The sequence below is a fragment of the Niallia sp. WK069_GA_01 genome (assembly GCF_983173855.1).
Map to the genome: position 1 here is coordinate 2,595,214 of NZ_OZ470138.1, position 57,671 is coordinate 2,652,884.

52 protein-coding genes, 2 pseudogenes and 2 riboswitches are annotated in these 57,671 nt (G+C 34.7%); of the genes and pseudogenes, 36 read left to right on the plus strand and 18 right to left on the minus strand.

Annotation, left to right across the window (positions count from 1 at the left end):
• Positions 1-24: 24 nt before the first annotated feature.
• The 3 genes from manA to AC5LWL_RS12465 all read left to right on the plus strand — a co-directional run bounded on the left by manA (position 25) and on the right by AC5LWL_RS12465 (position 2,899).
• Positions 25-984 (plus strand): mannose-6-phosphate isomerase, class I, encoded by a 960-nt coding sequence (manA, locus tag AC5LWL_RS12455; protein WP_493434593.1) that lies wholly within the window; start codon positions 25-27, stop codon positions 982-984.
• Between the two features lie 347 nt (positions 985-1,331).
• Entirely contained in the window at positions 1,332-1,601 is a 270-nt protein-coding gene (locus tag AC5LWL_RS12460; RefSeq protein WP_493434594.1) for a YesK family protein, read from the plus strand.
• 314 nt (positions 1,602-1,915) lie between these two features.
• Positions 1,916-2,899: a glycerophosphodiester phosphodiesterase family protein gene (locus AC5LWL_RS12465; protein WP_493434595.1), complete on the plus strand. Its 984-nt coding sequence runs from the start codon at positions 1,916-1,918 to the stop codon at positions 2,897-2,899.
• 391 nt (positions 2,900-3,290) lie between these two features.
• Here AC5LWL_RS12465 and AC5LWL_RS12470 read toward each other — a convergent pair whose 3' ends face one another.
• Positions 3,291-4,085: a histidinol-phosphatase HisJ family protein gene (locus AC5LWL_RS12470; RefSeq protein WP_493434596.1), complete on the minus strand. Its 795-nt coding sequence runs from the start codon at positions 4,083-4,085 to the stop codon at positions 3,291-3,293.
• Positions 4,086-4,301: 216 nt separating this feature from the next.
• Between AC5LWL_RS12470 and AC5LWL_RS12475 the strand changes: the two genes are divergently transcribed.
• The 3 genes from AC5LWL_RS12475 to AC5LWL_RS12485 all read left to right on the plus strand — a co-directional run bounded on the left by AC5LWL_RS12475 (position 4,302) and on the right by AC5LWL_RS12485 (position 6,910).
• Positions 4,302-5,090: an alpha/beta hydrolase gene (locus AC5LWL_RS12475; protein ID WP_493434597.1), complete on the plus strand. Its 789-nt coding sequence runs from the start codon at positions 4,302-4,304 to the stop codon at positions 5,088-5,090.
• A gap of 169 nt (positions 5,091-5,259) precedes the next feature.
• Complete coding sequence (locus tag AC5LWL_RS12480; RefSeq protein ID WP_493434598.1) at positions 5,260-6,021, plus strand: DeoR/GlpR family DNA-binding transcription regulator; 762 nt, start codon at positions 5,260-5,262, stop codon at positions 6,019-6,021.
• 13 nt (positions 6,022-6,034) lie between these two features.
• Entirely contained in the window at positions 6,035-6,910 is an 876-nt protein-coding gene (locus AC5LWL_RS12485; RefSeq protein ID WP_493434599.1) for a Cof-type HAD-IIB family hydrolase, read from the plus strand.
• Between the two features lie 85 nt (positions 6,911-6,995).
• Here AC5LWL_RS12485 and AC5LWL_RS12490 read toward each other — a convergent pair whose 3' ends face one another.
• Both AC5LWL_RS12490 and AC5LWL_RS12495 read right to left on the minus strand, forming a co-directional pair.
• Positions 6,996-7,646: a FusB/FusC family EF-G-binding protein gene (locus AC5LWL_RS12490; protein ID WP_493434600.1), complete on the minus strand. Its 651-nt coding sequence runs from the start codon at positions 7,644-7,646 to the stop codon at positions 6,996-6,998.
• A 133-nt stretch (positions 7,647-7,779) separates the two neighbouring features.
• The gene (locus AC5LWL_RS12495) at positions 7,780-8,049 is read right to left on the minus strand and encodes a CD3324 family protein (protein WP_493434601.1); all 270 of its coding nucleotides are present in this window, start codon (positions 8,047-8,049) and stop codon (positions 7,780-7,782) included.
• Positions 8,050-9,386: 1,337 nt separating this feature from the next.
• Between AC5LWL_RS12495 and AC5LWL_RS12500 the strand changes: the two genes are divergently transcribed.
• From AC5LWL_RS12500 to AC5LWL_RS12510, 3 genes are all read left to right on the plus strand, one after another.
• Positions 9,387-9,977, plus strand: a complete 591-nt coding sequence (locus tag AC5LWL_RS12500) for a lysophospholipid acyltransferase family protein (protein WP_493434602.1) — start codon at positions 9,387-9,389, stop codon at positions 9,975-9,977.
• 12 nt (positions 9,978-9,989) lie between these two features.
• On the plus strand, positions 9,990-10,409 hold the full coding sequence (gene fabZ / locus AC5LWL_RS12505; RefSeq protein ID WP_493434603.1) for a 3-hydroxyacyl-ACP dehydratase FabZ: 420 nt from the start codon (positions 9,990-9,992) through the stop codon (positions 10,407-10,409).
• A gap of 365 nt (positions 10,410-10,774) precedes the next feature.
• Positions 10,775-10,876, plus strand: a complete 102-nt coding sequence (locus tag AC5LWL_RS12510) for an IS3 family transposase (protein WP_493434604.1) — start codon at positions 10,775-10,777, stop codon at positions 10,874-10,876.
• 98 nt (positions 10,877-10,974) lie between these two features.
• On the opposite strand, the gene AC5LWL_RS12515 is transcribed toward AC5LWL_RS12510, so the two are convergent.
• Entirely contained in the window at positions 10,975-11,496 is a 522-nt protein-coding gene (locus AC5LWL_RS12515; RefSeq protein WP_493434605.1) for a GNAT family N-acetyltransferase, read from the minus strand.
• 711 nt (positions 11,497-12,207) lie between these two features.
• On the opposite strand from AC5LWL_RS12515, the gene AC5LWL_RS12520 reads away from it, so the two are divergent.
• Together AC5LWL_RS12520 and spoIIP are read left to right on the plus strand one after the other, a co-directional pair.
• Complete coding sequence (locus AC5LWL_RS12520; RefSeq protein WP_493434606.1) at positions 12,208-12,369, plus strand: hypothetical protein; 162 nt, start codon at positions 12,208-12,210, stop codon at positions 12,367-12,369.
• A gap of 293 nt (positions 12,370-12,662) precedes the next feature.
• Positions 12,663-13,808 (plus strand): stage II sporulation protein P, encoded by a 1,146-nt coding sequence (spoIIP, locus tag AC5LWL_RS12525; RefSeq protein ID WP_493434607.1) that lies wholly within the window; start codon positions 12,663-12,665, stop codon positions 13,806-13,808.
• Between the two features lie 397 nt (positions 13,809-14,205).
• Here spoIIP and AC5LWL_RS12530 read toward each other — a convergent pair whose 3' ends face one another.
• A complete protein-coding gene (locus AC5LWL_RS12530) occupies positions 14,206-15,153 on the minus strand; it encodes a tyrosine-type recombinase/integrase (RefSeq protein WP_493434608.1) in 948 nt (315 codons plus the stop codon).
• 183 nt (positions 15,154-15,336) lie between these two features.
• Between AC5LWL_RS12530 and AC5LWL_RS12535 the strand changes: the two genes are divergently transcribed.
• The gene (locus tag AC5LWL_RS12535) at positions 15,337-16,827 is read left to right on the plus strand and encodes an aminotransferase class V-fold PLP-dependent enzyme (RefSeq protein ID WP_493434609.1); all 1,491 of its coding nucleotides are present in this window, start codon (positions 15,337-15,339) and stop codon (positions 16,825-16,827) included.
• A 135-nt stretch (positions 16,828-16,962) separates the two neighbouring features.
• Complete coding sequence (locus AC5LWL_RS12540) at positions 16,963-18,135, plus strand: pyridoxal phosphate-dependent aminotransferase (RefSeq protein ID WP_493434610.1); 1,173 nt, start codon at positions 16,963-16,965, stop codon at positions 18,133-18,135.
• Positions 18,136-18,252: 117 nt separating this feature from the next.
• Here AC5LWL_RS12540 and AC5LWL_RS12545 read toward each other — a convergent pair whose 3' ends face one another.
• Positions 18,253-18,873: a trimeric intracellular cation channel family protein gene (locus AC5LWL_RS12545; protein ID WP_493434611.1), complete on the minus strand. Its 621-nt coding sequence runs from the start codon at positions 18,871-18,873 to the stop codon at positions 18,253-18,255.
• A 397-nt stretch (positions 18,874-19,270) separates the two neighbouring features.
• Positions 19,271-19,373: riboswitch (purine riboswitch) on the plus strand.
• A gap of 173 nt (positions 19,374-19,546) precedes the next feature.
• On the opposite strand from AC5LWL_RS12545, the gene AC5LWL_RS12550 reads away from it, so the two are divergent.
• From AC5LWL_RS12550 to AC5LWL_RS12570, 5 genes are all read left to right on the plus strand, one after another.
• Positions 19,547-20,740: a nucleoside transporter C-terminal domain-containing protein gene (locus tag AC5LWL_RS12550; protein WP_493434612.1), complete on the plus strand. Its 1,194-nt coding sequence runs from the start codon at positions 19,547-19,549 to the stop codon at positions 20,738-20,740.
• Between the two features lie 116 nt (positions 20,741-20,856).
• Positions 20,857-20,956, plus strand: a riboswitch (TPP riboswitch).
• A 74-nt stretch (positions 20,957-21,030) separates the two neighbouring features.
• Positions 21,031-21,621 (plus strand): energy-coupled thiamine transporter ThiT, encoded by a 591-nt coding sequence (gene thiT / locus AC5LWL_RS12555; RefSeq protein WP_493434613.1) that lies wholly within the window; start codon positions 21,031-21,033, stop codon positions 21,619-21,621.
• 217 nt (positions 21,622-21,838) lie between these two features.
• On the plus strand, positions 21,839-22,384 hold the full coding sequence (locus AC5LWL_RS12560) for a cupin domain-containing protein (RefSeq protein WP_493434614.1): 546 nt from the start codon (positions 21,839-21,841) through the stop codon (positions 22,382-22,384).
• Between the two features lie 94 nt (positions 22,385-22,478).
• Entirely contained in the window at positions 22,479-23,801 is a 1,323-nt protein-coding gene (dsdA, locus tag AC5LWL_RS12565; RefSeq protein ID WP_493434615.1) for a D-serine ammonia-lyase, read from the plus strand.
• Between the two features lie 198 nt (positions 23,802-23,999).
• On the plus strand, positions 24,000-25,709 hold the full coding sequence (locus AC5LWL_RS12570; RefSeq protein WP_493434616.1) for a glycosyl hydrolase family 18 protein: 1,710 nt from the start codon (positions 24,000-24,002) through the stop codon (positions 25,707-25,709).
• Positions 25,710-26,628: 919 nt separating this feature from the next.
• Here the strand turns inward: AC5LWL_RS12570 and AC5LWL_RS12575 are convergent.
• Both AC5LWL_RS12575 and AC5LWL_RS12580 read right to left on the minus strand, forming a co-directional pair.
• Positions 26,629-27,126, minus strand: a complete 498-nt coding sequence (locus AC5LWL_RS12575) for a FixH family protein (protein ID WP_493434617.1) — start codon at positions 27,124-27,126, stop codon at positions 26,629-26,631.
• Positions 27,119-28,396, minus strand: a complete 1,278-nt coding sequence (locus AC5LWL_RS12580; RefSeq protein ID WP_493434618.1) for a PepSY-associated TM helix domain-containing protein — start codon at positions 28,394-28,396, stop codon at positions 27,119-27,121. The genes AC5LWL_RS12575 and AC5LWL_RS12580 overlap by 8 nt, the downstream gene beginning before the upstream one ends.
• A 262-nt stretch (positions 28,397-28,658) precedes the next feature.
• Here AC5LWL_RS12580 and AC5LWL_RS12585 point away from each other — a divergent pair, with 262 nt between their 5' ends.
• The 14 genes and pseudogenes from AC5LWL_RS12585 to AC5LWL_RS12650 all read left to right on the plus strand — a co-directional run bounded on the left by AC5LWL_RS12585 (position 28,659) and on the right by AC5LWL_RS12650 (position 44,928).
• The gene (locus tag AC5LWL_RS12585; protein ID WP_493432573.1) at positions 28,659-29,801 is read left to right on the plus strand and encodes an IS110 family RNA-guided transposase; all 1,143 of its coding nucleotides are present in this window, start codon (positions 28,659-28,661) and stop codon (positions 29,799-29,801) included.
• 716 nt (positions 29,802-30,517) lie between these two features.
• On the plus strand, positions 30,518-30,928 hold the full coding sequence (locus AC5LWL_RS12590; protein WP_493434619.1) for a CoA-binding protein: 411 nt from the start codon (positions 30,518-30,520) through the stop codon (positions 30,926-30,928).
• Positions 30,929-32,046: 1,118 nt separating this feature from the next.
• Complete coding sequence (gene parE / locus AC5LWL_RS12595; RefSeq protein ID WP_493434620.1) at positions 32,047-34,026, plus strand: DNA topoisomerase IV subunit B; 1,980 nt, start codon at positions 32,047-32,049, stop codon at positions 34,024-34,026.
• Entirely contained in the window at positions 34,023-36,449 is a 2,427-nt protein-coding gene (parC, locus tag AC5LWL_RS12600) for a DNA topoisomerase IV subunit A (protein ID WP_493434621.1), read from the plus strand. Before parE ends, parC begins: the two co-directional genes overlap by 4 nt.
• Before the next feature lie 263 nt (positions 36,450-36,712).
• The gene (locus AC5LWL_RS12605) at positions 36,713-37,471 is read left to right on the plus strand and encodes a YybI family spore inner coat protein (protein WP_493434622.1); all 759 of its coding nucleotides are present in this window, start codon (positions 36,713-36,715) and stop codon (positions 37,469-37,471) included.
• 433 nt (positions 37,472-37,904) lie between these two features.
• The gene (locus AC5LWL_RS12610) at positions 37,905-38,984 is read left to right on the plus strand and encodes an AbrB family transcriptional regulator (RefSeq protein ID WP_493434623.1); all 1,080 of its coding nucleotides are present in this window, start codon (positions 37,905-37,907) and stop codon (positions 38,982-38,984) included.
• A 144-nt stretch (positions 38,985-39,128) separates the two neighbouring features.
• Positions 39,129-39,296, plus strand: coding sequence for a hypothetical protein (locus AC5LWL_RS12615; protein ID WP_493434624.1), 168 nt, complete (start codon positions 39,129-39,131; stop codon positions 39,294-39,296).
• A 135-nt stretch (positions 39,297-39,431) separates the two neighbouring features.
• Positions 39,432-39,559 (plus strand): annotated as a pseudogene (locus AC5LWL_RS12620) (hypothetical protein); the annotation flags it as partial.
• Positions 39,560-39,811: 252 nt separating this feature from the next.
• Positions 39,812-40,042, plus strand: a pseudogene (locus AC5LWL_RS12625) (tyrosine-type recombinase/integrase); the annotation flags it as partial.
• Positions 40,043-40,744: 702 nt separating this feature from the next.
• A complete protein-coding gene (locus AC5LWL_RS12630) occupies positions 40,745-41,236 on the plus strand; it encodes a DUF2716 domain-containing protein (protein WP_493434625.1) in 492 nt (163 codons plus the stop codon).
• A 79-nt stretch (positions 41,237-41,315) separates the two neighbouring features.
• Positions 41,316-41,858, plus strand: coding sequence for a DUF1697 domain-containing protein (locus AC5LWL_RS12635; protein ID WP_493434626.1), 543 nt, complete (start codon positions 41,316-41,318; stop codon positions 41,856-41,858).
• 112 nt (positions 41,859-41,970) lie between these two features.
• Entirely contained in the window at positions 41,971-42,504 is a 534-nt protein-coding gene (locus AC5LWL_RS12640; RefSeq protein WP_493434627.1) for a hypothetical protein, read from the plus strand.
• A gap of 82 nt (positions 42,505-42,586) precedes the next feature.
• Complete coding sequence (locus AC5LWL_RS12645; protein WP_493434628.1) at positions 42,587-43,351, plus strand: carbon-nitrogen hydrolase family protein; 765 nt, start codon at positions 42,587-42,589, stop codon at positions 43,349-43,351.
• A 287-nt stretch (positions 43,352-43,638) separates the two neighbouring features.
• Entirely contained in the window at positions 43,639-44,928 is a 1,290-nt protein-coding gene (locus AC5LWL_RS12650) for a histidine--tRNA ligase (RefSeq protein ID WP_493434629.1), read from the plus strand.
• A 188-nt stretch (positions 44,929-45,116) separates the two neighbouring features.
• Here AC5LWL_RS12650 and AC5LWL_RS12655 read toward each other — a convergent pair whose 3' ends face one another.
• Entirely contained in the window at positions 45,117-45,659 is a 543-nt protein-coding gene (locus AC5LWL_RS12655; protein ID WP_493434630.1) for a DUF3231 family protein, read from the minus strand.
• Between the two features lie 365 nt (positions 45,660-46,024).
• Between AC5LWL_RS12655 and AC5LWL_RS12660 the strand changes: the two genes are divergently transcribed.
• The gene (locus AC5LWL_RS12660; RefSeq protein WP_493434631.1) at positions 46,025-46,501 is read left to right on the plus strand and encodes a DinB family protein; all 477 of its coding nucleotides are present in this window, start codon (positions 46,025-46,027) and stop codon (positions 46,499-46,501) included.
• 109 nt (positions 46,502-46,610) lie between these two features.
• Positions 46,611-47,369: an AAA family ATPase gene (locus tag AC5LWL_RS12665; RefSeq protein ID WP_493434632.1), complete on the plus strand. Its 759-nt coding sequence runs from the start codon at positions 46,611-46,613 to the stop codon at positions 47,367-47,369.
• A gap of 202 nt (positions 47,370-47,571) precedes the next feature.
• Here the strand turns inward: AC5LWL_RS12665 and AC5LWL_RS12670 are convergent, their stop codons facing one another.
• The 3 genes from AC5LWL_RS12670 to AC5LWL_RS12680 all read right to left on the minus strand — a co-directional run bounded on the left by AC5LWL_RS12670 (position 47,572) and on the right by AC5LWL_RS12680 (position 48,923).
• Positions 47,572-47,979: a GNAT family N-acetyltransferase gene (locus AC5LWL_RS12670; protein ID WP_493434633.1), complete on the minus strand. Its 408-nt coding sequence runs from the start codon at positions 47,977-47,979 to the stop codon at positions 47,572-47,574.
• A gap of 135 nt (positions 47,980-48,114) precedes the next feature.
• A complete protein-coding gene (locus AC5LWL_RS12675; protein ID WP_493434634.1) occupies positions 48,115-48,258 on the minus strand; it encodes a hypothetical protein in 144 nt (47 codons plus the stop codon).
• A 407-nt stretch (positions 48,259-48,665) separates the two neighbouring features.
• On the minus strand, positions 48,666-48,923 hold the full coding sequence (locus AC5LWL_RS12680; protein WP_493434635.1) for a hypothetical protein: 258 nt from the start codon (positions 48,921-48,923) through the stop codon (positions 48,666-48,668).
• A gap of 34 nt (positions 48,924-48,957) precedes the next feature.
• Between AC5LWL_RS12680 and AC5LWL_RS12685 the strand changes: the two genes are divergently transcribed.
• Both AC5LWL_RS12685 and AC5LWL_RS12690 read left to right on the plus strand, forming a co-directional pair.
• Complete coding sequence (locus AC5LWL_RS12685; RefSeq protein ID WP_493434636.1) at positions 48,958-49,524, plus strand: YqxI family protein; 567 nt, start codon at positions 48,958-48,960, stop codon at positions 49,522-49,524.
• A 12-nt stretch (positions 49,525-49,536) separates the two neighbouring features.
• Positions 49,537-49,860, plus strand: coding sequence for a hypothetical protein (locus AC5LWL_RS12690; RefSeq protein ID WP_493434637.1), 324 nt, complete (start codon positions 49,537-49,539; stop codon positions 49,858-49,860).
• 659 nt (positions 49,861-50,519) lie between these two features.
• Here AC5LWL_RS12690 and AC5LWL_RS12695 read toward each other — a convergent pair.
• From AC5LWL_RS12695 to AC5LWL_RS12720, 6 genes are all read right to left on the minus strand, one after another.
• Positions 50,520-50,891, minus strand: a complete 372-nt coding sequence (locus AC5LWL_RS12695; RefSeq protein WP_493434638.1) for an rRNA methyltransferase — start codon at positions 50,889-50,891, stop codon at positions 50,520-50,522.
• Positions 50,892-50,918: 27 nt separating this feature from the next.
• A complete protein-coding gene (locus AC5LWL_RS12700; RefSeq protein ID WP_493434639.1) occupies positions 50,919-51,701 on the minus strand; it encodes an LAGLIDADG family homing endonuclease in 783 nt (260 codons plus the stop codon).
• A gap of 174 nt (positions 51,702-51,875) precedes the next feature.
• Positions 51,876-53,378 (minus strand): malate:quinone oxidoreductase, encoded by a 1,503-nt coding sequence (locus tag AC5LWL_RS12705; protein ID WP_493434640.1) that lies wholly within the window; start codon positions 53,376-53,378, stop codon positions 51,876-51,878.
• 687 nt (positions 53,379-54,065) lie between these two features.
• On the minus strand, positions 54,066-54,593 hold the full coding sequence (locus tag AC5LWL_RS12710) for an SF0329 family protein (protein ID WP_493434641.1): 528 nt from the start codon (positions 54,591-54,593) through the stop codon (positions 54,066-54,068).
• 433 nt (positions 54,594-55,026) lie between these two features.
• Positions 55,027-55,665: a GNAT family N-acetyltransferase gene (locus tag AC5LWL_RS12715; RefSeq protein WP_493434642.1), complete on the minus strand. Its 639-nt coding sequence runs from the start codon at positions 55,663-55,665 to the stop codon at positions 55,027-55,029.
• Between the two features lie 262 nt (positions 55,666-55,927).
• Entirely contained in the window at positions 55,928-57,373 is a 1,446-nt protein-coding gene (locus AC5LWL_RS12720) for a DEAD/DEAH box helicase (RefSeq protein WP_493434643.1), read from the minus strand.
• Positions 57,374-57,671: the final 298 nt, after the last annotated feature.

The following is a 57,671-nucleotide window of genomic DNA, read 5'->3' on the forward strand; positions in this document are numbered from 1 at the left end:
TAGAAGTCAAAGGAGTTTATCATAATGAGCCAACAGCCTATTTTTTTTGATCCAATTTTTCAAGAAAGAATTTGGGGAGGGACGGAGCTTCGTAATTTCGGCTATACGATTCCTTCCGATATAACAGGAGAGTGCTGGGCTTTTGCTGCACATCCAAATGGTCAGAGTGTGGTGAAAAATGGAGAATGGAAAGGGAAAACATTAGGTTATTTATGGGATAATCATCGTGAATTATTTTCTAATTTAAAAGGAGATCGTTTCCCCCTGTTAACGAAGATTTTAGATGCAAACCAAGATTTATCGGTCCAAGTTCACCCAAATGATGAATATGCAAGGCTTTATGAAAATGGAGAACTTGGAAAAACAGAATGCTGGTATATTGTTGATTGCAAAGACGGTACAGAGATTATTTTTGGACATGAAGCTTGCTCTAAAGAAGAATTGCAATCCATGATTGCTGAAAACCGCTGGAACGATTTACTGAAAAAAGTACCTGTAAAAAAAGGCGATTTCTTTTTTGTCCCAAGCGGAACCATTCATGCGATTGGCGAGGGAATCATTATTTTAGAAACCCAACAAAATTCAGATACGACTTACCGAGTATATGATTATGATCGATTAGACGATTCAGGGAACAAAAGACAATTACATATTAAGCAATCGATCAACGTTACCACTATCCCTCATCAAGTAGAAAAGCAAGAAATAAAAGTTGACCAAAAACCTGGGATTAAAACGACTAAATTTGTAGACTGCGAATACTTTTCAGTAGAAAAATGGGAATTAAGCGGAGAAAGCAACCATAAACAATCAAAACCATTTCTATTATGCAGTGTGTTGGAAGGGGAAGGAAATATAAAGGTTGATTCCAATGAATTTGCATTTAAAAAAGGCGATCACTTTATGCTTCCAAGTTCCATATCTGACTTTACACTATCAGGAAACAGCGAACTTATTATATCTTATGTACCAGATAACAATTAATAGAGAAACGAGAAGATCTGCTCTTTAGGTGAGGGGATCTTTTTTGTGGATCTTTTTTAAATAAGTCCATTTCAATATCTTTGCCAAATAAACTTTTAATTAGTGAATTGGGTCTAAGTTTAAAGTAGAATGTAGACCGGTATTAAAAAACTGAAGTAACTTCATTTAAATTAAATAGAAAGGATTATCCCCTAAAGTTACAATCCCTAATTTCCTTACCTTCTCAATAATAGCTCTTCCCTGTATGTCATGAATTATTTTATCTTAACTTCCCCCCATGCATTTACTTATTTTGGTATAATATATTTTCAATACTTACCTTTTTTAAAACAGAGGAGGAAATACCAATGATGTTCATCCCTTTAATTGTAGGTATCGTAGTCGGAATCATGATTTTACTAGTAGCAATTTCTATCAGAAAGAAAAATAAGCCTGCTTTCGCACGAATACCTGGCTATATTGGCATTGTAACAGCAATCGTACTATGGTACATAGGCTATGTTGAGGTAAGAGGATTTGAAGGAGCTGCTTACTTACTGCTTGCTGTTCCAATTTTTATACTTGCCATTATTTCTCTCTTTGGTAAAAATCCAAAAAACAATTCCTATCAATTTTGATAGGAATTGTTTTTTGTTAGTACTTGCAAGAATCTTAAAAGGAAACATAGCTAATACTAACAAATTTTCTGTGTATTTCTTCAAAAAGATTAGTGTTATTTACATAATAAGGATATAGATTCATGGCAATGTCTAGGTATTATTGATATTAGTTACGAAATATTTTCTATTCCTCTCGCTTTTTATCAAAGTACCAGCCCTTAATTACCAACCATATCCATTGCTAAATAATAAGATAGGTTGTAACATTTACCAGTATTTAAATGATGAGCATTTTTTCAAGCATTTCAACCAATATTTATGAGGTGAATACAATGAACAAACGAAAAAGGTTACATAAACATAAAAAGATTTGGATAATTGTTATCCTACTCGTTTTTGTATATGTAAATAACAGTTCTTTTTTTGCTAAGAGGAAAGATGGGACTCCTTTTCTTCTTGCTCACCGAGGACTTTCGCAAACATTTAGCATGGAAGGGATTGAGGGTGATACATGTACAGCAGAACGTATAAATAAACCGGAACACGCTTATTTAGAAAATACAATTCCATCTATGGAAGCGGCATTTAAAGCTGGTGCTGATCTAGTCGAGTTTGATGTTCAGCCAACTAAAGATAATAATTTTGTTGTTTTTCATGACTGGACTCTTGATTGCCGTACTAATGGTAAAGGCGTTACAAGAGATTTTACAACAAAAGAATTACAAGCGCTTGATATAGGATACGGTTATACAGCTGATGGGGGGAAAACATTTCCATTTCGTGGTAAAGGGATAAATCATATGCCAACACTTGATGAAGTACTTAACCATTTTCCAGATCGTTCTTTTCTTATTCATATTAAAAGTGATGATGAAAATGAAGGGATCCAATTGGCTGCCCACCTCAAGAAACTACCAGCGAAACGCCTTGATCAACTAACTGTATATGGTGGTGATACACCAATTGCTGCGATTAAAGAGCGAATCCCTAGTTTACGAATAATGTCAAAAGCAACCATGAAAAAAGATCTTCTTACTTATATGGCGTTAGGGTGGACTGGCTACATGCCCTCAGGTCTGAAGCATGGAGAGTTACATATACCAGATAAAGTAGCTCCTTGGCTCTGGGGATGGCCAAATCGTTTTCTTAATCGAATGGACAAAGCTGATACTCGAGTTATCGTTGTAGGAGGAAATGGGCTTGGATTTTCAAGTGGATTTGACACATCTGAAGACATAAAACGCCTTCCTGACGATTATACAGGTGGAATTTGGACAAATCGCATTGATAAAATAGCACCTTTATTTAAGAAATAAAGATTGATATAACAATCAATTTTAATTTTTTTCATCTGTTTAACCGTTGCCACTTAAAAAGAGAACTTATTAATAATGTTGAAGTTTTCTATACTAAAAAACACCCTCTAATTTCCTAAACATTATGGAAATCAGAGGGTGTTTTTGAATGAATGGATCTTATGCTCCGAGGAGGCTCAAGCGTAGCCCCATGGAAAGCGAAGTGTATTCCGGCTGCGGACTCATTAAGAGAGCTAAATCCTCTTTTCAAAGTTGCTTAATAAAACATGTACAAATGGAACAGAATTTTTCAAAAAAAGCTTCATTTGAACAAGCTAACAAAATTCTAATGATTATCATTCATTAAACATGTCATCGCAGCTACTTAGATAAGAAAGCCGCTCAGCATTATTTATACCAATTTTACAGCATGTGGTTTTCTTTTTTCATATGTATACAAATGTGTAAACCCGCACTCTTTTGCTAAGGTACAAGCCTCTTCAAAATGTGCCCCGACTGTCTCAACAAAATGGGAATCAGAACCGATTGTCAGCAGCTCTCCGCCTAGTTGTCGGTATAAGATTAAAATATCCTTAGAAGGAAGGCTCTCATTAAGATCCGTTCGCCATCCAGAAGTATTAATTTCTAATCCGATGCCTCGCTCAATCGCAATCGTTAAAATATCTGTAATGATTGGCTTATACTTTTCAAACGAATAAAATCCAACTGTTTTAAAAGCATATCGTTTCATTAAATCAAAATGGGCAATAATATCAATATCTGCTGATTGAACCATTTGCTTTAACTCCAAGAAATAGTGTTCATATATATCGTTGTCAGGGAAAGCATTCATATATTTCCTCAATGTGTATTCCTCGATATTATGAACAGATCCAAGAATAAAATCTAAAGGGATAGGAGATAATGCTTGCTGGTACTCTTTTCTCATCAAATGAGGTTCACATAATTCAATGCCGATTTTAATTTTTAGTTGATCGCCGAATTTATGCTGACAATTAAGGATCGATGCTACATATTTTTCCCAATTCATAAAACCATAGGTAGGAACATTTGGATTAACGGAAAAATGCTCTGTGAAGCATATTTCTTTAACACCTATTTTTATAGCGTTCTCACCTATTTTTGTCATATCAGCTTTAGAGTCAAAAGAGTGATTCGTATGATGATGGTAATCTGTATAATACATCTTTTTCATCCTTTACTTTTTTTCTATTATTTCATAAATAGCAAAAGAAGTCAGGTAAAATACAAACTTTACTTTGACAAGTAAGGAAAAGGTACCATATAATAAAACTATTACAAACAGTTGGCAAAATTATTTGTTTAAAACTTAGTAAACAGGTAGGAATAGTTATTTTAAATAGATTAGATGTTAATCGTTTCGTTTTAGGAGGTTAAATAAATGTTTACAACAATAAATTGGCAATCAGAGCAGCTCGCGTTATCGATTGATTATCCGCAAGATTTTAATAAAAAAAATAAGTATGAAGCTGTTATTATTTGTCATGGTTTAATCGGCAGCAGAATAGGAGTGGATCGATTATTTGTTAAAGCTGGCCAGTATTTAACAAAAGAAGATTATATTGTCTTTCGCTTCGACTATAGCGGCTGTGGGGAAAGCAGTGGGGTTTATGGAAACTATAGTATGCCTGAATTGCTGGATCAAACAAAGACGATAGTGGATTACGTTGCTTCCTTAAACTATGTGCAAACAATCAATTTAATTGGACATAGCCTTGGCGGAGCGGTTTCAGCTTTAACAGCTGCAAAAGATAAAAGAATAAATAAATTAATTCAATGGGCTGCTGTTGGGGAACCTCATAAGGATCTTGTAGCAATTTTTGGTGAAGACAAAATGAACTTGTTAAGAAATCGTCCATACATTGATTTTTACGGATATACATTTACCGAGTATTACTTTCAATACATGAAAGATTTTCACCCATTAATAGAATGTTCTCATTTTCCAGGCGATGTATTGCTTTTACACGGAACAGATGATAAGGATATTCCTTATAAATATATTTATGAGTATGAGAAAAATTATTTGCGCAGAAAAAGCGGAAATGTTGAAACATACACGATAAATAATGGGGATCATACTTTTTCGTCTGAAGCTGCCTTTACCGAATTAATAAACCTTACAGTCGATTGGCTGTTAAAAGTAAAAACGGATGTTTCTGTCTCGTAAGGATATCTCTACATGCTTATTACCTTTTATAAAGAAAGGGTAATAAGCATTTTTTTGTGAAAAATATAAGTGATAATAATTATTTTGCTTAAAAAAACTTAATTTAGGTAGAAATACAACACAAAACGACTTATAATAACTTATATATAATAATATAAAGGAGCAGCATATGTCACAAGAAGAAAGATTATTGCTTATTCTGCAGCATTTAACAGATTATAAACGAATAACAGTTGAGGACATTTGTGCGAGCTATGATGTTTCTCGAGATACTGCCCGAAGAGACTTGGTAAAGTTGGAAGAACAACAGAAAATTATTCGTACAAGAGGGGGAGCGATTCTCCCAAGCGTTCATAAACGAGTGCATAATTATCATCATCGATTGCAATTTGTTTCAGATGAAAAGCGAAAGATGGGCAAATTGGCTGCTGCCTTAATACAGGATAATGATCATATTATTTTAGATACTTCAACGACAGTGCAGGCGATGGGCGAGTACATTAATCAAGAATGTACAGTTATTACCAATTCCATTCATGTAGCAGAAATTTTGTCTGAAAAGGAACAGGCAAACATACATTTACTTGGAGGCATTTTGCACAAAGAACATCGTTACCTTTACGGACATTCTGTTATTGAAAAATTAGATTATTACACAGTCGATAAAGTATTTATAGGAATAGTAGGGATTTCTGAAAAAGGGTTGACTATTGTGGACGAAGAGGATGGTGCTGTTAAAAGGAAAATGATGCAGCAGGCTAAACAAGTGATTGTGTTAGCTGATCACAGTAAAATTGGCATTACTGAGTTTTATCAATTTGCAAAGCTGGATGAAATTGATTTAGTTATTACAGATAAAGAACCGAATCAAGCGTTTATTCAATTATTAACCGAACATAATGTGGAGCTTTTAGTTGTAGATTCTAAATAAGGTGGGACCATACATGATAAAATGTATTACATTAGACTTAGATGGAACATTATTAAATCATAAAAGCAGAATAAGCACGGAGAATAAGCAGGCGATAAAGGAAGCTCAAGATCATGGCATCGAAGTGGTAGTGGCAACTGGAAGAAACTATCCAGACGTAGTGGAGCTATTTAAAGAAACAGGGATAAAAACGTGGATTATCGGCGCAAATGGAGCGACCATCCATACTCCTGATGGAGAGCTGTTTCATCATGTAGCTATGAAGCATGAAAAAGGAATCGAGCTTTTAGCATGGCTGGAGGATAATGATTATTATTATGAAGTGTTTAGTGATGATTATATTTACACCCCGCAAAAAGGAAAGGAATTAATAAAAATCGAATTGGATCGTTTATGTACAGCCAACCCAGATCTTGATAGACAGGAACTGGAAAAGCATGCAGAGGTACAATATGGGCAAACTGGATTTTATTATATTTCTTCCTATAAAGACCTAGTGGCAAATCCAATTAATATATACAACATTTTAGCTTTTTCCTTTGATGAGAAAAAGTTAGAAAAAGGCTGGGAAATGTTTAAAGAGGATCACACTGTTACAATGGTTACATCAGGAAGATTTAATTTTGAATTTGAGCATTTGCTAGCATCAAAAGGCCATTCATTAACCAATTTGACAGGCCATTTAGGGATTTCTTTAGAGGAAACAATGGCAATGGGCGACAGCATGAATGACCTATCTATGTTAAGCAAAGTGGGGTATCCAGTTGCGATGGGAAATGCTAGAGATGATGTAAAAAGCATTTGCAAAGAAATAACGGATAGGAATGACAATAATGGAGTGGCCAAAGCCATTCATCGAGTATTGCATCCCTTGCAATCTGCGAACTGAAAAATAAGCAAATAATCAAGCAAAAGAGAGTGGGGTCATCATCTCCGCTCTCTTTTGCTTGATTAAATTCATTAGGTAATTAATGCTAAATTCCTAGTGAATCTTTTAAAAAGGTTTTTAAATATGCGACATTGGTTATTTTTTTATTACATTCGCTGCTGTCAGTGCAAATAAGGTTGCCAATAGCTTTGTAATAATCGGGGTTTTTCGCTTTTTTTGCTTTTGTTATAGTGGAACAATAGGCAACTTCACCAAAACTGTTGCAGATGGAACAAAAATTTGATTTAGAAGTAGGAGTAACTTTACAATCGATGCCGACCATTTTTCCTTCTAATTCATACACTATAAATTTTTTATTTGCTCTTAAATCGTTCCACCCTAAATAGGTTAACTCATTCTGGTCTAATAATGATAAATCTGGTAGTTTTAATTTTTTAATCTTTGGAAACATTTTTTTTAGCTGTTGCTCTGTGATTTTTGGAAAAGGGAGCAAGAAGGCTGAAAGGTCCTGAATATATTGTTCATTTTCTGCTTCTGTTTTGTTTTTGGAAATATCCAGCATTTCTATTTGGTCCAATGATGCGTTTGGAAAAAGGTCCAAAATTTTGGCGTTAGCTAATTCCGTCATTGTAGCCAAAATGGTAGAAGGAACATGTTTTTTAGTGCTATCCTTAATCAAGGCAATCTGTTTTTTTATAAAATTCAACTGTTCGTTTTTAATAAATTGTTTAGTCATTATATAACTCTCCTTGGATTCGCTACATCTATTTTAATAAATTCTTCCATCTTTTTATATGGAGAAAATGACTGGGAAATGTTTTTTACATAAAACAGCACGGATGAGATTGTTCATCATCCATGCTGTTAGGCTACTTTTTATGTGAATATACTATTTTTTTAATCGTTTCTGTTGAGAGAAAATGCTCCTGAGCTAGTTGGTGAATACTGCTGCCGCTAATAAAGGAGTTTTTAATAGCAGTATTACGGTGATCAAGAAGTTTTCTTCCGCCACTTGAAGTTCCCCATTTACGATATTCCGTTTCCTTCTTAGGAATGTAAAGTGTTTCTCCTTGGACATACTTTTGAATCTCCAAGATTAGCTTCTCGGGTAAGACGTTTTTTGCATTGATATAATTCAATTTCGCTCACACCTTTTCGGATTTGAAAAAATAAGGTGCAAAGCCAAAATATTAGAAAAGCTTGTTCAGCGATGAACTAAATGTTTCGCCCCATGCAAAGTATCGCATTTCCAATAATAGGCTTTGCATGAGTGAAAGAAGTTACAGACAATCTTAAGTGATTCTCCATCCGTAAGCACCCCCCTTTATCATCTAATTATAACGAAACTTACACATTTATTAAAATCTTTTTCCGTTTATTGAACAAAACGTATAATCAAGACAGACATCCATGCAACAAAATTCACACTAAGAACGATGAAAAGAGGCAATTTGATTAAGTTTATTGATATGCTGAGCAGGGAGTAGCCGGGAAAAGACGAGACCGAGCGACCGAGCCTAGGTTGCCATATATAGTGGGTGGAATTCCCACCGAGAAAGAACTAGCCATTCACTCGTAGCGAGTCTTGGAGGGCAAGGGGTAACTCTTGGTTTTAAGCGTAGACAGCGAGGTAATGGGCCGTAAGCCAAATGGTTGAAGGGATAGAGCTCCGAAATCTTCCTTTAAGAGGGCTGATGTGTTGGTCTCCACAGAAAGCAATATTTCTATTTTCGCAAAATGGCGAGAAAATGGAAACCTCTTCGGAGTCGGTGACCTCGGCACGTTATACATCGATATATGGTAGCAACTCGGGAGATCCTGTTTAGTCTTTCTATGTAAATAGAGAGTATGGCGAACCAAGCGATAAAAAGCAAGCAAGCCAAAAGCTGACAGGAAGTCGGATAGCTGTGTAGTACCAAAGAAATCGGGTAATTCTGATGGAGGAAAGGCAGCTACCCTATTACAGCCCTTATGGAGAAACATTTACTATACACGGAGATAGTGATGGAATGGAAACAAAACTAGTAAGGATAGCAGAATGAAACAGTATGAAACATTTTGTAAAAGGTGATAGGGAGGAGCCGTGTGCGATAATTCCGCACGCACGGTTCTTAGAGGGATAGCGGAGCACAATCCATTTCGGAGAGGCTCCCGTCTACTCGACCTGCAGTAAAACGAGGAATCTCGCCGCTCGCCACATGAAAATCGAAGTGTATTCCACCTGCGCGTAGCCACTTTTAGGGGAGCTTAAAAAAATCGAAAACAAAATGAAGAAAAAATGCATCTATCTTATCCGCTTCAAGATAAAGAAGATTTCTTATCAAACACTTCATCCTACTCATTTTAAACATTATAGTATATAATTTATACGAAAGAAAAAATATAGTATCTAGTACTAAGAGTAGATGTTATACTAAATAATAGATAACAAAGCGTAAAAAAATAATCTTAAAGAGAGATAAAGGAGATTTATTTTATGTATAATTTTACTGCAAACTTTGCCAAAGTAGTTTTAAAAATATTTGGACGTACAAAGGTTATTAATAAAGAAAAACTTCCAGAGGGACAAAGTTATATTGTCGCATGCTCCCATATTGGCTGGGTCGATGTTGTTGCACTCGGTTCATCCCTTTTGCCAAAACAAATCTATTTTATGGCGAAAAAAGAACTATTTGAAAAACCAAAATCAGCAAAATTCTTTACAAGCATTAATGCATTTCCCGTTGATCGAGAGAATCCTGGACCAAGCAGTATTAAAACACCAGTTAAACTGTTAAAAGATAATAAAATAGTTGGGATTTTTCCAAGTGGAACAAGAACTTCTGAAGATGCACCGTTAAAAAGAGGTGCGGCAACGATTGCTAATTTGGCGAAAGTACCTATTGTGCCTGCAGCATTCAGCGGTCCGACTGATTTAAAAGGATTATTGAGCGGGAAAAAAATTAAAGTTATGTTTGGTGATCCAATCCAATTACAACAAGCGGACGGTTCGAAAAAAGATGTTGCCCAGCTAACAACAGAACTTAGTGAAGTAATGGCAGAGCTTCAAAAAAAGTTAGAGCAATAGTGAGGGAAAAACATGATTAATTTGCCTAAAATCAAAGAAATTTTAAATAGATATCCATTGCCTTTAGTAGATGAAATATTGGAATTAAAAGAGGGGATCATGGCAGTCGGGATTAAACAAATCAGCAAGGAAGATACATTTGCATTTGGTCAAAATCCAAAAAGTCCGCTTATGCCAGGAGTACTTATTATTGAAGCAATCGCACAAGTATCAGCAGTAGCTATTCACAGCGATGATAAGCATGATAATAAACAAGCGCTTTTAGCAAGAATAAACGGCACCAGAATTCGTAAACAAGTACTTCCAGGGGATGAACTTTGTATGGAGGTCTTTGTAACGAAAGTGAAAAATACCATTGCAAAAGCAAAAGGAAGAGCAACGGTTAGAGGAGAATTAATTTGCGAAACAGAATTGCTGTTTGCCTTTAGATAACAACCTGTTGCCTTTATTATTTTCTCAAAAAAGCATTAAATCCAACAAGGAAAAATGGATTAATGCTTTTTTATTTAGAAAATTTTACGTATCCAAATATAAAAACACAAAATCTTAAAAATTTTACGCATCCAAAATAGAATATACATATTAAAAATTGTCTCTAACTACTATATTTTAGTAATAGGAGGATTTTTTATGTTAAAAAACAATAATAGCTGAACACATACAACATGAAATTGTAAGTATCACATCGTTTTCGCTCTAAAGTATAGAAGACAAGTTATCTATTGAAGATAAAACAGAACAATTAAGCTTTATAGAATACATTGGTTTATTTACAGGTAAGGAGGTCAAGAAAAAGAATGGAAGAAAATATCATTTATAATAATAAACGAAAAAAACAAAAATTGGCAGGTATGAGTCCGGTTCAATACCGTATTCATACCTGCCAATTAGCTGCTTAATATAAAGTTCTAACTTTTAGAGTCACCAGATTCTCACGTGTCGTTTTGATTTCGTCAAATAATTTTAATCAGGCTTTATTTCAAAGTTACAACTTCGTTTAATTTAATATACAATTAATATTCTTCCATCCGAGGGCAATTGCTTCTAAATGATCATTACCGAATTTAATATGTTTTTTCTCAATAGGTTTACCACCCAATTTTTCATAAAATGTGATAGATGGATTATCAGTTAGAACCCAAACCTTAAGAGATTTAATGTCTTTATTATAGAGTTCAATAATAATATTTTTAAATAAATTGTATCCAATTTTATTACCATGGTATTGATTTAATAAATATATTGCATGCAGTTCCCCTTGAAACTCATTTTCAAATGAACGGTTTATACCTCCAGATGCAAAACCTATTACGCAACCTTTTTCATTTTCTGCTACATAAACAATGACTTCATTTTCAGGATCACCTAGAGACTTTTCCCAAAGTTCAGCCCTTTTATCTACCGTAAGTTTGGATAATATTTTATCAGAAATAATCCCTTTATATGTTTGTTTCCAACTTTCAACATGAACCTTCGCTATGGAATAGGCATCTTCTTTTATTGCTTTTCTAATAACCATAATTAACACCCTGCCTTAACTTAATATCTGTTTTATGAGAGGTTCCTACCGGATTTTTAGTGTATAAATTGATTGGAGTAGCATGTCCTTCACTAAGGCTTAGACTAAGATCTATATGCACAGTCATTAAGCCCTTCCATACTTAAAGCAGGTATTTCTTCCATTAAATCATTAATTTGAATACGGTGTATTATATGCGCAATTTCTAGTTGGATTTTGAACTAAGAGAGAAGTTAGCTTTACGACTGTAGAGTTTTGGTTCTTCCTTTTATGAGAGTTCATAATCACCTCCTAATATTTGGGTGTTGATACCTTTGATTATTCCATGAAATTACAAAACAGTCAAAGTTTTAAACCGATTTTATCGAAAAGGAGTGTACTGACCTATTTAAAACTCTGATACTGTCTAGATAATAATCTCTTTATCTTTTAAAATTCCAATCCACAGATGATGTTTTACAATAAATTTTCTGTTAGCTAATTAAGGTGATAGCAAACTAGAAACACTAGCTTGCGTGTTCATAGAAACAAAGGCTGAAGTGGAATCGATTGATTAACAGCCACGAACTAAAGCAATATCTAAAGGAAAATAAGGATGAACTACGTCAGCACATTAATACAAGAAAATAGAAAATCCCAGCCACAAGCTGCCTTAAGAGTGGAAATATCAAAAGAGAATGGCAAGATGCGCAAATTGGGAATACAACAATAGTGGATAGAATAGTTCGACAAGCCATTCATCAAGTACATTGTCCGAAGCAATCTAGTGAATTCAGCGATGGCTTTAGACCGAAAAGAAATGGTGAAATGGCTATAATAAAAAGCATGGAATTTCTTGATGATGGACATAATTGGGTAAAAGAGCATATGTAGTTAATATAGACATAGGGAATTGAGGACCATACATATTCAGCATGTTCATTCTTATCTACCTATTCTTTTGGGAGAAAATAATGTATTTTCTTATCCCTCTACTTATTTTTCTATTTATCGTGCCGTTTTTTGGATTTATTTCGGACTTATCCTAATACATCTAAGCAGGCTATCATATAATAAATAAAACAAATAGGGGAATGAATAAAATTTTACGCATCCAAAAATATTAACAAAAAAACTTCTAAACAAGTAATTAAAAACATATACCTGTATTAGAAAGGAGACGACCTATGCAACCATCCAAATTACGCTACTATTTCCAATACATTAATACTACTATTTTAGGAGTCATCCTTGTTTTTTTACTAACAGCTGGTATTACTACCTCGTTTTTCTCTATGAAGCTTTCTTCCGAGCATGTTAGTGATTTTCTGAAAGATGTAGATTCTACGAATATATATTATCAATTATTTCGTGGGGAAAATCACTTTTATCCGAAGTCAGAAAATGGTGAGTTATCGATTTCTAAGCTATTATTTCAAGTAGCTACAAATATAAGATTAGATGATACAAGAACTTTATTAGGAAGGGAACTGCCATTATTAACGTTTTATCATACGGGTATTCTAGTGGCAGAAGAGGGGACGACCATTGCAAACCTTCCATTTGAGTCGACTCCATCTGAGGATATATTAGAAAATCCTAAAAAAGCTGATGAAAGCAAAATTTCGAAAGAGGATAAAAAAGATACAAAGGGTGCTGGGGAAAATAAGAGTCCTAAAACAAAAAATGTATTAATCTATCAAACCCATAATTTAGAATCCTATTTGCCACTTTTGAAAAATGCATCAAATGCAAATGATGCCATCAGTTCGGATACTCGTGTAAATGTAGTTGCATTAGGCAGTAAATTAACAACGTTATTGCAAAACAATGGAATTGGCGTACAGCATGATACGACAAATACGAATCAGAAACTTTTACAACGAAAATGGAGTTATTATTCATCCTATAATGTTTCGAAAGAGGTTGTACAAGCAGCAGTTGCCAAAAATAGTGATTTAAAATATTTGATTGATATTCATCGTGATTCTGCACGTAAAGCAAGCACCACTGCAACAATTAACGGAAAATCCTATGCAAAGCTTGTATTTGTAATAGGTACAGGTAATAGCAATTTCGAAAAAAACGCAGAGTTTTCGAAAAAACTGCATCAAGCACTTGATAAAAAATATCCAGGAATAAGTAAAGGTGTATTCACAAAGAGCAAAGAAAGCGGCAACGGTGTATATAATCAAAACTTCTCTGATAAAGCAATCCTTTTAGAGGTAGGCGGAGTCGATAATAATCAAGCAGAATTAAACCGAACTATCGAAGCATTTTCTGACGTATTTTCAGATATTTATTGGCAAGAAAATAATGCAAGCAAAGAGTAGAAAAATTCAAGATTAAAGTGACCATATAATGCAAATAACATTTAAATCATGAATGATAAAAATAGGCCGTTTGATTATGTACGTTTTATGTAGAAGCGGGGAGCAGTCAGAATACACGAAGACTCCTATGGGATTAGCGAGAAAGAAGAGAACCCACAGGAGCAAAGCTCCGAGGAAGGAGGCTCTGCGCACGCCCCATCCATGGAAAGCAAAGTCTATTCTGACTGCGAACTTATGGAGAGAGTAGGCAATCCTATTTTCAGAATAGCTCTATTCAAGTAAATAGACATAAAAACCTTTTTATAATTTTTACTAGAGTAACAAATGGGATGACCCACTATATCAAACCTTATAAGAACAGAGCGACTTTTTTCAGATCATAAATTTTCGACTATTTCTATTTATCTTCATGTATCTCAATATATTGCTTATAACGTCTTAAGGCAGCCTCACTCGTTAGTGAAAATCGCTCCATTAGTGTGTCATCAGAAATGCCTTTTTGAACAGCTTCTAAAATGGCAGTGTTCCTTAATGTCACTGCTGAAATTTTCCTTAAATTCGCTTTTTTTACTTCATCTTTGATCATCTCTTGTATAGCACGAACGGATAACCTTTTTGGTCGCTGACGATCATACTCATACTGGAAAGACAATGAAATATTATTAAATGCAACAAATAAGGAATCTTTTGAATGATATCTTGGTCGGAACAGAGGTGGAATAGAATAAAAATAGCTCCGTAAAAATTCGGATATGTTATCATTCAAAGAAAATGTCCTCGTATATTCTTCCGTTTTTAAAACAAATTCATTTTGAGCAAAGTTTATTTTGTCCATCGATAATGAGTGAATATCAGTCGGTGTAAGCCCATATGTCCGAATCATTAACACAATCGCACAATTTCTGTCTAATAAATAATTTCTAGCAGACTTTTTTTGCTCCTCGCTATCCTTCGTTTTCATTACAGCAAGCAATTTATTATATTCATCTTTAGTTATGAAATCAGCCTCTGTTAGTGCTCGCATTGGCTGTGTATCAGACAACTTATGAATTTCTTCTGCAGCAATGCATTGGTGAAATTTCATCAGTCTGCTGAGAACAGACGCTAAACGGCGAATCGTTGCCTGCGATAAATTTTTTTCATGCAAATAGTAAAAATAGGCACGTATATCATCCGCACGCAATGCTTTAAATAAATCGAATGATGTATCTTTTTTATGTAAATTCATCCAGTGAAAAAAATTTTTTAAATCTGATTCATATTGCTTTAAAGTAAGTTTGGAGCGTCCAGCAAGCTGTAAATCTTCCATAAAAGCAAGGGCATATTCAGGTAATAACAGAATCATGTACGGCACCTCCTTTAAATAGTTGTCGATAGAATGCAAAAGAAAAATGAAAATTTTCAGGTGAATTAAAAAACGTTTCTTAGTTTGGAAACCGATCTTTTTTAGGCAAAATGAGGAATTTTTAGTTACCTCTTTCTTATTTTAACATAGGTTATTATGTGAGGGAGAAGGGAGATTTTTAGATTGATCAGAGCAAAAGTTGGTGAATCCACCTACATTTTTAATAGTCCGCTTGAAACATATTTTCAGCCAATAAAAAATAATATTATTGGGCATGATTTTACTTTTTCCACCACTGATGGAGTACAGTCGCTTTTATATGCAGATTGGACTGCCAGTGGTCGTTTATATAAAAAGATTGAAGACAAAATAGCCTTAGAGCTAGGACCATATGTTGCAAATACACATACAGAATCGAATGTAACTGGCACCTATATGACAAAAGCGTATCATGAAGCAAAACAAACGATAAAAAAACATGTACATGCAAAGGATGAAGATGCTATTTTTTTTGCAGGATTTGGCATGACAGCCGTTGTGAATAAGCTGCAGCGAATGCTTGGGTTGAAAAATAGATGTAATATAGCGATGCCAGAAGAACAAAGACCCATCGTTTTTGTTACACATATGGAGCATCATTCCAATTATTTATCATGGGTCGAAACCATTGCAGATGTGGAGGTTATTCGTCCTACATCAACTGGAGATGTAGATGTTCTCCATTTAATAGAGCTGCTGGAGAAAAATAAACATCGCCGCAAAAAAATCGGTGCATTCACCGCCTGTTCCAATGTAACAGGGAGAAGAACCGATTATTATCGTTTAGCTGCCATTATGCATCAATATGATGGCGTTTGTTTTGTTGATTTCTCCGCTTCCGCACCTTACGCAGATATAAATATGCATCCTAACAATCCGCTGGAGCAGCTGGATGCTATTTATTTTTCGCCCCATAAATTTTTAGGAGGACCAGGAACAAGCGGGGTGCTTATCGTTAATAAACAATTAGTAACAGCAAAAACGCCTGATTTACCAGGCGGTGGTACAGTTGATTTTACGAATCAATGGGGAGATATTGTATATAAAAAAGATTTAGAAGAAAGAGAAGATGGGGGAACACCTGGATTTTTGCAGGCAATAAGAACAGCACTTTCTATTAAACTAAAAGAAAAAATGAAGATAGAAAAAATAGAGCAAAGGGAAAAGGAGCTTGTTCATATAGCGTTAACAGAGCTTGAGAAAATAGAAGGAATCACTATATTAGATGGCAATAATCACGATCGACATGGAATTATTTCTTTTACATGTAAAGAGTTGCATTATGATTTAATGGTAAGGATGTTAAATGACCGTTTTGGCATTCAAGTTCGAGGCGGATGCTCTTGTGCTGGTCCTTATGGACATTATTTACTTCATTTAGATAAACAACAATCCAAACAAATCAGCGAAGAAGTAAAAAAAGGCATTTTTATTCATAAGCCTGGCTGGATTCGACTATCTTTACATCCAACGATGACGAACGAAGAAATCTATAAAATAATTGCATCCATACAAAAAATTATGCTGTATAAAGAAGAATGGAAGAAAAATTATGTACTAGATGAAGCGCGCAACGAATTTAATGTTAGAAGAAAACAAAGTGTATCGATTGATACTCTTTTTGACATATGCTGAATATAGATGCACTAAAGCAGAATGAACCATAAACCTTAATAGTCCACTTGTCACGTTGTTAAGTGAAGAGAGCTGTTAAGGTTTCGTTAGGGAGGAGGAAGTATCAAAAAAATTTTAAAAAAGGGGACAAATAAAATGGGAAAATCGAAAAATAGGTTTAACAAACAACTAAAAAAAATAGACGTTTCCTTAATCCGACAGTTTGATGAAGAAGTTTCCTCTATAAAAGACATGATCAAACTGACATTAGGAGAACCAGACTTTCATACTCCAGATCATGTAAAAGCAGCAGGCATTGAAGCGATTGTACAAAATTTCACACACTATACGGGAATGTCAGGATTAATAGAAGTGAGAGAAGCAGTCAGTCAATTTTTTGTGAAAAAATACGGTATTACATATAAACCAGAATCTGAGATCATTGTAACAATTGGCGCTACCGAAGCCATTTCGGCATCTCTTTTAGCTATTTTGGAAGAGGGAGATAAAGTATTGCTGCCAGCACCTGTCTATCCAGGATACGAACCGCTTATTACACTAGCAAAAGCGGAGACGATTTACTTAGATACATCCAAAGATAATTTTTTAGTAACCCCTCAAATGATTGATGAAGCAATGAGGGAATATGGAGAAGAAATCAAAGCAATTATCCTCAACTATCCTAATAATCCTACAGGTGCAACGTATACAAGGGAAGAAATCAAAGCGATTGCAGATACTGTGGGAAAATACCCTGTTTTTGTTATAAGTGATGAAATATATAGTGAATTGACGTATGATGGCACACATGCTTCTATTGCAAAATATTTACCAGAACAGACTATTGTTATCAATGGTTTATCAAAGTCACATGCGATGACGGGCTGGCGTTTAGGGTTTATATTGGCAAATGAAAAAATAACAAAAGAAATTGTAAAGGTTCATCAATATTTAGTAACCGCCGCATCCACAATCTCTCAAAAAGCAGCGATTCGTGCATTAGTCGAGGGAATGAATGACCCAGATGAAATGAGATTAGAATATAAAAAAAGAAGAGATTTTGTTTATGAAAAAATGACAAAACGAGGATTTCACATTGCAAGACCTAATGGAGCTTTTTATATTTTTGGGAAAATTCCATCTGGATACATCCAAGATTCCATGCAATTTTGTGTGGATTTAGCGAAAAAAGAAAAACTTGCCATTATTCCAGGTATTGCTTTTGGTATAGAGGGCGAGGGATATGTTCGAATTAGCTATGCAGCGAGTATGGAAATACTTCAGGAAGCAATGAAACGATTAGGAAGCTATATGGAAAAGTGTAAATAGTTCATTCTAATACTATTAGCAGTCTTTCTTGCATTTATTGGTGCTCAGCACTTAAGAACAGAGAAGTGTCCATTTTTTCCTGTGGAAGCTGGAGGAAGAACAAATCTCCCTCCCGATTTATTGTTTCGCCATTTGTTTTTTTGGTCTAGGGATGTGCCAGCCATATAAAAGGGAAAGCATTCTTAAGGATACAATAATGACGAATAATATGTAGAGCTCTAACTCGGAGCCAGCTAAGTTATTGCATATAATAATACCCGTTAAAATGGTCCAAAATGCATATAATTCATATTTGAAGACCATAGGCTGCCTCTTGGATAGAGCATCTCTAATAATTCCTCCACCAACTCCTGTTAATAATGCAGAAGTAATGATGGCGCTTGAAGGAAGCTCAAGCGCTTTTGCAAACAAGGAGCCTTGAATAGCAAATGCAGCTAGACCAATTGCATCTAATAAACCAAATGATAGCTCCCAATGCTTCCACTTTGTAAATTTATGAATGGGAAGAATATAAATGAACGAAATAAGTAAAAAAGTAATAAAAAATAACTTTCCTTGACTCCAAAGCGTTGTTCCAGGAGCGCCAACAAGCAAATTACGCAATGCGCCTCCACCAAATGCTGTAATAAAGCCTAAAGCATAATAGCCAATTAAATCATAATCTTCTTCCGATGCAATAATTGCTCCACTTAAAGCAAAAGCAATCGTTCCAATAATGTTAAAAATCTCCCAAGACATAATTGCAGTTCACACCTACATTCATTAAATTAAATGGTAACTTCTATTGATACATATGCCAATCATTTTGAAGACAATATTTTTTTCATATCAGAAATGTATTGTATCATCTTTTACTAGAATGTTGTAAAAAATATTTTATAAGTGGTTGTTCAAAAAGTCTGGTCTAGCTCAATCAACAGAATGTACTAGCTCTGAAATTTTAATCGGTCAGAACAATGGTATTTTAGGGGATGAGTAAAGAGAGTTATCGTTTTCTTCTTCACATACATTTTCTTGGAAGAATATACATATTTCAAAAACCGTTTTGTTTTCAAAAAATTTGAATAAGTAGTATTATTACAACTTTTTCTGAAGTTATTGCGAATCGAACATTTATCGTTATACTTGTATTATTCCTAAAAAAAATGAATATCCTTGTATAATATCAGTGTATATGGTCTGATAGTTTCTACCCGGCAGCCTTAAAATGCAGGACTACAAGGAAGTATGCAAAAATGATTTGAAAAACCTGCGGTCGATTCATAATCAAAAAATTTATTGTTGAATGTACCAGAAGTTATTTCATATACGCTCTTATTTTTCCATGCTTTCTAGCCGTCTGCTGAAAGTACGAAAAATAAGAGCTTTTTTTGTTTTTTATGGAAATAATGAATTAGAGGAGGTATGAAGATTGTATATTCTTATAAATGCAATTGGATTATTAGTTGTGCTAGGTCTTGTTTATTTATGTTCACCAAATAAACGAAATGTTAAATGGAAATTTATTTTCGCGCTTTTAGGAATTGAATTTTTGATAACTTGGCTCATGTTATCAACGAAAATAGGAACATGGATCATTAATCAAATCGCGGGCTTTTTTACATGGTTGATTGCTTGTGCAAATAGTGGGATTTCTTTTGTTTTTCCTTCTGCATTAGCAAATGAACAGGTTGATTTCTTTTTTAGTGCGTTGATGCCAATTATTTTTATTGTGACGTTTTTTGATATTTTAATGTATTTTGGCATTTTAACATGGATTATCGACAAAGTAGGTTGGTTAATTTCTAAGGTTTCTGGTTTGCCAAAGTTAGAAAGTTTCTTTTCCATCCAGATGATGTTTTTAGGAAACACTGAAGCGCTCGCTGTTATTCGCCAACAGCTAACGGTTTTACAAGCGAATCGACTGTTAACATTTGGCATTATGAGCATGAGCAGCATTAGTGGATCAATTATTGGTGCCTATTTATCAATGGTTCCGGCAACATATGTTTTTGCGGCCATTCCATTAAACTGCTTAAATGCTTTATTGATTGCCAATATGTTAAATCCAATTGAGGTTAGTAAAGAAGAAGACATTGTGTATATACCGAATAAAAAAGAGCGCAAAGATTTCTTCTCCACTATTTCAAACAGCATGATTGTTGGAATGAAAATGGTCATAGTTATTGCAGCAATGGTAATCGGCTATGTGGCCTTAACTGCAGGTTTAAACGGTATTTTAGGGTTTTTTATAGAAGGATTAACGATTCAGAAGATTTTCTCTTATCTATTTAGTCCATTCGCATTCTTACTTGGCTTACCTGGAAAAGATGCGATGTATGTTGCTCAATTAATGGGAATAAAGCTTGCTACGAATGAGTTTGTTGCGATGCTAGATTTAAAAAATATGATTCCAAGCCTTGCACCGCATACAGTAGCAGTTGCTGTAACCTTTTTAACTTCATTCGCCAACTTTAGCACAGTCGGCATGATTTATGGAACAATCACTTCTGTTGTAGATGAAGAAAAAGCGAACTTAATTGGTAAAAATGTCTGGAAGCTGCTTATTAGCGGGATGGCAGTTTCCTTATTAAGTGCAATGGTTGTTGGATTATTTATTTGGTGAAAATACAAGAAGCAGGGAGAAGACAATTCTCTGTTTCTTATCTAATTATCACAATTATTTTTAACGATTTAAGTGTTCATTTGTTTATGTTATAATCAAGAGGATTATAAATAGATGCAAACCACAAGGGGAGCGAAAGCTGAGAAAGATCTTCTAAGATCTGACCCTTTGAACCTGTTAGTTAATACTAGCGTAGGGATGTGGAAAGAACCGCACTGTTTTTTATGCGTTTTTTTGTTACAAAGACAATCCCCCTTGCGGAATGCAGACTTAATAGGGGGATTTTTTGTATGCGTAATGGAAAGTTAGTTGTATTAATTGAAGTAGCCATGTTTGCTGCATTTGCATTGATTCTGGATTTATTGCCGTCCATAAAGATTGGCCAAATGTCTATTTCTTTTGCTATGGTTCCTGTCTTTATTATCGCCTTTCGTTGGGGTGTAAAAGCAAGTGCTTTAGCAGGTTTTTTATGGGGATTGCTGCAAATCGTTGTTGGAGACCTTCAAGCGTTGGCAATTTGGCAAGTCTTATTGGAATATTTTTTAGCATTTGCTTGTATTGGTGCAGCAGGATTATTTTTTACGCCGATTCAGCACCATCTTAAAGAGGGAAACAAAATAAAAGCAGTTTTATTTATTATAGTAGCTACTTTTATCGGTTCATTGGCTCGTTATTTCTGGCATTTTATTGCGGGCGCAACAATCTGGGCATCATATGCTCCAGATGATATGTCACCGATTAAATATTCGCTTCTATTTAATGGAGTTCCTTTTTTAGGTGCTTTTATCCTTTGTTCCATTATTTTAGCCATATTATTAATTATCGCTCCAAGAATAGTATTGGAACGACCGGCTTCAGCACAGCATAATAGCAAAATGTAAGGGATGCAAGAGATGATTTTATCATCTCTTTTTTTTGCCGTTATCTTTAATAAAGCTGATAAAATAGACAGGAATTGAACTGAAAATAAAAACAATCGACTTAATTTGTAAAATATTGAATATTTAGTATAATGAAAAAATACTATTTTTTGTTGTTGTTTCATTACATAGAAAAAGAAGCCATCTAGATTTAGATAAAAGGGAAGGAGCTAACTGAATGAACCTAGGGGGAAAAATAAAAGAAATACGTAAACAAAAACGTTTAACCATTGCAGATGTTGCCGTCCAAACAGGACTGTCCAATGGTTATATTAGCAATGTGGAACGAAATTTAAACAGTCCTACAATTGAAAGTTTGCGAAAAATTGTGGAAGCTCTGTCCATCACTCTTGTAGAGCTATTTCAGGATCAACAGAAAAATTCTAGAATTGTGAGAAAAAATGAGCGAATTACAATGATGAAAGCAAATGATCAATCCATTTTTTATGAGCTATTATCACCAGCAGGAAAAAAAGAAATGGGGGCAGTACTTGTAACATTAAAGCCTGGTGCAGCTTCTGGAACGGAGGCGCATTCCCATAGAGGAGAAGAATTTGGTTTTGTGATTAAAGGAAGCCTGCTTTATCAAATTGGCAATGAAACGTATGAATTAGCAGAAGGAGACAGTATCTACTACGATGCAAGCATTCCTCATTTTTATAAAAATATTGGGACGTCAGATTGCATAAGCATTTGGGTCGTAACACCGCCAACATTCTCATAAACAACTCTCAAGAAGACTCGTTCCTTAGCTTCGCCTCTGAACATGGAAGATACAGAACATTTCCTTTTTCCAAACAATAGAAAGGATGAGAAAGATGAACATGGATGATGATTTTATTAACCGATTCCCATTAATAAAGAAATTAAAAGAGTACGAGGAAGTTTTTTGGATAAATAACAATGCAAACAAAGCATCCCCGCCTCCTGCTAGTACTCAAGTAGATATAATGGAAGCCATTAAAAGATTAGAACGATTTGCTCCTGTTATCAGCGCCCTGTTTCCTGAAACTCAGCAAACGAATGGTCTTATTGAATCTCCACTTAGAGAAATTGGAAAAATGAAAGATTATATAGAGCAAAAAGAAAACACTGTATTTCATGGAAATTGGTATTTAAAATGCGACCATATTTTGCCTATTTCAGGATCGGTAAAAGCGAGAGGCGGGATTTATGAAGTCTTGAAATTTGCTGAAAGGATTGCAGAAAAATCTGGAAAATTACAAATGGAACAAAGTTATATTCAACTACTATCCCCTAAAATACAATCTCTATATCAAAAGTATACAATCGTTGTCGGATCGACTGGAAATTTAGGTTTAAGTATTGGCATGATCAGCAGAAAATTAGGATTCCAAGTGGTCGTACATATGTCAAAAGATGCGAAACAGTGGAAAAAAAATAAATTACGAGAAATTGGCGCAAAAGTAGTAGAACATGAAGAGGATTATAGTGTTGCGGTGGAACAAGGGAGAATAGAAACCGAAAACAATCCGTGGAGTTATTTTATAGATGATGAAAATTCTGCGCATTTATTTGAAGGATATGCTGTTGGAGCTTATCGTTTAAAACAACAGTTGGAGGAAAAGAAGATAATAGTAGATGAACAGCATCCATTATTTGTTTATTTGCCATGTGGAGTGGGAGGCGCCCCTGGTGGAATTACATATGGTTTGAATATGCTTTTCGGTGATCATGTACATTGTTTTTTTGCAGAACCAACCCATTCTCCCGCTATGCTTACCCGTTTATATACAGGTATAGATGATATTGCTGTACAGGATTTAGCTATTGATAATCAGACAGAAGCAGACGGTTTAGCGGTTGGCAAAGCATCCCGTTTTGTAGTAGAGCAGGTCGGTAGCTTAATCAGTGGCTGTTATACTGTTTCCGATCAAAAGCTGTTTCCTTTATTATATAAATTAATGGAAACAGAGCAGCAATACTTGGAGCCTTCCGCTCTAACTGCTCTTTATGGTCCAGTTGCATTCCAGCGTAAAATAGAAAAAACGTATATTAAAAACAAGGGACTTCAAAATAAACAGAAAACATCTACACATGTGTTTTGGGGAACTGGCGGCGCCCTTGTCCCTCAAGAAATTCAAGAAGAACATATTCAGCGAGGAAAATCGCTTTTGTAATAAAAGGAAGGGGAACCAGCAAGTCTAATGCTTGGTTCTTTTTTCATGTTGCAAAGAATGTTATCATAAAACTATTGTTAAGCAAGCTGAACTTTTTATAGTGGTATTTGACACGCTAACGATGAAACTATTCTTGATTACTTTTCGTCTTCTAAAGAGAGGAAAAACAGCTTGTGAAATGACGTCAAGGAGGAAGATATGGCAGAAATACTATTCCAACCACAAAAAAGACAAAAGCAAAAGAGGATAATAATTGGTTTTTTATTAGGAATCCTCTTAATCGTTTCTAGCATTCTATTATTATTGTATCCTTTTGCCAGCAAGGAGAAAACGAATTATTTTACTGGGAAAAACCCTATTCTTCTAAATGGAAAACAAATTGGCAATGGAATCGTCTTGAATGACACCATTTATTTGCCATTATCCGTATGGCAGCAAAATATAGATGACACGATTTTTTATGACAACAGCAGCAATTCAGTAATTGTGACAACCAAAGATAAAGTTGTGCAATTTCCTTCTAAATCAGTATCCTATTTCGTGAACAATAAAGCAGTAAATCTTCAATTTCAGCCGATTAAGGATAATGATGGGCAAGTGTATATTGCTTTAGAACCATTGATAAACTTTTATCATGTTCAACATACTGTTTTAGAAGAACATAACGCGGTGCTTTTAGAAAAAGATGGACAAAAGAAAGTACATGCTGTTGTGACAGCTAAAAAAATGGATGATGATTATCGAAGACTTCGTTCAGAAGCCAGTCTTTTTTCTCCTTACAGAGAAGAACTCTCTAGTAAAGAGGCTGTTACAATCGAAAAGGAAGAAGAAAACTATTATTTCGTTCGAAAAAAGAATGGAGTAGCAGGGTATGTAAAAAAAGATATTATTAACAAAGGAAAAACAGAAACGGTTCAAGCAAAAGTAAAAGAGAATAAACCAAAGCTTACGAAAGTAGACGGTCCTATCCAATTAACATGGGAAGCGGTTTATACCAAAAATCCTGATACTTCTTCCATTAAAAAAATGGATGGTGTGAATGTTGTTTCACCAACTTGGTTTAAACTTTCTGGCAATAAAGGGGATGTCAGCAATTTAGGTTCAACCGCGTATGTTAAATGGGCACACAAACATGATTATCAAGTATGGGGGTTATTCTCCAATAATTTTGATCCAGAGAAAACCCATCAAGTCTTTAAGGATTATAAAACAAGGCAAAAGGTGATCCGTCAATTATTAGTGTATAGCGAAATGTATGATTTAGACGGAATCAATATTGATATTGAAAATGTAAAAGAAGAAGACGGAAAATACGTAACGCAATTTGTACGAGAAGCTACTCCTTATCTTCATGAAGCCGGTTTAACCGTTTCGATGGATATTACCTTTATTGCAGGTGGAAATTATTCTGCTTTTTATGAAAGAGAACATCTTTCCGATATCGTCGATTATTTAGTAGTAATGGCATATGATGAGCATTGGGCAAGTTCCCCCAAAGCTGGAAGTGTTGCAAGTTTTCCTTGGGTAGAATCAAACCTAGAAAACTTATTAACACAAGTGCCGAATGACAAACTTGTATTAGCAGTACCGCTGTATACAAGGCTGTGGGAAGAAAAAGAAAATGGAGAAATTACGTCACAAGCTTTATCAATGGAAAAAGTAGAAGAATGGTTAGAGAAAAAGAAGGTAAAGCCAACGTATGATGAAGCAAGCGGCCAAAATTATGGAGAATACTATGATCCAAAAACAAAGTCCACCTATAAAATTTGGCTTGAGGATGAAATGTCGTTATCCAAACGAGCAAGTTTAGTCGATAAATATGATCTTGCTGGTGTGGCAAGCTGGTCCCGTTATTTTGCGAATGATTTGGCATGGCCATCTCTTGCATTAGATGACAGTGAAAAATAATATACCAGCATAAATCAAAAAAATTCAAAAAAGAAAATAGTTTAAAATTAAGATGGCTATTCCCCCACTCCACCTTGCATCGCAATAATTGTGGAGGGTCTATCTGAATCTTGTCTGTCCACTTTCATCAAAAAAAATATTCATTAATTCCGTTTTTAGAGGTGGGGATAGTGACAACTTTTATTCCTCCTAGGTATATGATTATTGATATTAAAACAATAAAATTGTATAGTATAAGAACATTATAGCCCCTTATCAAGATACGGTTAATATAATATAGGATTAAAAGAGTACTCGTATCTAGATACGATGAAAATTAATCTGATTATTTATTTGGCTTTTTTGAACGGCCATATAAAAGGACTAGAATATATTATTCTAGTCCTTTTATTATACCAAACATGTATTCTATTAACGATGAATTATTCGTAAAATTAGTATTATACGAATAATATAAACCGTATATTTGATTAAAAAAATCGTGATATACGGTTATTTGTCATTTGTACCGGGAAGGTGTGATTACTTTTTTATATTTTGGGCTTACTCATGGTTAGTTTTTGTTGCGACATGTGAAAAGCACCTCCTGATACGTGTACGTCCATTTTAAATTGTGCCGTGTGAGAAGAATAGGATTTTTCGAAAGCAGATAAACGATGGAATTCAAATTGTTTAATCTAATTCCGAACAACACAGGGCACTGATCAATATCTTTGGTGATCTGTTCCACACTGTCATTTGTATGCTGATAACAAATTACTGCATTTTCTGATCTCTTGAAAAAATAAAAACTGCACCTCAAATTGTTAGATGTGTATAACAATTGGGGTGCAGTTTAAAAATCAAAAGGTCGTTTTTTAAATGGAAAAATATCAGTTTTATAAATGACTATAAATATCGGAACGCAAGTTTTATAAAATTAATGATGATGATGCTCCATCACCTGTTCTTCTGGAGCTTGTTTTCTTAAAAATTCCTGATCCTTGTCCGTTAGTTTTCCAACAATAAACTGTTTTGTCGGCATAATTGTTGATTGCGTTGTACTGGCATGTACTTTGACAAAATATAATCCTTCTTTGTCAAAGGTTTGCTTGGTTGTATAAACACCGTTCTTGTTTTTCGTTAAAGGCAGTGATTTTTTTTGAAATTGGCTATCCTGCTTCCAAATATCCATGGAGATGGATTGGATGGAAAGTGGCTTGTTTCCTGCTTGGCTTAAAACAACCGTTATTTCTTCTGCCTTTTGAGCTTCAAATTGTTTTGGCATCTTTACTTCAATCTGTAATGGTGTTTCTTGTTTATAGCCTTTTTCTGTTCCCTCTTTTAAGGAACAGGCACTTAATAAGCTGGCTGTTACAAAAGCAAGCAAATATATCCCTATTTTTTTCTGCAAATCAACCACTCCTCCTTTATGCATAGAAACACTTCCTTAAAAAAGGGATACGCTGAATGATTAATTTATCCATTAGTAATACAAGGATAATAGACACGCCAACTAATGGAAAAAGGACACTAAGTGCAGTCATTAACAACAAAAAATTTCTTTGTTTCCAGATATTTGGACCTTTTGGTGCACCAATGGTCTTAGCTGGTTTTCTTTTCAGCCATAGATAAAAACCACTGCATGCAACAAAGATAATGCCTAAGCAAATAACTAAGCCGACTAATTGATTGAGCAGACCAAATTGCAAGCCTTTATGCAAGGTAATGCCCCATGCGATGATTTTTCCAATAGGTCCGTAATGATCATAACGATAGTCGGCAAGCACCGCTCCTGTATACTGGTCTAGATGCATCGTTGCTTCATCCTGTGCTCTTGGCGGAAACACTGACAATGTATAAACGCCTTCTGGAGTCTTTGGCATGATAACCGTGTAACCTGGATAAATCTTTTGGCGGTCTGCAATTGTAATTACATCATCAATTGAAAGGGGAATATATCCCTGTACCGTTGACATGGGTACTTGTAAATTTTCAGCTGCCCACGGTACTTCTGCTATTTCTTTTGTTTTCGTATTAGAAGCTGGCGCACTTCCAACCCATATGGAAGGAGGATAGCCTGCTCCTGAATTGGTGACGATATTTTGGAAGTTGGTTCCCCAAAAGCCAGACCAAGGCAAACCCGTCATAACAACAAACAACATACCAAGTGTTATCCAAATGGCAGGGACGGCATGTAGATCTCTTTGCAGCGTTTTTTTTCCTTTTGTGAATCGTGGAAAAAAGACACCTGCAAGTTTCCACTTTTTTTTCGGAAACCATAAATAAAAACCAGTTATAATCAAGACAATCGTCCAGCATGCGGCAAGTTCGACAAGGCGATCTCCTATTGTACCTGCCATTAACTCTCCGTGAATTTCTTCGATTTTATCCATGATTTTATCCTTGTTATTCAGTTTGCCAAGGATGTTTCCGGAATAAGGGTCAACAAATACCGTATAGGTTTCCATATTCTCTGAAATGGTAACCTCGCTTGAACGAGTAGCCGCTTCTCCTGGACGGTATTTAGTGGCAGTACTCATTGGATACTGCTCTTTGACGATTTCTAGTTGCCTGGACGGTGATAGCTTACTGTCGTTTGCTTTAACCTCATAGTATTCTTGATAGATAAATTGTTCGATTTGTGGTTTAAATAGATAAATAGAACCGGTTACGGATAAAACAATAAGAAACACACATGATTTCACACTCACACCCCGGCATGAAAATTTTTTCTAAGCCGGGGTTTTACTTTTTTGTCCATTTTTCCATACTGATTAATGCTATGGGAAGTAATCTTTACGTGCGCTTTTGTGGTGGTTCGACCCTGTATAAGAAACTGTTTGGAATTTGCCTTGTGTACACCCCTTTGTTGACTCTTCAATTTTTGAGGATGATCACGTACAGAAAAATGCTGTTTGACCAAGCTTATTCCACTTTCCATAGACACTACTTTGGAGGTTGTTTTATTTGGACATTTTATTAACCCATTGTGCCGGAATGGATGTTCATCAAAAAGAGATTGTAGTTTGTGCCCTAACTGGCACTAATAATGAATCCATTCAAAAAGAAACCAAGACTTTTTCCACTTTAACCAAAAGTTTATTTGATTTATTAAAGTGGTTAGAAGAAAAACAAATTACACACATTGCTCTGGAAAGTACCGGAATCTATTGGAAGCCGGTATACAACATCCTTGAAGGATATTTCGATATTACTGTGGCCAATGCCCAACGTATTAAAAACGTTCCTGGTCGTAAGACCGATGTTTCAGATGCAGAATGGATTGCCAAGCTTCTTCGTCATGGATTGATTGAAAAAAGCTTTGTCCCTTCCCAAGATCTTCGGGAATTAAGAGATTTGAACCGTTTACGCAAGAAATGGGTTGGTAACTTAACAGCTGAAAAAAATAGAATTTCAAAGGTCCTCGAATGTTCAAACATAAAGCTTGGTTCAGTTATTTCTGATATCTTTGGGGTTTCTGGACGTAAACTTTTGAAACAGTTAGTCGATAATGGATACCTTGATAAGGCTGATGTTGATGCCAATATCCATCATTCTCTCCGCAAGAAGGCTGATACCATTTCCGATTCTCTTTTCGGAACATTAAATGAACATCAAATGTTTATGATTAAAAGCTCTTGGAATCATATCATGTATTTGGAAACTTCCATTCAAGAACTTGAAAATAGGATAGATACCCTGCTTCATTCCTATCAAGAAGAAAAAGAAATACTTTTATCTATCCCAGGTATAAAGGAACACACAGCTGCTGTTATTATTGCGGAAATCGGAACAGATATGAGCCAATTCCCTTCATCAAGACATTTAGCTTCTTGGGCTGGTGTATCACCTGGCAATAATGAAAGTGCTGGTAAAAAGAAAAGTTCCAAAAGCGTTCAAGGAAACCCACATATAAAAGCTGCTCTTTGTGAGGTTGCTTGGGCTATATCAAGGTCGAAAAATACCTCAATGTCAAATGTTTTTTGGTCTCTATCTGCAAGAAGAGGAAAGAAAAAAGCTTTACAGGCTATTGCACATAAAGTTTTAAGAATTATATATACCCTATTTATTAATAAGCAACACTTCTCTGAACCACGTCTAGCTGGTTAGACGACCTTCCATTACAATACTCTATTAAGGTTGTGATTTTTTTAAAAAATTGAGGTCACACCCTTTCTTTACTATTGTCTTTTTTCTAGAAGTCCACGCTTCAAGATTTTCTTTACACCAAAATCCTGTACCCGCCCTATCAAATAGAACACGTTACTGTATTATACAGATACCCAGAATAGCCACTCGCCCGTTTTATTTTCACAGAAAAAGGGGCGAAGATAATTCCAGCATAAAAATGCCATCTCCACACGGTGCTGTATAGCGAATTCTTTTGATTTTTAGTTTTCCTGGCCGCTTGTAAACTTTGCATCACTGTTTCTCCTTTTGTGCAATAATTCTTGTTGCAATCGTATTTTAAGCACTATTTACACTATTGGATTGATATAAAAGATGCAATTCTTTTTCAATAATGTTCACATTTTAGACACAATTAAAGAGGGTAGCATGAAGAGGACTGCGAAAAAAGCGGGATACATATGTAGCTTTATCTGTTTGTCCACATAATGCTCTTCTGCTGATATCTTTTTATGAACGATTCTTTTGGTATCTATTCATAGAGTAAGATTGTTTGTTATGATGACTGTATAAAAAGGTTGTTCAAACGTTACATTGCAAAATTAAGCAACCGCTTTCAATTTGCTTTGTTTTTTATTTTTTTTATTAGGGAATAGATAAAGAGAATTATTTTTAAAAAGTTAAAAGGAGCGATAAATATGGCAATTGAAAATCCAAGTCGAGAAGAAATAGGCAATATTTTAAAAAAAGCGAAAAGAATTGCAGTCGTTGGATTAAGCAATAACCCAGAAAAAACATCTTATATGGTTGCAAATGTGATGAAAAATGCTGGATATGAAATTATTCCTGTTAATCCAACTGTAGACGAAGTATTGGGTGTTAAAGCAGTGGCGAAATTATCTGATATAAAAGGTCATGTTGATATTGTAAATGTATTTAGAAGACCAGAGCATCTTCCAGCAGTGGCTGATGAATTTGAACAAATAGATGCCGATGTATTTTGGGCACAATTAGGCATTGTTCATGAAGAAACCTTTCATCGTTTAAAAGAGAAAGGCTATACGGTTATTATGGATCGCTGTATTAAAGTGGAACATGCGTTTATGTAATAAATTTTTTAGGGTAAGAAAGAATAAAATTTTTTAACTTAGATTTATTGCCTAGCTTTGCCGTAAAGGATGTACAAGTGCCGGCGAAGATATAAGGCTTGCAGGATGCGAGCCAATCGATGTTGCAACAGGACTGTTGCGTATTTAGCCGGCCAGCGCCTAGCCTCAGTGAGTATTACTTCCTGCCTCTAAAAGGAAAAACCACTTTTTGAGTCAGGAGAACATTTTTTTCGGGGCTGAATAAGGCGCCCCGCGCTTTTCTAATAAAAAGAGGGATATAATGATGCATAGCTTAACTGAATTTCTTCAGTAAATCAGTTTAACGGTATTTGCATCCATTAATCCCTCTTTTTTCTGTAAACACCGCCTATGCTAATCTAAAAAAAGCCTTATCATCATTTATTCATTAGTCTAAATATAGAGTTAACTTTTTATTTGGACATATTCTGTGTTACCATATTAAAGATGTTTTAAGAACATATTTTATAAAAAATTCCTTTTTCTTTTCCATTTCTTCGTATATTATTTAATTTACCTGCCATCTTTTGTATGGGCAAGAGTTTGAAGTTGCGTCATCTTTACGAATAATACATATTATCACTCGTTGTTTACTGAAAAAAGTGGTATAATGAAACAATCGGAACATTTGTTCGTCATTTAAATTGGCAGTTGTGCTATATAAGACGAGCTAGTAGCTTTACGAAAATTCAACGCCTTTTAAAGGTAAAAGAGGAGGTTCGTTATGACCTTCTTTTCTTCTCGTCTACTTCTAAAAATAGAAATGCTTTTTGAAAAAATAAAGAAATTTAAAGGATAATGAAGTTATTAGACGAATACATAAACAATTGTTCGACATGATACATAGAAGTGCGTGTTCAAAAAGGACCAAGAAGTTCGAGACGGAATAGCTCCTGAGCATCGGCCTTCCACAGGAGGTGGTGACTTCCACGTTGCTCACAGGACGTGAGCGTTTTTAGTAGAAGAACATCTAGTTAATACGTGAGAAGAAGCGGAGAAGCAAACCAACGAAGAAATTCGACGTGTCATTTTTACCGGACTTTTTGAACAACTTCTAGAAAGAGAACATGTCGTTGTGGAAAGGCGAAAGGGGTATGTTTGTGGCAAAAAATCAACAAACTTTCGATTATAATGATGATGCCATCCAAGTATTAGAGGGGCTGGAAGCTGTTAGAAAACGCCCTGGTATGTATATAGGTAGTACAGATTCGAGAGGATTGCATCATTTAGTATATGAAATTGTAGATAACGCAGTGGATGAAGCATTAGCCGGGTTCGGTGATATTATTAGTGTGAAAATCCATCGTGATAATAGTATAAGTGTACAAGATAGAGGTAGAGGAATGCCTACCGGAATGCATAAAATCGGAAAGCCTACACCAGAAGTTATCTTTACGGTATTGCATGCCGGCGGGAAATTCGGACAAGGCGGTTATAAAACGAGCGGAGGCTTGCATGGTGTTGGTGCCTCTGTCGTAAATGCATTATCCGAATGGGTTGTTGTGAAAATTAAGCGAGATGGGTTTGTATATGAGCAGCGTTTTGAAAATGGCGGAAAACCTGCTACAACATTAGAAAAAATTGGGAAAACAAATCAAACAGGCACGACGATCCACTTTAAGCCCGATAAAACAATTTTCTCAACCATCACGTATAATTATGAAACATTATGTGAGCGATTAAGAGAATCTGCCTTTTTATTAAAAGGATTAAAAATAGAATTAATAGATGAAAGAAATGATCAGCAGCAAATATTTCATTATGAAAATGGAATTGAAGCGTTTGTAGAATATTTAAATGAAGAGAAGGATACTCTTCATCCAGTTGTTAGTCTAGAAGGCGAAAGCAATGGAATTGAAGTCGACTTCGCCTTTCAATTTAATGATGGATACTCTGAAAATGTGTTATCGTTTGTAAACAATGTTCGTACAAAAGATGGCGGAACACATGAAGCTGGATCTAAAACAGCGATGACAAGAATGCTAAATGAATATGCGAGAAAAGTGAATCTTTTAAAAGAAAAAGATAAAAACTTGGATGGTTCCGATATTCGCGAAGGACTTTCTGCTATTATTTCTGTTCGTGTTCCAGAAGATTTACTTCAGTTTGAGGGACAAACAAAAGGGAAGTTAGGTACAAGTGAAGCGCGATCAGCAGTAGATGCTGTTGTATCAGAACATCTTGCTTATTTTCTTGAAGAAAATCCGGAAACCAGTTCTCTGCTGATTAAAAAAGCGATAAAAGCTTATCAAGCACGAGAGGCAGCAAGAAAAGCACGGGAAGAAGCGAGAAGTGGAAAAAAAAGAAAACGGACAGAAGCGGTTCTTTCTGGAAAATTAACTCCTGCCCAATCCAGAAACCCACTTAAAAATGAACTTTATTTAGTCGAAGGGGACTCTGCTGGAGGATCTGCGAAACAAGGAAGAGACAGACGGTTTCAGGCAGTGCTTCCTTTGCGAGGAAAAGTTATTAATACGGAAAAAGCAAAACTTGCAGATATTTTTAAAAATGAGGAAATCAATACGATTATTCATGCGATAGGTGCTGGAGTCGGGGCTGATTTCAATGTAAATGATTCAAATTACGACAAAGTGATTATCATGACCGATGCAGATACAGACGGCGCTCATATTCAAGTTCTATTGTTAACCTTCTTTTACCGATATTTAAAGCCTCTATTAGAAGCTGGAAAAGTATATATTGCTTTGCCGCCGTTATATAAAGTCAGCAAAGGATCTGGAAAAAAAGAAGTGATTGAGTATTCATGGAGCGATGATGATTTGCAGGATGCCATCAAAAAAGTTGGAAAAGGCTATATTCTGCAACGTTACAAAGGGCTCGGTGAAATGAACGCTGATCAACTTTGGGAAACAACCATGAACCCTGAAACAAGAACATTAATACGCGTGAAAATCGATGATATTGCTCGGGCAGAGCGTCGTATTACAACATTAATGGGAGATAAAGTGGAACCAAGGAGAAAATGGATTGAATCCAATGTTGCTTTCGGTTTAGAAGAAGAAGGCAATATTTTAGAAAATGAAAATATTGTGGTTGCAGAGGAGGGAAGTCCATCATGAGTTCAGTCGAACAATTTCGTGATTTGCCTTTAGAGGACGTTCTCGGCGACCGTTTTGGACGTTACAGTAAATATATTATTCAAGAGCGGGCGCTGCCGGATGCAAGAGACGGCTTAAAACCAGTACAGCGTCGAATTCTTTATGCGATGCATGAGGATGGGAATATTCATGATAAGAATTTCCGGAAATCGGCAAAAACAGTTGGTAATGTAATCGGTAATTATCATCCACATGGAGACTCCTCTGTATATGAAGCGATGGTGCGGATGAGTCAGGAATGGAAAGTAAGAAATGTACTGATTCAAATGCATGGTAATAATGGGAGCATCGACGGAGATCCTCCTGCTGCCATGCGTTATACAGAAGCTAGACTTTCGGCTATCTCATCAGAATTATTAAAAGATATTGAAAAAAGAACCGTTGAATTTATTCCAAACTTTGATGATACATCAAGTGAACCAACGGTATTACCGGCAAAATTCCCAAACCTACTAGTAAATGGATCTACAGGTATTTCCGCTGGATATGCGACAGATATTCCCCCTCATCATTTAGGAGAGGTAATCGATGGCGTTATCGAAAGAATGGATCATCCAAACTGCACTGTAGACGATATGATGCAGCATATTAAGGGGCCGGATTTCCCTACAGGAGGCATCATTCAAGGAGTAGAAGGCATAAAAAAAGCATATGAAACAGGCAAAGGGAAAATTATTGTCCGCGGCAAAACGGAAGTGGAAGAGATTCGCGGCGGTAAACAGCAGCTCGTTATAACGGAAATTCCATATGAATTAAATAAAAGCAATTTAGTAAAAAAAATAGATGAACTACGTCTCGATCGTAAAGTAGAGGGCATTGCAGAAGTTCGTGATGAAACCGATCGAACTGGCCTGCGAATTGTTGTTGAATTAAAAAAAGAGACAGATGCAAATGGCATATTGCATTATTTATTTAAAAATACCGATTTGCAAATTACGTATAGTTTTAATATGGTAGCCATTCATAATAAAAGACCTCGCTTAATGGGGATTTTAGAATTATTAGATGCTTATATTGCCCATCAGAAAGAAGTTGTCACAAGACGAACTCAATTTGATTTGCAAAAAGCAAAAGACCGGGAACATATTGTTGCTGGATTAATGAAAGCTTTGTCTATCTTGGATGAAGTGATTGCAACCATCCGCGCATCCAAAGATAAAAGAGATGCAAAAAACAATTTAATGGATGCCTTTCAGTTTACCGAACCACAGGCGGAAGCGATTGTGTCCTTGCAGCTTTATCGTTTAACCAATACAGATATAACTGCATTACAAGCAGAAGCAGAAGAGTTGGCAAAAAAAATTGAAGAATGGACAGCTATACTTGCTAGTGAAAAGAAATTGCTGTTTGTTATAAAAAAAGAATTAAAAGATGTAAAAAAACGATTTGCAACAGACAGACGCACGGTTATTCAAGCTGAAATTGAAGAAATTAAAATTAATCTTGAAGTGTTAGTTGCAAGTGAAGATGTCATTGTTACCGTTACAAAAGAAGGCTATGTGAAACGCACCAGTCAACGTTCTTATGCGGCAAGCAATGGCCAGGACTTTGGCAGGAAAGACAGCGACCGGATTTTGCGGAAAATAGATATTAATACAACAGATGTTGTATTGTTATTTACGAATAAAGGAAATTATTTATATTGTCCTGTTCATTTGCTTCCAGATATTCGCTGGAAAGATTTAGGACAGCATATTTCGAATATTATTCCAATTGACCGGGATGAACATATTATTCAAGCGATACCAATAAAAGAATTTGATTCAACGAAGTATCTCCTTTTCTTTACGAAAAATGGAATGGCCAAAAAAAGCGAATTAGCTAATTATAAGGCACAAAGATATTCCAAACCATTAGTCGGAATTAATTTAAAAGGAGATGACGAAGTGGTGGATGTTTTTGTAACCGACGGACAGCATGAAGTGCTTCTTTCAACGCATTTTGGCTATTCCCTTCGTTTTCATGAAGAAGAAGTGAATATTGTTGGTGCAAGAGCTGCTGGTGTAAAAGGAATTAATTTAAAACCAGATGACTTTGTTATAGCTGGAAAATTAATAACAAATCCCGCGCAAGAAAATGTCGTTATTATAACACAGCGTGGTTCCATTAAAAAGATGAAGCTTTCAGAATTTGAACCATCCGGTCGTGCAAAACGCGGATTTATCATGTTAAGAGAACTAAAAGCAAACCCGCATCGAGTAGTCGGAATGACAATCGTAGCAAAACAAGACATTGTCTATTTAGAAACAGAAAAAGGAAACACCGAAGAAATACTAGTAGAAAACATCCGCTTTAATGATCGCTACTCTAATGGCTCCTTTGTGATTGATGAAACAGAGGCAGGAAAAGTAGTTGAAATGTGGAAAGAAAACAAACAAGAATAGAAGAATGATGAGAGAAAAAGGGTACTTACGAACAAAAGTAAGTACTCTTTTTTTGTCTAAAAGTAAGAATGTATTAAAATGTGAAGGTTATTTAGTCCCAGTAAGTATTGCCTCCAGCCTCTATAAGAAACAAACACTTTTTGAGTCAGGAGAACATTTTTCTTCGGGGCTAAACAAGGCGCTTCCGCTTTTCTTACTTTCTTACATTAATTTTCCATAATTGGACATCCTAAAATTATGTTAAATGATGTAGGAGGGATAGTATGAAAAAAGAACTGCTCTTTGCTTTTACTGCTTTCTTTTTCATGTCTTTAAGTGCGATTACTGGTGCATATGCATTAGGAAAAGAGGAAGAAGAGACAATAATTTATCATAATAAAGTGGATTTACTTCTTGATGGAAATGATGAAACCATTCAATTAAAGGGCATTTCCAATCAAGAGGAGAAAGAATTGTACAAAGAAGTAGTATTAGAAGTAGTAGATAAAAATGGGGATAAAAAGAATATACATTTAGAGGGAGGTTATCGTCCGACGCTTCAACTTGTCACACTAGATAAAGATAAAAATCCACTTTTGTTTATTAAAGTGTTGACGGATGAAAAAGGAAGCAAGACGAATTATTATCTGTATACCTGTTTAAAAAATGAGTTAAAAGAGATAGAGATTCCTGAATTACCTAGCATTGCTAGTCAACTTAAAACAGATTATAAAGCAGAATTAACGATAGAAGGACAAAAAACGTACAGCTTTGACTTATTTGATCGAAAAAAGCAGTATGAAAAATTAGGGGTCTATCATAATGGGCAATTAAATGAACCGACAGAATTGATTGTGCAGCCTTACGCTTCATTAAGTAATATCAGCTACCATCAAAAGTTCGCATTAAAAGGAAAACAAAAAATAAGCGGCGTATCTGAAACAGATACCATAGCCTATTTGGAAACCATTTGGACAAGACATAAAAATGAATGGAAGTTAGAAAAAATCAAAATGAAAGAAATAAGTAAAAAAGAGCAATAAAGAGAAACACATGGATGAATCCTGCTTTTGCTAGCAAGGTCTACAGATACGAATAGCCATAATTAATCCTCAATGTAAAAAGATAACACACACACTGAACGCTTGGATGCTCCAAGCGTTTTAAAAATAATCTGTTTACATGAACGATCGTTCTAATGTATATCTCAGGTACATGACTATACTATTAAGTTTTAACTACCATTTCGTCATTTAATAACCATTCAATCTTATTAGATGCTGAACAACTTTTTGTTACTGCTTTACTTAATAGTTATCTCTTACAGCAACAGCATTTATTTGATGTTAATTTAGAACCGATAAAGTTTATTTCGAATGTTCTGCTTATTTTTGATGAATTTCCTTCTTTTCTAATCAATTAATAGTATAATGGACATACTCGATGAGCTTTTAGGCTAGAAAGGGAATAAATGTTATGTCGTTACTAAAACTTAGTATTGCCGCCTTTATCGGTGGATTGATTTTTTATTTTTGTCATTTACCGTTAGCTTGGCTGCTTGGTCCAATGATTGCTACCGTACTGTTTTGCAAAGCAACAAAGCAATCTCCGAAATTACCATTTTCTTTTCGGGATGCAGGATTACTATCCATTGGCTACTCGATTGGGATTACGTTTACAAAAGAGACCTTTATTGAAATGTTCAACCACTTACCCTCCATGTTGGCAATGACTCTTTCTATGATTATTTTTAGTCTGACACTTGCCTATTTCACAACAAAAATTACCCATACTAATTATAAGTCTGCTATCACAGGAAGTATTCCCGGTGGATTAACCCAGATGATGGCATTATGTACAGAAATGAAAGGAATAGATCTTGCAGCTGTCACTATTATACAAGTTAGTCGGATTCTATCTGTTGTTATGCTTGTGCCATTTCTTGTTTATAGTCCCTTGTTTCATGGAACAGAACATGCAGCAGCTGTAACTGTCCATCCTATTAACACGTTTCATGTCTCTATTATCCCTTTTCTTTTCTTGGCATTTATCGGGGCAAAAATGGTAGAGAAATTAAAGTTTCCTACTCCATTTATGATTGGATCGATGGTGGTGATTGCAGCATTTGTAGTAAGTGGTATGCATGTTCCTGCGTTGCCTATTAGCATTTTAAGCATCTCTCAAGTATTAATTGGAATAGATTTAGGCTTACGTGTAAAATTGGGAGACATAGAAAATAAAACAGTCTTTACCATCGTGTCCGTTGCATCGTCCATCCTTTTAGTTGCTTTTTCGTTATTTCTAAGTGTAATTTTAATCAATATGGAGCAGAATGTAAGTATCATAACGGCATTTATTGGGTTAGCACCTGGTGGAATGGCAGAGATGGCCATACTCGGACAGGCAGTAAACGGAGAATTAACGCTCATTACTACATATCAATTATTTCGCTTATTATTTATCTTATTTTGTGTTCCACCGTTGTTAAAATGGACTTTTCATCTGTTAGACAAAAGGGAAAAAGGTTGGACGCCTCTCGTAAGGAAAAGCAAATAAACAAGCAAAATCTTTCCTTTAGAGATGGCTTTGCTTGTTTTCCTTTTTCATCCAAGGACAATAGCAATGGTATACACAGTTTTTTTGTTTCTGGAATTTTCTTGAATATGTTATATACTAATAAATAAGAAAGGAGTGGATAACATGATTAATTTTGTTATTGGAGTGGTTGCGTTAGTTGGTGGTTTTTATTTTTTAAATAAATTTACCAAGAGTTCTCCTAGTTTAAAAACTAGAGAAGAACATAATAAAAAGAACCCAACGGATGATGCCTATTTTCCACCAAATAACGGTAATGGTCCTTCCTTTTAAAGAGAATACAGGAATAACGAGACAAAAGGAGTGAATTATTTAAAAATCCACTCCTTTTTATTGTTTTGTAGAAAAAACCAGAGGTAAGAATTGTTGTTCCTGTTGAATTTTTGCAGTATATGAAAAAATCCTTTTATCACGTCTGATGGTGTAATTATTACGGGTGAGTTCAAACGAGAAAACCTTCCAGCCCAAGCAATTGCAGGTCTGCTGTTTCTTCCTGAGTTATAGAGGGACGAGCACGTGTTATCTTATATTTAAAAGCTAGATATTATAATCCTCTAAAGGGTAATTTCTTAGCGTTAGATTTATTTTGATGAATCGAAAAATCCATATCCTTACAAATAGTGGATACTTTTATGGGCATTGTTATTTTTTTATTGGAGCAGAGTTTTCTTGAAAATCCAATCATTCTATTGTTAAAAGCGACTTAATCTATCGCTTTTTATCTGTTGAAAATAATATTGATCGTTTTCAGAAACAAATAAGGTTATTCAAATGGAAAAACCGAACCTTTAACGAATAGAGCAGTGGAGGATATTGTTTATAAATATACGAAGGCTTTTGAAAAAAGGATGTCTCCTCATAAATTAAGACATACGTATGCTACGAATCTGGCCGAGCAAACTGGTGGAGATATTCCCCTAATTATGAATCAATTAGGGCATACTCAATCGGATATTTCGCTTCTCTACATCAATACGACAAGAAATAAGCAATTTGTTCAGTATAGTGGCAATTATTAAAACAACAACCCACTAAAATTATAATGGGGGAGAATTATATCTCCCCTTAATAAATAACTAATTCGAACACCTAAATTTTTATTGGTAAGGTAATATTTTCATTGCTTCCCCGTCATTAGAATGTATCATATGTGTTTTGTACACTTTTATGTTTTCTAGATTAGTTATTGTATATTGGGTCATATCTTCTGAGTACATCTTTATTCCTCCAACTATTTTTACATTTTCCCGATATACTTACCATTTAACACCACCGCTCCAGTGGAGATAACAGAGTGGTGTCTCCCAATTTTCCAAATTGACGTCAAACCTTATTATTGGTGTATATATGATCTCTGCTTCATTCTATACACCAATTTATTATGAGACACGCTGTTATGTGGAGTGTTGACCTAGTCAACGCTCTTTCTTTATCTGACAAAGAAGTATAAGTTGAGGGTGAAGCACAAAAGCTCAGATGGTGAAAATCTCTTCTCAAGGAGACTGACCTAGCTTGGAAGGGCACTTGAAAGGCATTTTCTTTCAAAGTAAGAATCCAGATGCCAAGGAAAAAGAACACAATCATTACTCTTATCTTAGAAGAAGAGGCAGGAATAATTATTTATACACAGAAATAATTAATTGATGAAAATCTCTCTATTATTCTAAATAGAAAACAAAATATTAGTGGTAAGGTATATTGATTAAGTAGGAGAAGAAAAAATGAATAATTGGACTATGTTATCAACTAATCAAAATGATTTATTATGGGAAATTGTATCTGCGAGGATTAGGTTTCGTCCTAGCATTAAAAAAAGCAGATTCTTGAAGCCTTTTCAAGTTCCTGAACCATTTATCGTTTACGATATTTCTAGTTACTATGACAATAAAGAGGCAGATAAGCTAATAAACGATTTAGAAAATAAAACATGGAAGGTATTTCTTGAATGCACGTTGGTCAATGAAAAGATTTATGCATTGGATTATCAGCATCCTGGCTATTTAGTTGATCCGAGAAAACCAATGGATAGAAATGAATTTAACGAATGGATAGTACCAGTTTTTCCAAATGGAGACTATTATTTCTTTTTTCAAGAAAACTTTGAATGGGGAATTCTAGGTCATCCTTGGAGAAAAGAAATGACCATATTTGGTGAAAAATTAATTGATTCGTATAAAAAGCATATGCCAATCTTATTTAAGGAAACGATTTAATAGAGGAATATTGGCTCGTTTCTAGAAAAGAATCAGTATGATTTTTTTAAGCTGGCCTGGATGAAAGAGAGAGGATAAAATGACGGTTTATATCGCTTTGATAAGAGGAATTAATGTAGGTGGACATAATAGGATAAAAATGAAAGAATTAAAGGACCTATTATCTACTAATGGATTAGAGCAGGTTACTACTTATATTCAAAGCGGCAACATAGTATTTCGGTCTGATGAAAAGGCAGAAACCGTACAACAGCTTATTGAACAAGAAATTCAAAATTTCTATGGATTTTCTGTAACGGTTATGGTAAGGGCGGCACTAGAATGGGAACAAATTATTCATCATTGTCCTTATCCAGCTAATGCTTTAGCAGAAGGAGAAAGTGTCCATCTTGCTTTGTTAAAAGCAGCGTTCACAGAAGAAAAAATGAACGCTTTACTTGCTTATCAATCAGGGACAGAAGTATGCCACATTCACGAAAAAGTGGTTTATGTATATTTACGGCAAAGTTTTCACAAGTCCAAGCTCGCTATCCAGCTACAGAAAATAGGAAATCCTACAACTGTACGAAATTGGAAGACTGTTATGAAATTAGAAATGATGGCACAGGCAATGCAGGAGTAGTCGAAAAAAGTAGGAAATAAATGTTGCCGTATGGATAACAAATAAGCTTCATTTTCCCATGCAGCAACCTATTCGGAGAAGATACCCTTTATTTTCTTAAAAGGAGAAAAAAATGAAAAAGGAATTATTAAAAGCACTTGTTAGTAAAGAATTGGTTGAAGTTTATACAGAAGTGGAGAACGCAACTAAATTTGAAGTGGGAAAAGTTCTGAAATTTTCAGAAGAGTTTGTCCTGCTTGCAAATGTATCTCCCATTGGCATGTACGATGGTTTTCATCTTATAAACACTATTGATATTTATCAAATTAATAAAAATACGAAATATATTCGCAACATAAAAAAATTATATGAGGCTAAAAATCAAAGTCATATTGATTTTGAAGGAAAAAATGATCATTTACTAGAATCAATGCTTAAATTTGCGGAAAAAAATAAATTCGTCGTTTTCATTAAATTATTCGAAGAGGCGTTTATTCAAGGATTTATTAAAAAGGTAGAAAAAGAGATTTTAGTTGTATCTATTGTAACGGATGATGGAGAATTTGATGGGGAGTCATACGTAAAACTTGAAGATATACATTCTATTACGTGTGATGATGAGCAGGCAGTATGTTTAAAGATTTTATCTTTGGATCATTCTGAGTGACTTGTGAATAGAAGGAATTAAAATTTACACGTATTGTTTTTGGTATGGGGTAAAATAAAGGAAAAAGTCAAGGTGGAGTGTTATGAGAAAAAGGAGAATGGCGTTGCTACATTTATTACCGATAGCGGGGGATATCGTATATAATCAAAAGCTTATTGAAAAAGCGGTCAAACAAGCTGCAAAGAACAACGTAGATTGGATTATTACCCCAGAATTAGCTGTTAGCGGACTTCAATTTTCCAGAAAGATTGGAACGGATTGGATTAATCAGCAGCCGGATAAATGGATGAGTCATTTTGTTGATTTGGTTCAGTCTGTAAATACCACGGTTTTTCTTGGCTGTCCAGAGAAATCAGAAAGTGAAGACTGTTACAATTCTGTATTTGTTATTAATCATAATGGTCATATAATAGGAAAACAACAAAAGGTCACAAGTATAGTAGATGATTGGAGTACGGCTGGAGAGCAATTGGAACCAATTGAAATCGGGGATATCAAAGCAGGCATTTTAATATGTGCCGATTCGTATACAGCAAACATTGCAGATGCACTTGCAGCGAAAGGAGCAGAAATACTGATTGCCCCATCCTCTTGGGGGAAAGGTTTACATGGTCCAAACGGCGAATGGGAACAACGGTCAAAAGAAACGAGACTTCCTATGTTCGTTTGTAATCGGACAGGAGAAGATGACACCGTTTCTTTTTGGGAGGCGGAGAGTCTTGTTATTAAAAATGGTGAGCGGCTTCTTTCCCATCAATCAAGACAATCAGCCATTTTAACCTTTGATTGGGATATAGAGAAGATGGAGTTGCTTTCTTCTGCGTTTGAAGTGGATTGGATAAACTAATTTAGTACGATGAAATAATGAATTTCCAAAAAAATTAGAAAAATAAATGGAAATAAAAAGAAGAATATGATAAATTATCTAAAATGAAACATTGAGGTGGATAATATGCTGACTGATCCTATAATTAGCTGTACCCCACAATTTCATCATCTGACCAAATAGACTTGCTATTCGATTTTAAAAATCGTATCTAGGAAGTCTATTTATCATGAAACCGCATTGATTGAAGTTTTTAAACTTTTATCTAGTGCGGTTTTTATTTTTTTTAAAATTAGGAGGGCATAAAAATGAAAAAAATGAAGTATCAAAATGTAAAAGGAACACAAGATTATTTGCCGAATGAAGAAAGTGTACGCATTAAAATCAAAAGAACGCTTGAAGATGTGTTTATTCAATATGGGTGTAGACCGTTGGAAACGCCCATTTTAAATTATACTGAGTTGCTTGCTTCTAAATATGGAGGAGGAGCGGAAATAATCGAGGAAATGTATACATTATCCGATAGAGGAGAAAGAGATCTGGCGCTGCGTTATGATCTTACCATTCCGTTTGCCAAGGTTGTTGCCATGAATCCAACTTTAAGAATGCCTTTTAAAAGATATGAGATAGGCAAGGTATTTAGAGATGGTCCGATAAAAACAGGAAGGTTTCGCGAATTCACGCAATGTGATGTGGATATTGTTGGAGTAGACTCACAAATTGCGGAGGCAGAATTAATGATTATGGCATTAGATGCTTTCCAAAAACTAGATTTAGAAGTGACCATTCAATATAATAACCGAAAACTTTTAATTGGAATGCTTGAAGTGTTTGAAATAAACGCTCAACAAGTAAATAAAGTGATTTTAATATTGGATAAATTAGAAAAAGTCGGGTTAGATGCTGTTCTTGAAGAATTAGGTGAACTAGGATTAAAACAAGAAACGATTGACTTCATTAAACAGTTTGTACAGGACAAAAATAATACAAGTTTTGCTTATTTTGAACCTTTTAGTCAACAAAATGAACGAGTGAGGCAAGGGCTGGATGAATTAAAAGAACTGGAAGCATATTTGAGCATTTTAGGTGTTGATAAACAATGTTTGTTTACTCCTTTTTTAGCAAGAGGCTTGGACATTTATACAGGTACTATTTATGTAATCTTTTTAACGGATAAAACAATTAAGTCCAGCATTGGGAGTGGTGGGAGATATGACAATGCAATTGGTGGTCTAATCGGAACTGGTAAAAGCTTTTCAACGGTCGGTATTTCATTCGGCTTAGATGTTATTTATACGGCTTTAAAGGCAACGAAGAGAACAATAGAAGAGGAAGTCGCTATCGATTTTTACATTATTCCTTTAAATACCAAAATAGAATCATTATTAGTTGCTAGATATTTAATTAATCAAGGGTATAAGGTAGAGTATGAAATGGGAAATAAAAAAATTGGCAAAGCTTTAGACAAAGCAAACAAGGAGAAATTTCGTAATGTGATCATCATTGGGGAAGAGGAAGTAACAAACAATCAGTTTAAAGTTAAAGACATGACTACAGGAGAGGAACGAATCGAAATTTTTTCTTTTGCCTCTATTTGAGGAAAATGATTATTTGAGACATTTGCATCCGCAGCTGCAAACATAGATGCAGACGAAAAAGCGGATGAGTAACGGAAAAGACAGAATGTGTTATATTATTCTGTCTTTTTCAGAGAAAAACAAGATAAATGGTCTAAGAGAGCGGGTGTCATTTTCACCGGATTTTTTGAACAACCTTTAAAAAAATTTTATGGTGCACCTGGCGGGGTAAAATAAGGAGGTATTTTTATCCATCCGTGTTCTCTCATTTTTGTTTTAACATCCATTCCATAAATTGTTTTTTCTGTATGAAACCGAACCCACATTAAACCTACATCATTTCTAATGCTTTGACTAATATTGGTCGAGCACATGACAATATTGGAAGCTATTTTTGCAGAGATAAAGTTCGCAATCTCCGAATCGGTCGACTTAACGCCAAGGGGGATTGCATTAGGATCAGATTTTGGTTTATGGGAAGAGGTATCTGAAACAGGAATGCCTTCTTGCAGCATAAAGTGCTCTAACTCCTTTCGTTGATGTACAGCAAGCTCATTTGCTTTTTTTATCATATCGATCAATACATTATCAGTCGTGGTATTTAAGGCTGTCTCAAGTACAGGAATTTCTTCTGCGATGGTGGTATAGTATAGCCAAGCTCCCATCGCTTCCCCAATATGAAGTCGGGGTTTCGGTTCTGTATCAAATCTTGTTCTAATATAGTCAAATAATGCTTCCATTTTATGCGGCATGCAAAACACCTCGTTAGCTTTTTATTATTATTATTAAGATAAGCAAAAAGGGGATTTTTATACAATAGATTATGGAACGTTAAATTTAGTAATGCAATCGTTTATCGTTTATTATAGTAAAATGTAGCGATTTAATAAAGCACAGTGTTATCAAGGTTTGAGGGTAGCTGAAATAAAACCTCCCCCATTAGCACCTAGGATTAGGATGTATAGAGGAAAGAATCTTTTTTTATGTGGCTAGGGGCAGCATTCCTGTAATAAGTGAAACCTTTCTTATAGTAGAAAAGAGGCAGGTTAGTAAAAAAAGGAATTGGTTGTCATTCTATCGAAATACATTGTATTGAGCTGAATTGGGAGTGTTTACAATGATAAAATTCTTTGAATATAACTGGCAGGTAAGAGATGAGTGGTTTGAATGGTGTGAAAAATTAACAATTGATGATTTGTTAAAAAAACGTAAAGGTGGAGTAGGAAATATTTTATATACACTTTTCCATATAATCGATGTGGAATATAGTTGGATTCGTGGTATCCAGGGGAAAGAGGATGTAGTATTTCAGTTTGCTGATTATAAAACACTTGAAAAGGTTAAATCTCTTTCAGATAACTTACATATTGAAATAGTTGAATTTCTAAAAAAAAATTCAGATGACATAAAAGAAAAGAGTGTTAGTGTTCCTTGGGATGAAGGAAAATACGCTGTGAATGATATACTTCACCATATTATTGCACACGAAATTCATCATATCGGACAACTTTCAGTTTGGTCAAGAGAAGTAGAATTACAACCTGTATCCTCTCATTTTGTTGGCAGAGTGTTAAAATCTGTCCATTTTTATTAAACAAATGGGGCAGCTTTCTAGGAACATTATTTCTCATTATAGATAAAACCTTGCATTTACCTTAAAATGGATTTAAATAAAAGGTTGTTTTTGAAAAGAGGTGAACACAATGGTCAAGCTAAATCACGATTCTCAATACATTCGGACCGTATCTCTTAAAAGAGAGGAGATCTCATCTTATAATCTTTTTCCGCTCAATCTTCCAGTCATTCGCAACTTTCAAGAATTGTCGTTTCATCCTAATGTTACGTTTATAATTGGGGAAAATGGAATGGGGAAATCTACTTTACTAGAGGGGATTGCTGTAGCTTTAGGATTTAATCCAGAAGGGGGAACGTTAAACTTTCGTTTTTCTAACTATGACTCCCACTCGAATCTGGACGAATACCTTCGTTTAGTAAAGGGAGTAAATAGGGCAAAGGATCATTTTTTCTTGCGGGCTGAAACGTTTTATAATGTAGCAACCAATATAGAGGATTTAGATAAAGAATCATCATCTGGTCGTCAGATAATTGATTCTTATGGAGGGAAGTCGCTGCATGAACAATCTCATGGAGAATCTTTTTTCGCAGCATTTATTGAACGTTTTCAAGGGAATGGTTTGTATATTTTAGATGAGCCAGAGGCAGCTTTGTCCCCATTAAGGCAAATATCAATGCTAGCTAGAATCAATGAGCTTGTTAATCAAGGGTCTCAATTTATTATTTCTACCCATTCACCAATTATTATGGCCTATCCTAATGCTAAAATTATGGAGCTAACAGACAAAGGAATGAATGAATCGACATTGGAAGACACGAACCATTATTCAATTATGAAACAGTTTTTTGAAAATAAAGAGCGGCTGCTGCATCATCTTTTTCAATAAAGTATGTGGTAATAGGATGGAACTAGAAAGAATAAGAGCTTTTTTTATAAGAAAAATATAAACTGGATGAACTTGCAGAATAATACGCCGAAAACGTTTAATGTGAATGAATAATGAGAGGGAGGTAGTAAAAAATAGAGGATTGAATGTAGCGAATGGTATGTGTGTACAATGAGTCCACTACATACCATTCATACGGAAGTTAATTAGATAGTAGTCCTGCTAGATGTTTGGTATTAAGCGTATAAGTAAAATATTGATCATTTGGCCGTATGTATTCAAAATCAAATTTTTGATAAAACGAACAGGCGGTTTTTGTTGATTCTACGGTTATCAATGGGCATCCGCTTATTTTAGAAACTAAAGCACAATGATATAAGACAGAAGACATTATATATGCACCATAATGTTTTTTTCTGAATCGTATATCCACTCCCAAGTAATGCAGCCTGACAGCTGGAATTTCTTTCACTCGATCAGGTAAGCTTATATTCATTTGCTGCCGTTTTTGTTTGTTCATTTTAATCGTATCATTGAATAAAGAATAGAACCCGATTAAATTCTTCTCTTGATCAAAGAATAATCGAGTCCTGACTAAATTTCTTTCCATTAAATTAAAAGCCTCTTCTTTAAGAAAGGTTTCAACTTGGGGTTCATCTTCACATTGAAAATCCTGCAATTTTTCAATATTATCAATACATAAGTATTCTTCTGTTATATTATCAAACATAATGAAAGAATAGTGTTACTTATTCTTTTTTTCTTGATAATGTTTAAACATATTTTCAACGAATTTACTTGGTTTTGCAGGGTTACTTACCATATCCGTAAATTTTGCATAGTCTTTTTCTGATACGATCGTCGATTCAATTGGTTTCGTTATTGTCATATCTTCTTCCTCCTCACAGGACATAAAAAACACCACCCTTACATTAGTTAGTTTATAACTAATTAAACGAGATTATGTGTTTCCCTTTATTAAAATTATACCAAATTTCGCAGTCTGTTGGAATATTATACGAATAATAGCATAAAATATTGTTTTTTGTAAATTTATGTTTCCTTGGTTATACGGCAGATTAGTGAAGTGTAAATACATGTGTAGAGGGAGAGAGTAGAAATCAATTAGAAATGATGGCTATTTAATAAACATTCTCCCATGTAATGTATTGCATAACAATTTAGCTTCGGTTATACTCTGTTTCCCTTTCCTTTGAAAGGTACCAACATTTCATTGAAAAGAACAACAGGCCCTCAGTACTAACAAGGAGTATCTAGCGGCTTGTTGTTTGCACATTAAAATTCATCATAATCAACTATTTTGAAATCATCCTTAGTTAAAGCTGAATTTTTTTCATTTTTATAATGAGTAACGTTCTCCATAAAATTAATAATTGTCTTTTCTAAGGCTTCTTCCAATGTAGTTCCAGAACCTACTGATCGTTCATAAAGACCGTTTGGCACTTTAGAACCATCTTTGTCATAATTAAATTCTTTTAATCCTAAGTTGGTAAACCCAGTTAATTTGTGTTTCTTCAGTGTTTTGAGTTTCATAGATTTTTACCTTAAATCCACCATAGGGAATGAAATGATCATGGTAAGTGTTCTGTTATTTAGTGGTGTATTAACATTTGTACCAAATGTGTTTGCAGCAGAAGGTATTAATGAAGTTTATGAAGAAGGAGATGCAGTATGGGAAGATAACTATGATGAAGAGCCAATAAATGCCGCTGAAAGATATGCCTCTGATAGATATAGTGCAGAAGAGATAGCTGTACTTTCTCAAATTGCTTATGAAAAATCTATTAATGAGAATGAGGCTGGCGAAGGGCAAATCGTTCCGTTTGGAGTTAAATCAAAAGCTGTTATAAAAGTTTCTCAGTTACTTTTAAAAGGTGGAGATGAAGTTATTGATGCAGCTAGAGCTTTCAATATTATTGATTCTGCCACTGCAAGAACATTTAAAAGCAATAGTGTAAAGATAGGGAATTTTTTGAAGAAGTTTGAAAATGCAGGGGACAACGCAGCTAATGAAGTTCGTACCCAGCTTCCTGTTTGGTTTAAAGATAACACAAGGGTTAGCAAAGGAGTAGCTGAAAATATTTCAATCGCTGTAGCTTGGGCGATTCGAGGTGCTGATTGGTTATTTTTTTAGGAGTGAAATAGTATGGAAAATGAAACTGTTAGTGAATGGTTAGGAAGTAAAGGATTATCTAATACTGATATTGATTTCATTGAAACAATTTTGACTTTCACATCCACAGCAATAGTACTAGAGTCTAAAACGGAAGATATTAACAAGAAATTTCAAGCGACTTTTCCGGAAAAAAAAGCAAAAATCATGCCTGATTTAACCTACCAACAGTTTGAAGAAATATTACAAGACAATGGTTTGTCAGTCAATTTAAGTGAAATGTTGAAAAGGTTTAGCTCACAGGGTATTTGTGTGGAACTCTGTGACAAATTGTTAAGAAATCAAGATAATAATTAAAAGGATTAGAAATCCAAAAAAGGAAGCGATGCGCTTCCTTTTTTGTTATATCTTCTAGTATTATCAGGCCAACTAGGGGTAGAGATACCAACAAAAACCATTTAACCCCTGAACGTGGTGAAATCCGGCCTTTTTTGTGTTCAAAATCCCTTAACGTACAGGTATTTGGCTTTTTTCGTGTCGAATTTTGCTTAGCGTACAATATTTCCAAAATGTTGGCGGTACCCCAATATAAAAATGTTTCATTATCCAAAACATGGATAATGAAATGAAGTTATAATTTAAAACAAATGGAAAGAGATGAATCTCTTAATAAATGAAAATAGATGCGGATTTAAAGGAACATTTACATGACTACCCTGATTTTGAAAGAGAATTAAATGCTCATGAAAGAAAAGATGAGAAAATTGCTACTAGAAATTAAATAGGGTTCCTAATATTATTTTATATTATTCGTATAATATATTGATGAAGATTGAAAAAACAACCAACAGTTCAAGTTGATTTTTTTGGCTGAAAAGCTTGCTAAAAACTAAAAATTTTTATTTCGTCTCACTATTATAAGTATACTTAGTGATGAGACGGAATTTTACTTTGTTTTGATTGCTGCCAATAATATATATTATGGAAACGGCGTTTTAATAATAGCCAAAAAAGGCTTATTCTATTCTGTGTTTGTGACTTCTATCTTTTACGTCCTCTATATTTATAAATTGGCAGCTGTATTCTATTACATCATTTATGTATAACTTATGTTGTTTTGCAAACTTTTTTATATTTTCAAGTAATTCTTTATCATATGTTGTTTTATATTGAACACGATCTTTAGGTCGTAAATCTTTATTAAAGGTAATAATTTGTTGGTTTAATACAGCATATAAGCCGTTTTCAATCAAATAATTAATATAAGTATCATTTTCCTTCGCAAGGTTATTTAGTTTTTGAATTAATGCTTTGCTAATATTTGTTCTAAACTCAATCCTTTTATTATCTATAGTTTGTACTAATTTTCCATTTGTTCGTTTCCACATGGTCTTGCCTCCAAAAGTGTTTAATGATTAAAATATTGAATGTTTCATCATTCGTTCTTTTTTATAATAAATATAACTGTCTTCTGTTGTATTATATATTATTTTTGCTAATAAAGGCAGATCAGATTTACCTTTTACCCAAACTCGGTAAATAGTATTCTTAGAGTAAAGATTAGTAAATGTTATTTCTGCTCTTAAATTCCATGAAAGAAATACAGACAGCAAGCCTTCAGCAAACTTTTTGCTTGCTGTTGTAATATTCATAACATAGCCCCGGTCTTGGACCCAGCCATCACCATCAATTACACCTCTAACAAAAGAAGGTAAATATACTTTTGGTATATCGGGGAATGGAACAGTTAAGGATTTATTTGGAGTAATACCAAAGTTCTCTAAATCTATTTTTATTTGCTTAGAGTTTATAATAAGTGTTGGTATTTTTCTTGTAGGTAAAATTGGTGCAAGATTATAACTTGCATCTAAATATTTGGCAATTATTCGTAAAATTCTTTCATCTTTTTGTGTAATGGTAATGGTATGAGTCTTTTTAGATATTGCTCCATCCGTTAAAATAATACCTAAAACCCAAGCCATTTCCTGGGTCCAGACCTTAAAAAAATCCTCATTTACCTTGTGCTTTCGAGGCTGTCCGGATGATTTTTCACGATTCATTTTTATGCCATGTTTGGACATCACATTTCTAATAGCTCGATCAGATATACCTATAAGTGGAGCCATTTCTTTAAAAGGCATCCCGCTTTTGTACATGCTTATAATCATATCATCTGTTACTCCTAGTTTTCTTGCCATAAGAAAAAAATCCTCCTTTTTCCTTCTATTCATTATATTATAGAACAAATATTCGTAAGAACAAGTGTTTTTTGTGTAAAAAATTTGAATATTCTCTGTATATAACACAATTAATTAAAAAAACAGCCAAACATTCTATGGCTGTTTTTAAGGTTATTTAAATTTTTTAAAAAATTAACTATAAATCGGCCTTTTTTCACTTAAACGCAGGGTCCGTGCTGTTGAAGCATGAATGTCATGTAGAAGCTTTGGGTTATCCATTAGTGACTTTCCATATGAAGGAATCATTTTTTTCATTTTCGCTTCCCAATCTTTCCGATGCTGCGGGAAACATGTTTCGATTATCTCAAGCATAACGTGAACTGCGGTAGATGCACCTGGAGAAGCGCCTAGTAATGCTGCGATTGAACCATCATCAGAAGTAATTACTTCTGTACCAAATTGAAGCGTTCCTTTGCCTCCATCTTCCGTATCTTTAATAATTTGCACTCTTTGTCCAGCTACTACTAAATCCCAATCTTCCGCTTTTGCATTCGGTATAAACTCACGCAGCTCTTCCATCCGCTTTTCTTTTGATAACAAAACTTGCTGAATTAAATATTTTGTTAAAGACATGTTTTTTGCACCTGCTGACAACATGGTGAAGAGGTTATCTGATTTAACAGAAGTGATCAAATCAAACATAGAACCAGTTTTTAAAAACTTGGGTGAGAAGCCGGCAAACGGTCCAAATAGCAATGATTTTTTATTGCCAATAAATCGTGTATCAAGATGTGGAACAGACATTGGAGGAGCACCAACCTTGGCTTTCCCATATACTTTTGCATGATGCTTAGCTATAATATCTGGATTATTGCACACCATAAATATTCCACTAACCGGAAAACCTCCATAATGTTTTCCTTCAGGAATTTTGGATTTTTGCAATAAATGCAGACTTCCTCCACCTCCGCCAATAAAGACGAATTTAGCAGTATGACGTTTCATCATGCCATTATCTAGATTCTGCACTTTCAATTCCCACAGGCCATCGCTAGTACGTTTAATATCATTCACACTCTGTTTGTAATTTATCTCGACATTGTTACTTTCTAAATGGTCAAATAACATTCGTGTTAATGCCCCGAAATTCACGTCCGTTCCAGCGTCCATTTTTGTTGCTGCCATCGGTTCATCTGATGAGCGGTTTTGCATAATAAGTGGAATCCATTTCATTAGTTTTTCCGAATCATCGGAAAATTCCATTCCTTCGAATAGAGGGTTTTTTGATAAGGCCTTAAAACGGTTTCTTAAAAACGCTACATCTTGTTCCCCTTGCACTAAACTCATATGAGGTAATTGTCTAATAAAGTCCTGTGGATTATGTATCAGTCCGCTTTTTACAAGATAAGACCAAAATTGCATAGAAACTTGAAACTGTTCATTAATTTGAATCGCTTTACTAATATCGACAGATCCATCCGGTTTTTCAATCGTGTAGTTAAGCTCGCATAGTGCTGCATGCCCTGTTCCGGCATTATTCCATTCATTGGAGCTTTCCTCTCCTGCTTTTGAAAGTTTCTCCAATACGGTAATATTCCAGTCAGGTGCTAATTCCTTCAAAAGTGTGCCTAGTGTTGCACTCATGATTCCTGCACCAATCAAGACAACATCTGTTTTCGTTTCGCTGTTACTCATGTTTACCACCCCTATCCACTAAAATACATAAAATGTAAGCGTTATCCAGAAAAGTCGTGCCGACTTCATGACGCCACTAATCCTATAGTTATTTATAAATGACTGTACTACAATTATATGATATTTAAAAACCGATAAAAAGTGAAAAGTTCATCCGCGAAAATTTGTTTTCCATTACGAGTGAACTGCTCTGTTTGAACAGTAAGGATTAGGTGCAAGACCAATAATTTAGCAAATACCTTCCGTGCGTTCTCGTAATTTAGATGCTTTTCCTAGCATTAATTAAATAATACCATAACTTTCTCGAACATGAAAAAACGTTTATTCACCATAATTATCAAACAAGCAAAATAAGACAACTGGCTGTCTATCCATATTTAAGTAACAGTAAGACGGTAAGGTATTTTATCACATGGATTATAAAGAATCTCGCTGGGAAACAATGAGAAGCATTTTAACACTTTTCAAAAGCAATCCTAATCCTTTCAGCTATTGAGAAAAATGGTTTTTAATAAATTCATAGGTTCTAGAATCATGATTATACCAGCATTTACAGAATAAGCATCCATGCTTGCCATCTGCTGCAGAAAATTTAACAGCATTACAAAAAAATTTTGTGAGGTGCTGCCAATTTATCGAAGCAAACCTGAACAATTCACATACATGGTGCTAGCCAAGTTGTCTTTGTTAAAAAACTTGTATCTTTTCCCCTTCACAACGCAATTTATAAAAATAGTGAATAAGCGGATGTTCCTTTATTATTGTATTTTCCATCTTACGTAATGTCCTTTTTCCAATTCTTCGATCTAATAGACAAAAAATTTTGATCAATAGATCTGAAGACTTTAGTAATTCTTGAATTGGTGTGTAAAAGTATTCTTCCAATGCATCAAAAAAATCATATTGTGCATAAATACCTTCAGCTTTAATGAATGAATGAGCCTGATTTTGTAATGCTCTATTTTGGGCTATATCATGATAGTCATATTGGTTAGAATTGGATCGCAGGAGACGTTCTCTATAAAACTCTTCCCTCTCGGCAATAATGGAACACATACTCCATACCTCTACTTTATCGACAGTAATAACAGCTCTACCTAATTGATCATGGGCTTTACGGTAATTAATTACTTGAAAATCCACTCTCGAACGTAAAGAGTCACAAAGAAAATTAGATAAATGTTTTTTTGCTTTACTCCACTTTGGACTGTACAATAACTGGTCTCCTCTCTAACTTTTAGTTCTGAAATAATTCCTTCTACTTTTAGTGTACAATAATTAGGAAAATTAAACTGCTATTTTTAACTTTTTGCAATACTAGTAGTAACTTGAATCCTCCGATATGAGATTATCAAGCGTAGTAAAAACGAATTTTTTCAGCTGATCCCTCTAATAATTCACCTGTAAGTGAAAATGGCGAACAATCTTGGTATGGATAGGATAATCCTAAGATTGTTCGCCATCTTCCATTCCACTCGATTTATACAGGTGGTATAGACAAGATAGATTGAATATATTTTATTATCTTAAAAAAACATATTTTTAGTCTAAACTCGTGATTTTTAGCATAATCCTGTTATTTTTATATATAAGAATAATAAAATCGCGCATTTGACATGCATTTAATCATACTTCTGCCCTTTCGGAGTCATATAAGTTCCTTCAGCCTTTTAACAACAGAATGGACTGTCAATCGATGGAAAGTGATAAGTTCGCCTTTAAAAATTACGGAATATATTCCGTAAGGCGTTGGGGATAATTCCATTAATTGTTCTCTGTTTTTTACATCAATGATGTTCACACATAAATCAAGTCTTTTAGCACCCTCGATAATATTTTCTGTTGCGACCTCTACATAGGGACATTGAAAAGAGCGTATGATGGTTAAATCGGTGAATTTTTTCGTTCTCTCCTCCCAATTAGTAGGAAAATAAGGTAGTGGATCATCCTGTTCGAATTGGTAAACAAGTAATTCAAAGTGAGAAGGACCTTTTTCTATGTATGTAAACTGATTTTTGATAAAAACCTCTTTGCTTGGTGTCCAAGATGTTTTATCGTTTGTAATCACTACTACTCCTCGTTTTAAAAACTTTTTTGCATCCTGAATACATCTATTAATTAGTTTGCTTCCATATCCTTTTCCATGTTCAGTTACCCACAAACAATGGATCACTAAATAATCATCGGCATGGACTACCCTGGAAGAATAATTACTTTCTGCATACTCAATAAATCCAACTTGTTTATTGTTTTCTGTTAACTGTATGTATTTTAATCCTTCTTCCAATCTTTCAGTTAGCCAATTATTTTTCTTTATATACCCATTCGATTTTTTTTACTTCTAAGGCAGTAACTCCCTGTGCTTTCCAATAATTCATTCGTTAATTCGATCATTTGAATTTCTGACAAAATGATTCCCCCTTTATGAAACTAATATTTCTATAAATGATGTAACACTCCCTGCTATTTTTACAAAATAGTGGATAAGAAAGCATTAATATAAAACCACTCAAAAAAACCATCCTTTTTGTAGGATGGTTTTTTAGTTATTATTTTAATGCTTTGCTGACTTTCAGCTTCTTGCCTTTTACGGTGGTTTTTTCCATTGCCTGCAACACTAATGAGCCTTTTCCGTTGAGAATATCTACATATGTTAACTGATCTTGTATCGTAATAATACCGATATCTTCTGCTGTTACTCCCGGGATTTTTGCAATGGTTCCTACAAAATCGACTGCTCGAAGTTTTTTCTTTTTGCCGCCATTAAAATGGAGCTTTATAATATCCTGATTAATACGTGCGGTTTTATTATTTTTAACGATTCGGCGTCCATTTCTTTTTTCATCAAATGAAGCTTGTGCTTTTGCTACTTCGTCATGTATTGGAGCTTCCATTGCTGGTATCTCAAAGCCAATATATCTTTCAATGGCTTTGACGAATTTTCCTTCATAGGGTGTAGCAAACGTAATCGCCTTTCCTTTGTTTCCAGCACGTCCTGTTCTTCCCGTACGATGAACATAGCTCTCTTTCTCTAATGGAACATCATAGTTAATGACAAGGGTAACATTGTCAATATCAATGCCTCTTGCCGCTACATCTGTTGCAACAAGATAACGGAAATTTCCCATTTTGAAACCATCCATAACAGCGAAACGATCTTCTTGTTCTAAACCGCCATGCAGCTTTTCACAAGCATAATTTGCTTCTTCCAGTTCATGAAACACCGTATCAACATTTTCTTTCGTTCGGCAGAAAATAATACAGCTGTCTGGATTCTCTACTACCGTTACATTTTTCAGCAAGGAAAGTTTGTCGCTTTCTTTGCTTTCTATTAATCGATGTTCGATGGTACTAGTTGTTATTTCGCCAGCTGCGATTTCGATATGATGCGGTTCTTTCATATATTGATGGCAAAGGTTTTCCACATCTTTCGGCAATGTTGCAGAAAAAACCATGGTGACTCTGTTAGAAGGCAGCATATTGATGATTTCTTCTACTTCGTCAATAAAACCCATATTCAACATTTCATCGGCTTCATCAATGATTAAATACTTTATTTTGTCTAAAGATAACGTTTCTCTTTCAATATGGTCGGCCACTCGACCAGGTGTACCGACAACAACATGGTTTTTTTGTTTTAATTCTTCTTTTTGTTTCGAAAAAGGCTCCTTGCCATAAACAGCCATTGCTTTAATTCGTTTAAAGCGGCCGATATTGGTTATGTCTTCCCGCACTTGAGCAGCAAGCTCACGGGTGGGTGTAAGAATTAAAGCCTGTGGATTTTTTTCCTCCCATTCTACCATTTCACAAATAGGGATGCCAAAGGAAGCAGTCTTTCCGCTGCCTGTTTGAGATTTTACAACAAGATCTTGATTATTTAATGCTTTTGGCAAAACTTCTTGTTGCACCTCTGTAAGTGTTTCATATTTTAACACTGTAAGTGCTCTTTTTATTTCTTTGCTTAAAGGAAAATCTTCTATACTGCTTTTACTCATATAATAACCTCGTTCTTTTTATTATCCAACTTCTATATAGAATTCTCCAAACGGAAATATCTTATGCAAAATCTGAATATATCCATTATACATGAAATCGAAAGACTAGTAGCATAATATCTTGATTGTTATACATAACAACCAGCTATTTTTGAGGATAAGCTCTTTCATCATGAAGCAAAATGAAAATAGTTACGATTCCTTTTATGTTACAGTTCCCTAATTGTATGGTTGCTCCCTCCTTTGCAGAAGCGTTTCTGATGTAGACGATTGTTCTAAAGCTGTACGTTATTTCATA

Bases quoted from the DNA above. Each gene is read 5' to 3' on its own strand.
- AC5LWL_RS12540 (WP_493434610.1), top strand. From the start codon at position 16,963: ATGGGAAAATCGAAAAATAGGTTTAACAAACAACTAAAAAAAATAGAC.
- AC5LWL_RS12530 (WP_493434608.1), bottom strand. From the start codon at position 15,153: ATGATTCTGTTATTACCTGAATATGCCCTTGCTTTTATGGAAGATTTA.
- AC5LWL_RS12630 (WP_493434625.1), top strand. From the start codon at position 40,745: ATGAATAATTGGACTATGTTATCAACTAATCAAAATGATTTATTATGG.
- AC5LWL_RS12605 (WP_493434622.1), top strand. From the start codon at position 36,713: ATGAAAAAAGAACTGCTCTTTGCTTTTACTGCTTTCTTTTTCATGTCT.
- fabZ (WP_493434603.1), top strand. From the start codon at position 9,990: ATGATTAATTTGCCTAAAATCAAAGAAATTTTAAATAGATATCCATTG.
- AC5LWL_RS12655 (WP_493434630.1), bottom strand. From the start codon at position 45,659: ATGCCGCATAAAATGGAAGCATTATTTGACTATATTAGAACAAGATTT.
- AC5LWL_RS12470 (WP_493434596.1), bottom strand. From the start codon at position 4,085: ATGTATTATACAGATTACCATCATCATACGAATCACTCTTTTGACTCT.
- AC5LWL_RS12685 (WP_493434636.1), top strand. From the start codon at position 48,958: ATGATCATGGTAAGTGTTCTGTTATTTAGTGGTGTATTAACATTTGTA.
- AC5LWL_RS12570 (WP_493434616.1), top strand. From the start codon at position 24,000: ATGGCAGAAATACTATTCCAACCACAAAAAAGACAAAAGCAAAAGAGG.
- spoIIP (WP_493434607.1), top strand. From the start codon at position 12,663: ATGCAACCATCCAAATTACGCTACTATTTCCAATACATTAATACTACT.
- thiT (WP_493434613.1), top strand. From the start codon at position 21,031: ATGCGTAATGGAAAGTTAGTTGTATTAATTGAAGTAGCCATGTTTGCT.
- AC5LWL_RS12545 (WP_493434611.1), bottom strand. From the start codon at position 18,873: ATGTCTTGGGAGATTTTTAACATTATTGGAACGATTGCTTTTGCTTTA.
- AC5LWL_RS12460 (WP_493434594.1), top strand. From the start codon at position 1,332: ATGATGTTCATCCCTTTAATTGTAGGTATCGTAGTCGGAATCATGATT.
- AC5LWL_RS12670 (WP_493434633.1), bottom strand. From the start codon at position 47,979: ATGGAAAGAAATTTAGTCAGGACTCGATTATTCTTTGATCAAGAGAAG.
- AC5LWL_RS12515 (WP_493434605.1), bottom strand. From the start codon at position 11,496: ATGGTTATTAGAAAAGCAATAAAAGAAGATGCCTATTCCATAGCGAAG.
- AC5LWL_RS12700 (WP_493434639.1), bottom strand. From the start codon at position 51,701: ATGGCAAGAAAACTAGGAGTAACAGATGATATGATTATAAGCATGTAC.
- AC5LWL_RS12665 (WP_493434632.1), top strand. From the start codon at position 46,611: ATGGTCAAGCTAAATCACGATTCTCAATACATTCGGACCGTATCTCTT.
- AC5LWL_RS12610 (WP_493434623.1), top strand. From the start codon at position 37,905: ATGTCGTTACTAAAACTTAGTATTGCCGCCTTTATCGGTGGATTGATT.
- AC5LWL_RS12510 (WP_493434604.1), top strand. From the start codon at position 10,775: ATGGAAGAAAATATCATTTATAATAATAAACGAAAAAAACAAAAATTG.
- AC5LWL_RS12660 (WP_493434631.1), top strand. From the start codon at position 46,025: ATGATAAAATTCTTTGAATATAACTGGCAGGTAAGAGATGAGTGGTTT.
- AC5LWL_RS12680 (WP_493434635.1), bottom strand. From the start codon at position 48,923: ATGAAACTCAAAACACTGAAGAAACACAAATTAACTGGGTTTACCAAC.
- AC5LWL_RS12490 (WP_493434600.1), bottom strand. From the start codon at position 7,646: ATGACTAAACAATTTATTAAAAACGAACAGTTGAATTTTATAAAAAAA.
- AC5LWL_RS12705 (WP_493434640.1), bottom strand. From the start codon at position 53,378: ATGAGTAACAGCGAAACGAAAACAGATGTTGTCTTGATTGGTGCAGGA.
- AC5LWL_RS12590 (WP_493434619.1), top strand. From the start codon at position 30,518: ATGGCAATTGAAAATCCAAGTCGAGAAGAAATAGGCAATATTTTAAAA.
- AC5LWL_RS12480 (WP_493434598.1), top strand. From the start codon at position 5,260: ATGTCACAAGAAGAAAGATTATTGCTTATTCTGCAGCATTTAACAGAT.
- AC5LWL_RS12720 (WP_493434643.1), bottom strand. From the start codon at position 57,373: ATGAGTAAAAGCAGTATAGAAGATTTTCCTTTAAGCAAAGAAATAAAA.
- parC (WP_493434621.1), top strand. From the start codon at position 34,023: ATGAGTTCAGTCGAACAATTTCGTGATTTGCCTTTAGAGGACGTTCTC.
- dsdA (WP_493434615.1), top strand. From the start codon at position 22,479: ATGAACATGGATGATGATTTTATTAACCGATTCCCATTAATAAAGAAA.
- AC5LWL_RS12500 (WP_493434602.1), top strand. From the start codon at position 9,387: ATGTATAATTTTACTGCAAACTTTGCCAAAGTAGTTTTAAAAATATTT.
- AC5LWL_RS12675 (WP_493434634.1), bottom strand. From the start codon at position 48,258: ATGACAATAACGAAACCAATTGAATCGACGATCGTATCAGAAAAAGAC.
- AC5LWL_RS12690 (WP_493434637.1), top strand. From the start codon at position 49,537: ATGGAAAATGAAACTGTTAGTGAATGGTTAGGAAGTAAAGGATTATCT.
- manA (WP_493434593.1), top strand. From the start codon at position 25: ATGAGCCAACAGCCTATTTTTTTTGATCCAATTTTTCAAGAAAGAATT.
- AC5LWL_RS12645 (WP_493434628.1), top strand. From the start codon at position 42,587: ATGAGAAAAAGGAGAATGGCGTTGCTACATTTATTACCGATAGCGGGG.
- AC5LWL_RS12650 (WP_493434629.1), top strand. From the start codon at position 43,639: ATGAAAAAAATGAAGTATCAAAATGTAAAAGGAACACAAGATTATTTG.
- AC5LWL_RS12560 (WP_493434614.1), top strand. From the start codon at position 21,839: ATGAACCTAGGGGGAAAAATAAAAGAAATACGTAAACAAAAACGTTTA.
- AC5LWL_RS12575 (WP_493434617.1), bottom strand. From the start codon at position 27,126: ATGCATAAAGGAGGAGTGGTTGATTTGCAGAAAAAAATAGGGATATAT.
- AC5LWL_RS12640 (WP_493434627.1), top strand. From the start codon at position 41,971: ATGAAAAAGGAATTATTAAAAGCACTTGTTAGTAAAGAATTGGTTGAA.
- AC5LWL_RS12635 (WP_493434626.1), top strand. From the start codon at position 41,316: ATGACGGTTTATATCGCTTTGATAAGAGGAATTAATGTAGGTGGACAT.
- AC5LWL_RS12615 (WP_493434624.1), top strand. From the start codon at position 39,129: ATGATTAATTTTGTTATTGGAGTGGTTGCGTTAGTTGGTGGTTTTTAT.
- AC5LWL_RS12485 (WP_493434599.1), top strand. From the start codon at position 6,035: ATGATAAAATGTATTACATTAGACTTAGATGGAACATTATTAAATCAT.
- AC5LWL_RS12695 (WP_493434638.1), bottom strand. From the start codon at position 50,891: ATGTGGAAACGAACAAATGGAAAATTAGTACAAACTATAGATAATAAA.
- AC5LWL_RS12475 (WP_493434597.1), top strand. From the start codon at position 4,302: ATGTTTACAACAATAAATTGGCAATCAGAGCAGCTCGCGTTATCGATT.
- AC5LWL_RS12465 (WP_493434595.1), top strand. From the start codon at position 1,916: ATGAACAAACGAAAAAGGTTACATAAACATAAAAAGATTTGGATAATT.